The following is a 57,671-nucleotide window of genomic DNA, read 5'->3' as shown; positions in this document are numbered from 1 at the left end:
GCGCGCGCACTGAACTATCACACCAATACCATCCTGCAGCGTCTCGACCGCCTCAAAACCCTGCTCGGCGCAGAATGGCGGCAGGACGAACACCTGTTTCGTATCTCGCTCGCCACCCGGTTGGACGAGTTGCGGTCGGTATCCCGGCAATGACAGCCGGATGTACGACCAGCACACCGAGCGTGAGATTTCATGTGTTCTGGACACATGTCGCCGGTTACAGCGTGGTCGTAGCGTCGGTATCCGGCAGATTTCCCCGGGGACGTGGGTACCGCGTCCCCGCTATATGGAGGGCGCAGTGACCGTCAACAGCAGAATTCCCGGTTTCAAGGACTCGTCCGTCGAGCAGCGTCGCTCGGTGGTTTCCGAACGCACCGGGGTTGCTGTCGCGGACCTGGATGTCCTCGATCCCGCACGCGGCCTGGATACCGAACATGCCGATCACATGATCGAGAACGTGATCGGTGTGCTGGGTATCCCGGTCGGCATCGCCACCAACTTCCGGATCAACGGCCGCGACTACCTGGTTCCCATGGCGACAGAGGAGCCGTCGGTCGTCGCCGCGGCGAGCAATGCCGCGCGGATGGCCCGCGAGCGCGGCGGGTTCTTCACCTCGGGCACCGGTCCGGTGATGCAGGCGCAGATCCAGTTGCTGGACCTCCCCGATCCCGAGGCCGCACGGCTACGCATCCTGGAACACGCTTCGGCCGTCGTGGACGTCGCCAACGAGCAGGATCCGACGCTGGTCCGGTTCGGCGGCGGCGCCCGGGATCTGCACGTACGTCTGGTCCCGACCCGCACCGGCACCCATGTCGTCACGCATCTGGTGGTCGATGTTCGCGATGCGATGGGCGCCAACGCGGTCAACACCATGGCCGAAGCCATCGCACCCCGGCTCGCGGAGATCGCCGGGGGCCGGCCGCTGCTCCGCATTCTCACCAATATGGCCGACCGGCGGATCGTGCGGGCCCGCGCGGTATTCGACCGCGATCTGCTGGGCGGGCAGCAGGTCGTCGACGATATCGTGCACGCCTCGGCGCTGGCCGAAGCCGACCCGTACCGGGCCGCCACGCACAACAAAGGCATCATGAACGGCATCACCGCCGCGGTACTGGCCTCCGGCAACGACACCCGCGCCGTGGAGGCGGGCTGTCACTCCCACGCCGTCGGCCCCGACGGCCGGTACACGGCGCTGTCGCATTTCGAGAAAACCGCCGACGGGCACCTGTCCGGCACGCTGGAAGTACCGATGGCGGTCGGCCTGGTGGGCGGGGCCACCAAAGTCCATCCGGTGGCGCAGTCGGCGATCAAGATCCTCGGCGTGACCACGGCCACCGAGCTCGCCGAGGTCGTGGTCGCGGTCGGATTGGCCCAGAATCTGGGCGCCTGCCGGGCTCTGGCCGCCGAAGGTATCCAGCGCGGCCATATGAGCCTGCATGCCCGTACCGTCGCGGTCACGGCCGGTGCGTCCACCGCCGAACTCGACTCCGTCGTCGCACAGCTCATCCAGGACAAGAACATTCGCGTCGAGCACGCCGAAAAAGTGCTTGCGGGCCTGCGGAGCCGGAGCTGAGATGACACCGGATACCGAGGCCGTCCGGCGGCCCGCACCGCACGTCCACCGCAGACCGGACCTGCCGGCGACGGTCCGGGTCTACGAGGTGGGCCCGCGTGATGGTCTCCAAGCGGAAGCCACCGTCGTACCGACGCAGGCCAAAATCGAATTCTGCCGCCGGCTCGTCGCCGCGGGGGTTACGGAGCTCGAAATCACCAGCTTCGTCTCGCCGCGCTGGATCCCGCAACTGTCGGATGCCGAACAACTACTTGCCGGCCTCGAGCTGCCCCGCGATATCCGCCAGGTGGTGCTGGCCCCGAACTATCGCGGGCTCGAACGGGCACTGGCGGCCGGATCTGCCGAGATTGCCGTATTCGTCAGCGCAACAGAGACATTCGCGCAGAGGAACATGAACACCACAGTTGCCGGGGCGCTCGAATCCGCACGCCCCGTCGTCGCCGGCGCCGGAGCGCACGGGCTCACCACCCGCGCATATATCTCGATGTGTTTCGGCGATCCCTGGGAGGGCGCCGTCGGCACAGGAACCGTCGCCGATATCGCCGAACGCCTCTTCGATATGGGCGTGGCCTCGATCTCGCTGGGCGACACCATCGGCGTCGCCACTGCCGGACACGTCCACGATCTCCTCGAAGCCCTGCTCGCGCGGGGTATCCCCCCGCGGGCCCTGGCGATGCATTTCCACGACACCTACGGCCAAGCGCTCGCGAACGTCTACGCCGCGCTGACCGCCGGCGTCACCGAGTTCGACAGTGCGGCCGGTGGCCTGGGCCGCTGCCCGTATGCCGCCGGCGCCACCGGGAACCTCGCGACCGAGGACCTGGTGTGGATGCTGCACGGACTCGGTATCGCCACCGGTATCGACCTGGATGCCCTGGCCGCGACCTCCCGCTGGATGTCCACCGTCCTCGGCCGCCCCAGCCCCTCGCGAGTGGTCAGCGCACTCGCCGCCTCGACTTCCTGACCCGCCCGACCCCTCGACGCCGACGGAGTACCCATGCCCACCGAACCCGCGCCGCCAGTGCCGGCGGCACCGGCCGACCCGCCTGCCACCGCACCACCCGCCTCGGGCGGGGAACACCCGCAGTACCTGGAAGTGTGGGGTGACACTGTCGTCGGTCGCCATCTGGCCGTCTCCGTGGTCATCGGCATCGGGGTGAGCCTGGCCGCGCTGCTGCTGTCCGACTGGGCGTTCTCCTCGTTCGTGGCGAACGAATCACTGGCCGAGGCCTACGCCCTGCTGGTGGGTATCGCCGGATGTGTGGTGGCCGGGGTGATCTGCGGGCGGATGTTCCGGCCGAAACGGATCGTGGTCACCGACGCCTCCGAAGATGTGGCCGTCGGCGAGGTCATCGCCGCGTTGCGCGAAGAACGCCAGGGCCTGGGATCGCTGGACGATCTGCCCGACCACACCCGGCGCGAACTCGAGGATCTCGGGCTGCAGCCGCGGTTCGCCGCGGCCGAACGCGAGAACACCGGGGCCACCTCATGAGTGCGATCCTCACCAGCGATATCGCGCTGGCCGTAATACTCGCCGTGATCGGCGCGATCGTCTTCTCGCTGATCGGAATGGTGTCGGGGACCGACGAAACCGCGACCATCGCCCCGCTCACCCTGCTGGTCATCCTGCTGGGCGCGCCGCCCGCGGCAGTGTTCACGTTCTTCCTCTCCGGAGCCGTGGCCAAACATATGACACATGCGGCGCCGACCACGCTGCTCGGCATCCCCGGGGACACGATGGCTGTCCCGCTCATGCGCGAAGCCCGGATGCTGCGCGCGCTGGGCGTACCCCATATCGCACTCCGCAAGGCAATCTCCGCGGCGGTTATCGCCGCCGTGATCGCCGTCCCGGCCGCGGTCCTGTTCGCCACGCTGCTGGCCCCCGTGGCCGACCACGTCCAGTCCGCCGCGCCGTGGTTGTTCCTGCTGGCCGCGATCGGTATCGCCTATGCATCACCCGGGAAATGGGCGGGCGTGCTCGCGCTCGTACCGTTCGTCGTCCTGATCCTGGGTCTCAAACAGCTCACCGAGTCCTACGATGTCGCACTCAATATCAGCTATTTCCTCGGTATCGCCGTCGGACCGCTGATCGCCGACCTCTTCTTGTCACTCGGGCCGCAGGGACGAGCCGAAATGGCCCGTAAGGAACCGGCCACGGTATGGCTGGCGCCCGATGTCAAGACCTGGAAGGGCTACTTCCCCAATCCGTTCCGGATACTCGACCGTGGGCAGACGGGTTATGTCGCGGCCACCGCCACGGTGTCCAGTGCCACCTTTGTCTTCAGCCCGGTCGCGATGACGGTACTGATGGGCGAAATGGTCGCCACCCGGGTCAAACACGGATACCGCCGGCTCACCTCGGTGATCGCCGCGCGCAACGGCACCACCGAATCGACCTATATCGCCGAAGCGCTCATCCCGCTCATCGCGTTCGGGCTGCCGTTGAGCCCGGTCGCCGCCGGGCCCGCCGCACCGCTGTTCAACGCCCCACCGGTTTTCACCACCGATGACGGCAACGGCAATATCGACAATCTGTCGACCGCGCTCAGCAACACCGAGTTTCTTTTCTACGGGCTCGCCGCCGTCGCGGTGGCGATCCTCATCGCCTACCCGTTCGCGATGAACTTCGCCCACCGGGGCGCGAGTATCGTCGTGCGCTACGTGAGCCACGAGGCCATCATCGCCGCGTTCGCCGGACTGGTCGTGGTGATCAGTGTCTGGGAGGGCGGGGTACTCGGACTCGCCGTGACGCTCACGGTCGGCCTGGTCGGCGGTCTGCTGTGCCGGTTCTTCAAGATCCACGCCGGAGTGTTGTTCATGGGTTACTACGTGGCGGTGCTGACCGTCCCCGCGGTGCTCGCACTCTGATACAGCGGCCGTACCGAAGCGCGGCGTGTACCGGCCCTCCCCTGGGCGGTGCACGCCGTTCGCTGTGTCAGCAGCCGTTTTCGGTCGGTAGCGGAGTGTTCGGGTCGAAATACTCCTCGGGTTCACGCTGGTCCGGTTCGGTGAACCCGGTGGGCGGGTTGCTGTAATTCGGAGCGAGGTATCCCTTGTCGTGCAGTGCACAGTTCACCGAGTAGGCATGCCCCTGGACATCGCCGTAGTAGATGCCCTGCGAGCCCGCGTCGTACTGCGCGTCGTCCGCCCAGACGTATTCGGCTTCCCGCCGGACGACCGAGACGATATCCAGCGGACCGTTCAGTATCTCGGGGTAGTCGACATGAAAGGCATAGGCGACGAGGTAATTGGTGCGGATGGTCAATTCGCCTTCGGGGTTCAGCACCGGCGTCATCGACCCGGTGACCCGCGGCGCCGCCGGTAGCAGCCGGAAACCCGGGGCGATCTTGGCGGTGAGCCACCAGGTCTCGGGTTCGTTGCCGGGTCGCAGCAGCTCTCGCGCCTCATCGGCCTGGTGCGGCGCGAGGAGCGCCAGCACCGGTTCCGGGTCGTGGGTATGGAGAACGTGCCGGTTCAACCGCGCGGTGGCGATCAGGTGCCGGACCGCCGACAGGGCCTCGGCTACCTGATCGGCCGAATACCGGCCGACGGGGACCGCGGGCGGCACCACGATCCCCGCCTCCCCCTCCGCCCAGTTCGCGGCCGGTGTAGCGGCGAAGGGACGGGACAGATCGACCGGCGCATGCTCGATCAGTACGGGCGTCGCCGAGGGCTGTGCCGCTGTTTCGGCGGGTTCGGAACGGAACAGCGGCACAGCGACCGACGTGATCACCAGCACCGCGACCGGCAATCCCACCACGACCCCGATACCGATCGCTTCCGGCGAACCGAGCACACGTCGTATCCGAGCCCAGCGCCGTTCGCGGCGGATGAGCCGATCCGTCGAGTCGGGATCGAACGGATCAGGTGGCATTTCGTACATGAGAACCCCCGGCGCCCCAGCGAATCAACCACTGACATCATAAGTTTCACCACCGACACGGCAGGCGGTTCCGGCGATCGATCTGCGGGGCACACAGAATCTCCACAATTGACGCCTGTTCTCTCCACACGGGGTGGCTAGGCTCCCCGATCATGGAACACAAGGCACCGGCAGGGGGACCGGCGGCGCGGCGGATCCTGGTGGTAGACGACGAGCTCACCATCGCGGAATCCGTGGCGGCGCGGTTGCGGGCCGAAGGGTTCACCGTGGAACTGGCCCACGACGGGCCCGCCGCGGCCGCCGCCGCGAGCACATTCGAACCCGATCTCGTCGTTCTCGACATCATGCTGCCCGGCTTCGACGGACTGGAGGTGTGCCGGCGGATCCAGGCGCAACGTTCGGTGCCGGTCCTGATGCTCACCGCGCGTACCGAGGAGACCGACCAGCTCATCGGTCTCGGCGTGGGCGCCGACGACTACCTCACCAAACCGTTCTCCCTGCGGGTCCTCACCGCCCGGGTACATGCCCTGCTGCGGCGGGTCGACCGCGCCGGAGCGCAGCACGCCGCGATCACCGTGGTCGGCGATCTGCGGATCGACGCCGATCAGCGGCGGGTCTGGCGCGACGGGGTCGAAGCGCAGCTGACACCGCTGGAATTCGATCTGCTGGCCCGGCTGGCGCAGCGTCCCCGCGCGGTCCTGGCCCGCGAGCGGCTCCTCGAGGAGGTGTGGGACTGGGCCGACGCCGCGGGCACCCGCGCGGTAGACAGTCATATCAAGGCGTTGCGGCGCAAACTCGGCGCCGACCTGATCCGTACCGTCCACGGAATCGGCTACGCCCTGGAGACCAGATGAGCGGGCCCACCGCCACCGAATCCGTGGGCGCAGTCCTGGGCCGAGTGCGGCGGGTATCGAACCGGGTGGCGGCGGTACTGCCGCGGCCGCTGGACCGGATCCGCTCGATCAAACTCAAACTGGCCGTCCTGATGACCTTCGCCGGCGGACTCGCCTTCGGCTACTTCCGCCTGCAGATCGGCTGGCTGCCACCGATGACCACACTGGCGGCCATGGTGATCGCGCTGGTGTCCTCCCAGTTCCTGGCGCACGGCATCACCACGCCGCTGCGGGAGATGACCGCGGCCGCGCAACGGATGGCGCGCGGCGACTACACGAGCCGGGTGCGCGCCTCTTCCCGGGACGAAGTGGGCCAGCTGGCCGCGGCGTTCAATCGGATGGCCGATGATCTGGCCGCCGCCGACCAGCAGCGCCGCGAACTCATCGCGAATGTCTCGCATGAATTGCGTACCCCGATCACCGCGCTCAGCGCGGTCCTGGAGAACCTCGTGGACGGGGTATCGCAACCCGATCCGAAAACACTCGAAACAGCTCTCGCCCAAACCGAACGGCTCGGGCGGCTGGTCTCCGAACTGCTCGACCTGTCGAGTATCGAAGCCGGTGCCGTCCCACTCGCCCGCGGCGTATACGCCATCACACCGCTTTTCGCGGAAGTGGTCGCCGAGGCGGAGGTCATGACGGCGGCATCGGGCCGCGGAATCCGCTTCCGCAGCGAGATCGAACCGGCGACCGCGACCGTGTACGCCGACCGCGCCCGCCTGCACCAGGTTCTGCTGAACCTCCTGGACAACGCCGCCCGGCACGGTCCGGCCGGCGGTGAGGTCCGGCTGCACGCCCACACCGTGGGCAGTGACCTCGTCATCGATGTCGAAGACGACGGTCCCGGTATACCGCCCGCCCAGCGCGAGCACATCTTCGATCGATTCACCCGCGGTGGCCGCACCGACGGCGGCGGTACCGGTCTCGGACTCGCCATCGCACGGTGGGTGATCGACCTGCACCGCGGCTCCATCGCCGTCACCGACCCCGGCTCCCGGATCCGCGTGATCCTCCCGGCCACGGAACTGCCCGACCACTGACCCATCCATCTGCACAGCCCGGCCGCCGATCGGCCCCGGGTCGATACCGCGCACCCCCAGGAGAACGCCTATGTCCAAGAGAGCCACACCGAACGACGACAGCCCGGAACGGACGCCGCCGGTAACGCCCACGGACCCGGCCGGGTCCGAACACGCAGCGGCGACCGCGCACTCAGCGATACCGGGAACCGCGGAGACGGCCAGGAGCACCGGTTCGACGGGGACAACCGAGCCGGCAACACCAACCGAGCCCTCGGCGACAACCGGCCCGGCGAAACCGCCCGAACTCCTGGCAACGGGAGAACCGGTGAAGCCCGCCGACTCGACAGCATCGACCGCGGGCACGGAATCGGCCGTGGCGGCAGCAGCGGGTAACACGCTGAGGTCGGCAGGGTCGACCGGGTCCGCGGATTCGGCGGCGGGGGCGCCCGCCCCGGTTCCACCGGAGTACCCGAGACCGCCGGCCGTCGCATCACGCCGGCATTTGATCGCTTACCCGCCGGGTGTTCTGCCCGCGGCGGGTATCGCGGGTTCGGTCGCGGCGGCGGCCGTTCCGCTGGACCGGCCCGGAATCGGCTGGTTGCTCGCGGGTTCCGCGGCGGCGGCCGCGGTCGGTGTGGTCCATCGCCGGGCACGTCGTGCCGCGGGAGCGGAGCACGGACAGGATCGGAACCGGGAGCGCCTGTGGTGGGCGATCACGGCACTGGCGTTGCTGGCGGTCGGTACTTTCCGGGCCGCGGGATGGTTGTTCGTGCTGTGCGTGGTGGCCGCGGCAGTGGCCGGATCGCTGGCTGTGGTGGGCAGGCGTTCGGAACGCGGAATGTTCCGGGATGCCTTGGCTGTTCCGCTGGCGTCGGTCGGTGCGGTTGCCTGGGTGTACAATGCGCTGGGCGCGCGCCCCCATGGTGCCGGTGCCCGTAATCGCCGGCTCGGTGTGTCCGCCGCGGTCACAGTCGCGTTGCTGGCGGTGTTCATACCGCTGCTGTCCAGCGCCGACGCCACGTTCGCCGCACTGGTCGACGGTCTGATGCCGCGGTTGGACGGCGACACCCTGAGCCGCTGGATCGCGGTGTTCGTATTGGCGGGTATCGGAACGCTGGGCGCCCTGTACCTGCTCGCCGGGCCCCCGCTCCCGGCCGACGGGCAACCGCATTCCGCGAAACGTACGCTGGCACGGCTGGAATGGGGTCTACCTGTCGGCGCCCTGACAGCGGTGTTCGCGGTGTTCCTCGGGGCGCAACTGGTGGCCCTGTTCGGTGGCGACGACTATGTGCAGCGCACCGCGGGCCTCACCTACGCCGAGTATGCCCGGAGTGGTTTCTGGCAGCTCTCCGCGGTCACGGTGCTCACACTCGCCGTCATCCTGCCCGTCCTGCACCGGGCCGCCCGCGACACCGCCGTCGACCGGCTGTGGTTGCGCGGCCTCTTGTGCGCGATCAGCGGGCTCACGCTCGTGATGATCGCCTCCGCGCTCGGACGCATGTGGACCTACCAGCAGGCGTACGGATTCACTGTGCTGCGGTTGCTGGTCGGCACCTGCGAACTCTGGCTGGGGATCGTCTACGTGCTGGTGATCATTGCCGTCCTGCGTCTGGAAACGGCGTGGCTGCCGCGCACTGCGATCGCGACGGGGACGGCCGCACTACTGGCACTGGCCGCACTGAATCCCGAGGGCCTGGTCGCCGGCGAGAACATCGACCGCTGGGAGCGCGGCGAAGATCTCGACGTCGACTACCTGGCCGGCCTGTCGGTCGATATCGTCCCCGCTCTCGACCGCCTGCCCGCCCCGATGCGCAACGATCTGCTCAACCGGCTCGACGACCGACTCGACGACGACACCTGGAACAGCTGGAACCTGGCCCGCACCCGAGCCCGCTGAGCCCTGGAGTCGAGTGTGCAGCGAAGTCGAGGCCCTCGAACTGCACCGGTACCAGCGCCGCGCCCGCGGCACCGGCGGTCCGACGACTGATCCCGGGCAGACGCTGTCACGGGGCCCGGCCGGCGGCTCCGGCCACCAGATCCGGCATCGGTATCGGGCGCGAATTCTCGCGCAGTGAGCGGGCACCGGCGACACCGGCCAGTGACGCGGCAACCGCGGGCAGTACGGGAACGAGGGGCGGTCGGCCGTCTTCGACACACGCACGCAACCCTTCGAGGATCCGCACCGTACCTTCCGCCTTCGACTCCACTGGTGTCCCGTCGGGAAGGATCAGCGGTGCGGGTTCGCGCTCCTCGTCCCGCACGTTTCCGCCGGGATCGGTCCACGATTCCTTGCGCACACGCACCGACCACGCACGTTCGCCGGGCGCCCGCACCGATTCGGCGAGCCCCTTGCTCCCGCGCGCCGAGAACCAGCTCCAATGACTGTCCGGCTCGCCCTGCAGGAAACCGTGCCGGGTGATCGCGAGCCCGCCGTCGTCGAGTCGCACCACCATCACCACGGCGGCGCGCGGATCGGCACTGTCGATCGCGAAGGCCGCCACCTCGGTGGGCAGCGCGCCGGTGAGCGCGAGCACGGGCGAGAGCGTGTGGGTGCAATAGGCTGTCGGCTCGATCCGGCCACGCCAATGCGCCGGGTCGCCGATCAGCGAGGCGACCGCATCCGGCGCCATCCCGTGCAGGTAGTCCGCCTCGATCAGGTTCACCCGCCCGATTGCCCCTGCGGCCACGATGGTGCGCACCAGCTGGATATGCGGATGGAAAACATAGTTCTCGGCGAACGAATACGTGGCCGCAGAACGTCGCTCCGCCGCGAGCAGTGCCCGCGCCTGCTGTTCGTCCGTACATGCCGCGGATTCGGAGAGCACGTGGACGCCCGCGTCGAGAAACGCGATGGCCAGGGGCGCGTGCTCGTCGAAATCGTTGGCGAGCACCACCGCGTCGAGCCGCTCCTCCAGCAGAGCAGGCCATTCGTCCACCAGCCTCGCGTCCGGCAGCAGCGCCCGTGCTTCGGCCCGCCGGACGGGGTCACGGTCACAGGCGGCCACCACTTCCATACCGAGCCGGCGACACCAGGTAGCCAGAAACAGACCCATCCCCAAACCCACCACACCCACGCGCATGGCCACATGCTCGTTTGCCCGGATTCTCCCGGTCAACTGAATTAACCGACCCATGACGCTCCCCTACACCGACCGGTTCAGCCGTACCGAGCCGACCGGCCCCGGTCGTACCGCACCGAGCCGAACTCACGCGAGCCGGGCTGAACCGCATCGAGCGAACCAGGCCGGGCCGGACCGGACCGGGCGGAGAGCGGCGCTACCTGCGGGGCCTGGAACCCAGCACCTCTGCCATGCCGGCATCGACCGCGTTCTTCGACGTTCTCGGCGTCATGGTGCGGCCGGTGTCACAGCGGTTGCCGAGGCCACCTTTCACCGGCGATTCCGGGTGCCGAATCCGGTAGCGCTATCTCCGGTAGCCGGTATCCGGGCCGTTCACTGCCCGGCATCGACATCGGAGATCCGGGACCGAACATCCGCCGGGCCGAGATGGGCCCGCACCGGCGGGCACACAACGACGGAGAACTCCTCGCGGAGATCACTTCCGGTAATCATTCGGTCGAGCATTTCGAATCGGTCGATCGCGCCGTGCCCGGACTCACGGTCGACACCACCGACGGCTACTGTCCGGATCTCGACACGGTTGCCCGGTGCGTGGTCCCTCCGAACTGACGGCCGCTGCGCAGGCCGCCCGGTCGGTAATCGGAACCGACGATCAGCGTGAGTGCATGCGGCGGGCCTCGATGCGAGCGAGTTGCTCGGCGGTGAAGTCGGCCGTCCACACCCGTTGCAGCATATGCCAATCGGCTGGATGCGCCGCGATACCGGCGGCGAACCTGTCGGCCAGCCGCTGCGTCGCCGGGGCGACACCACCGGTGGTGTCGATGGGAGCGCCGATCTCGAATCCCCAGCCATCGGGGGTGAACCAGCAGTGCACCGGCAGCAGGGGCGCGCCGGTCTCGATGGCCAGCTTGGCCGGGCCTGCGGGCATGGTGGCGGGCTCGCCGAAGAAATCGACCGGCACGCCCGCACCGGACAGGTCGCGTTCCCCCAGCAGGCCCACTATGCGGCCGGCCCGGAGCCGCGCGGCCAACTGCTCGAACGGTGGCGTCTCCACACCGGTGAGCGGAATGATCTCGAACCCCAGACTCTCGCGGAATCGAACGAAACGCTGGAACAGCGATTCCGGTGCCAGCCGCTCGGCCACCACGGTCGGCGTGCCCAGCCGCCGTACCACCCACACCCCGGCCAGGTCCCAGTTCCCGCTGTGCGGCAGCGCGAGCACCACGCCACCGCCACGAGCGAATGCGTCACGTATGTACTCGACGCCGGTTGCCGAGGATTCGATCGTCTCGGCCAGCTGCACCGGGTCCATCGAGGGCAGCCGGAACGCCTCGCACCAATACCTGGCGTAGGAACGCAGGCTCTCCCGAACGAGGTCGTCCGGTACTTTCTCCGGGGTGGTGCCGAGTACGCGGGCCAGGTTGCGGCGCAACTGTTCCGGGCCGCCACCGCGCGCCGCTCGATCGGCCCCGATCCGGAACAGCCCCGCGGCCCACCGCTGCGGCAGCACCCGCACCAGCCGCCAGGCCGCCGCGTACCCGAGGTCCGCGGCGCGAGCTCCCGCGTTCACCCGGGCACCCCGCCGTGACCGGGGGCGGACGGTAGTGCGTCGATCTGTCATTGCCGATACCTCGACTCGAGCCTCCGGTGGACCGATTCCCGAAATGAACCGAGAGGACACGCGTAGCCGCGTGCGCTGCGTGAACGCCTCGATCCTACGCAGCGCCCGGCGGGCAATCCGGAACCGGCGCGCTACTCGGCGGTGCCGGTGGAACGGCGAGGCGGATATCCTCACACTCCGCCCCACGGCGAAAGATCGCACCCGAGGCGAGGTCGTGTCCCGGTCGGCGACCACAGGAAGCGCACCCGCCGGTCGGGTGACGCAACTGCTCGGCCGCTCTCCGGCCCCGGTCGCGGGTGGTGTCGCCGCGCCGGATGTCGGTGGTCCTCGGTAGCGTCGGTGCCTGTGGAAACAGGGGAACGTATCCAAGAGCTCGCCGACCGCATCGTGGCCTTACGCGATGCCTACTACCAGGGCTCACCGCTGGTCGCGGACGCCGAATACGACACGATCGAGGACGAGCTGCGCGGCCTGATCGAAACACACCCCGAGCTCGCACCCGACCCGAACCCGCTGGAACAGGTCGGCGCACCCGCGGTGCTGCACGCCCCGGTCCGGCATTCGCGTCCGATGCTTTCGCTCGAGAAGGCGACCACACCGGATCAGGTCGCGGCATTCTTCGATCGCTTCCCCGGCCGGGCGGTCGTGGTGATGCCGAAACTCGACGGCTTGTCGCTGGCCCTGATCTACGAGGACGGCCCGCTCCTACGTGCCGTGACCAGGGGCGACGGCACCACCGGCGACGACGTCACCGTGCTGGTGCGCGCGCTCGTCGACGGCGTCCCGGCACGGATCGACGTCCCGGGGCGGGTGGAGGTGCGCGGCGAGGCGGTGATGCTGCGCTCGACGTTCCTCGCCTACAACACCGGCCACCCGGACAAACCGCTGATCAACCCTCGTAATGCCGCGGCGGGAACGCTGCGGGCCAAGGATCCGGCCACCGTCGCCGAGCGCCGCCTGCAATTCTTCGGTTTCGACCTCGACGCTCCCGCCGGCGGCGCCGCCGACGATCTGGAACAGGGCCTGCGGGCGCTGGGGATCGCGGGCGCGCAGATGCGGGTCTGCGTGGGCACGGAACAGGCCCAGGCGGCGATCACCGCGATCGAACAGGGCCGCAACGACCTGGACTACGATATCGACGGCGCAGTGCTGCGACTGGCCGACCGCGGCGCCTACGCCGCCGCCGGGACCCGATCCGCCAGCCCGCGCGGTGCGCTGGCGTTCAAGTTCGCCGCCGAGGAGAAGACCACACTGCTCGACGAGGTGGTCTGGGATGTCGGCAAAACAGGCAAGATCGTCCCGGTGGCCTGGCTGGAACCGGTCTTCGTCGGTGGCACCACCGTCACGAAAGCGACGCTGGCCAACCAGGAGGTGATCCGCGCCCGCGATATCAAGGTCGGCGACACCGTGCTGGTGCGCCGGGCGGGCGATGTGATCCCGTTCGTGGCAGGGGTACTCGACGCCGCGAAACGCACGGGCGAAGAGCGCGAGATCGTGCCACCGACCGCCTGCCCGTCCTGCGGGCAGGCGGTGATCGAACAGGGCAACAGCCGGGAACTGTTCTGCACCAACGTCTCGTGTCCCGCGCAGACCGTGCGCAGGCTGATCCACTGGGCGTCGCGTGCGGCAGCCGATATCGATGCGTTCGGGCAGGTGTGGATCGAGCGTCTCGCCGAGGCCGGCATCCTGGAGCGTCCGTCGGACTTCTACGCGCTCACCAAGGAACGGTTGCTCGAATTCGACCGTATCGGCGAGGTCTCGGCCGCGCGCATGATCGATTCGGTCGACGCGAGCCGGGCGGTCGGGTTGCGCCGCGCGCTGATCGGACTGGCGATCCCGATGGCCTCGGACGGCACCGCGGCTCGCCTGGCCCGGGCGGGCTTCCGCTCGTTGGAGGAGGTCGCAGACGCGGGCGAGGAGCGTCTCGTGGCGGTGGACGATATCGGCCCGAAGGTTGCCGCGTCGCTGGTCGAGCATCTCACCCGCCTGCGGCCGGAACTCGAACGCCTGCGGCAGGCCGGCGTCTTCCTCGATGTACGCGACGAGGATCTTCCGCCGGTAGTCGAGGCCGGCGCTCCCTTGGCCGGCAAAACGGTGGTGATCACCGGCGCCCTCAGCGATCCGCGCTCCGGGGAGAAGGTGGCCCGGCCGACGTTCCAGCGCCTGTGCGAGAAGGCCGGCGCGACAGCCGCCTCGTCGGTATCGGCCAATACCGACCTGCTCATCACCGGTGCCGGAGTCGGCGACAGCAAATTGGCGAAGGCGGAGAAACTCGGTGTCGATATCGTCGGCCAGGGCGAGATCTGGGACCTGCTGATCGATGCAAAGCTGATCTAGGAGTCCCACCGTGCCGGGGCGTAGCGGTCCCCGACACGGTGCCGAAAGTCTGCGCCCGCGTAGATATGTGGTCTACGCGGGCACCTGGATAGGGTTCCGTCCGCGCCCGGCGTGCTCAGCCGGGTTGGCTGCCTCCGAGTTCCGCCACGGCGATTCGGGTGGCAGCCGCAAGCAGGGCACCATCGGGTTCGGCGTCCTGCTCGGATTTGGTGCTGAGCACGGCGATGACGAGCGGAGCCCGGCCCGGCGGCCAGGCGACGGCCACATCGAGCGCGGAGCCGTAGGCGGGGGTTCCGGTTTTGTGCCCGACCGTCCAGTCGGTGGGCAGGCCGGCGCGGATGCGGTCGGCACCCGAGGTGGTGGCGACCAGCCAGGACCGCAGTTGCTCACGTTCGGGTTCGGGCAACCGGTCCCCGACGACGAGGGCCTGGTAGTCGGCCGCCAGCGCGGCCGGCGTGGTGGTATCGCGTTCATCGCCCGGAATCGCGGTGTTCAGTTCGGTTTCCCAGCGGTCCAGCCGGGAGGCGCTGTCACCGAGAGACCGCAGGAAGGCGGTGAAACCGGCGGGGCCGTCGAGAAGTTTCAGGATCTGGTTACCGGCGGTGTTGTCGGACACCGTGATCGCCGCATGGCATAGATCGGCAACCGTCATGCCCGTATCGACATGCTGTTCGGTCACCGGCGAATATTCGACGAGTTCGTGGCGCGGATAACGGATCACCTGGTCCAAGAACCCGGACGACAACCGATGCCGGTCCAGGAGACCACCGCAGGCGAGCCCCTTGAACGTGGACGCCATCGGAAACCGCTCGTCCATCCGGTGACCGACACTGCGACCGGTGCCGGTGTCGAGCGCGAAGACCCCCAGCCGCGCACCGTGGGTCGTTTCCAGGTCCGCGAAGGCTGCGGTGGCGGCGACCGGTGCGGCGACGCTCGTCGATCCGGGCGCGGCCGAACCGTTGGCGGACCCGGCCTCGGAATCGCAGGCAGTGGTGAACGAGAGTGCGGACACCGCCAGCGCGGCGGCCAGGAACCGTAGCCGTTTTCGCGGGGTGAGCTTGTCGGGAACTGAGAGAGTCACCGCTGCAGGACACCACCGAACCTCGGGGCACGGCAAATATGCCGGCCCGGCATTTACCAGTCGGGGTGAATATCGCCGCAGGTCAACCTCGATCGCGACCTGCGTCTATTCGCTCAACGGCCGATATCCTCCCCGGCGCCGGACGCGGAGGCGATGAGGGTTGCGAAACCCTCGAGGTGCCGCGCGAGGTCGTACTCGAACATCGTTTCCAGACCGGTGGACATATCAGGCGTTCGCGACACCGAGCGGCACCCCGGTGCGCACAGTACGTTCCAGTGCTTCGACGGCCGAGCCGGGAAGGAGCCGCTGTACGTCTCGCTGTTGCGGCAGCGACTCCCCTCAGGATTCAGCGGGCGGCGATGAGTTCCAGGGTTGCGTCCAGAACGGCACGGTCGGCGGAGCCCGGGACCAGGATGAACTCGTCCAGCCCGGCCGCTTCCGCCGCGTCCAGTGTCCGGTGCAGCGCGCCGGCGTCGTAGGTCTTCATGGCTGCCGCGGCCGCGGTGGCATTGCCGGAGCCGAGAAAGTCGAGGTATTCCGCGGTGAAGCTGTGCAGGATCGTCTCGGCGTCCGGTATTCCCAGGGTGTAGAAGCAGCCGCTGACCAGCCGGGGCGTTGCGCGGTCCGCGTCGGTCCAGGCGCGGCGTGCAGCCTCGGCGGACCATGCGATCTCCCCCGGCACTCCGCCCACACTGAACGACACCACCCCGTCGGCCCATTGTGCGGCGCGGGCCAGCGATTTGGGCCCGAGTGCCCCGGCGAGTACGGGCGGGCCCCCGGGCTGGACGCACGGCGGGCCGACGGGGTCGGCACCGTCGAACGGCGGCTGTCCCGCCCACAGCGACCGTAGTTCGGCGACCGCCCGGTCGAGCCGTTCGTGGCGGCGTTCGGAATCGGCCCCGAGGCTGCGGTAGTCGCTCCCCCGCCCGCCGACGCCGACACCGAGTGTGAATCGGCCTTCGGACAGCACATCGATCGTCGCCGCCTGTTTGGCCACCAGTGGTACCGGATGAGCAGGCAGCACAGAAAGATTCGCGAATATACGCACTCGTTCGGTCACCGCGGCCGCCGCCGCCATCGTCGTCCACATTTCGGGGTTGTGGTAGGTCATCCGTTCCCCGCACGAGATACTGGAGACCGGCCCCGCATCGGCAAGACGCGACCATTCGACGGTGGCCGCCCGGTCATAGCCTCGGCACATGGTGGGCAGTGCGATCCCGATATCCATCGCCCCAGCATCGGGCACGGCCCCGGCCTTCGCAAGAACACGTTCCGGTCCGGCACGACGACAAGGACCATATCGGCCACGAAGTGTTCGCATTTCCGTGCTAAATGTTGAAGAGCAGTCATTCAGACCTGCCGCGAGAATGAGGCACGACCTGCTGGTACGTGCGCCGGAGGGAGGACGGACCATGATCTGTCCGCATTGCAGTGGGAGTCTGCTGCGCCGGGAACGCACCGATCACCGGTGCTCCAAATGTGAGCGGAAGTTCGCGCTCGACCCCAAAGCGGAGCCGCTGGGCCTGCACGATCTGCGGTTACGGTCGCTGACCGAACGCCTCTCGGCCGGTCGCGGCCTGTCTGCCACCGTGACGCAACTCTGGTACACGGCAGCGCGGCGGCGATTGCCCGACCTGGACCGTTACATCGGCGGTGCGGCCGGCACCTGGGTGCTCCTCACTGTCCTGGCTACCTACATCCTGTGCCTGCTCAGTGGTATCCAGGGGTGGAGCGGTCCTTTCGTGTTCTGGAAAGTGCTCCTGTCCGGTGTCGTCGTCCTGGCAGCGGGTCTGGTGGTGATCTATGCCTGCCGGCCCTTGTTCCGGCAGCGTACCCGGATCGCGATGCCGGTGACCGCGTACGGGTTCCGGACGGATGTGATCGGTCGCTGGGTCGGCGTCTACGGCGAATTCCCGCCGGGCATCCTCGACGAGCAGCAGGTTCCGATTCCGGTGATCGAACAGCCCCGGGTTGCCCTGGTCTGCGACGATCCGAGCGTGCGGGCATGCCTGGCGGCCAATGGGATCCCGCAGGCCTACGATATGGCCCTTGCCGACCGGATCGAGAATGCCCCGGCCGGCATCCCCGTGCTGTTGCTACACGATGCGAGCTTGCAGGGATTCGCCACCGCCAGGGCGGCCCGGTTGGCCCTCGGTGAGCGCGTGCGGGTCCTGGGTCTCGCCCCGCGCGCCGTGCTGGACAACGAATCCGCCATCCGGTTGCGCGAACGACCACCGGCCGGCAATCGGATCTCTTATCTGCACTCCGTAGGGCTCACCCAGCAAGAAATCGATTGGCTCGCGGACGGTTGGTGGTCACCGATCGCGGCGATCCCACCGGCGCGGCTCATCGCGGTTGTCACCCGCGCCGCCGAGAAACTCGAGGACGAAACCGATGCCGAACGGCGCACGGCGCGGGAGACCGGATTCCTGACATGGCCGGCGGCGTGATGGCCGGTCCGTTGGACCGCCTCGTACGTATTGCCGCGAGACGGGCCGCGGCGCCGAACGGACTGCTGTTCACCGAACGGCAGCTGTACTACGAGTTGTGCCGCACGATATTGCCGGTACACCGGTTACCGCGCCGGCCCGCCTTCACAGTGCCACCGGTAGTGCCGTATCGCGCTTTCCGGGCGGCACTGGACCGAATCGGTGAGATACCCGGACTACTGGGCCCGCCCCCTGCCGCTCCGGCGACCGTAGGTGCGCACACACCGGAACCGGATCTGTTCGATTACGGGCTGCCACGGCTGCTGGTCTGCCGTTCCACGGCGGTCGCGGCCATGTTGCGTGCCAACGGCATGCCGATGGAATCGGCGTGCCCGGTGGTGAGCGCCGCGGAACTACCTCTCGATCCGGGGGTTACGGCAATGCTCGCCCGTGCGCACGGCACCGTCTACGTCCTGCACGACGCGACCCCGGCGGATCTCACCTTTCCGGAGCGGTTGCCCGCCCTGACCGATATCCCCGACGGCATCGATATCGTGCCGATCGGCCTGCGCCCGGCGCAGACCGCACCGCTACACCTGACGCAAACGCGCAGCACAACCCTCGGCCGGGACCGCGCCGTCGAGGTGGAGTCGGTGAATCCCGCGGTACTGCTGCGCAGTGTGCACCGGCTGGTCCGCGATGTGCACCGGCCCGGTAACGCGTTGATCGAAATCCGCCGGGCCCGGCGGACCGGCTTTCTCACCTGGCCCGCCTCATGAAAGACCCGAGTATGCGCAACGAGATCACCTACACCGACGAGCTACTGGCCGACCGGACGGTGCACCGCAGGTATTCCGACGGCCGCCAGGAATGGCGTTCCCGCGAACCGGACGGGCGGGTGTCGTGGCGCGACGACAGCGGCGCCACCGGCACCGACGAGCCACTGGGGCGTCATCTCATCAAACGCACCTACGGCGACGGCCGCGTGGTCTACGGGCGCGAGGCAGGTTACGGCCGCACCCTGTGGGGTGACGGCACACTGACCGCCAATCGCTCGTCGTTCGGCGGCCGGCTCGGCGGTATCCTCGCCGCCGCGGCGGGCGCGGTGCTGGTGGGCAGCCTCATCGCGCCGCCGGAGTCACTGTCCCCCGAGCAGGAAGAGGAGCTGCGCCTGGCCGCCGAAGAAGACCCGGCCGGAACCACGGAGGGCTCCGGCGAATACGGCGAATGGGGCGGCGACGCCGATTCCGACGGCGATTTCGGCTGAGGAGCAGCAGTGAGCCGATGGTGCGCCTTCCTGACAGAGCACGATCCGGCCGCACAGGTATGCGCGGTCGGCGGCGACCCGGTTTCGGTATCGGGGCGCAGCGCCTTCGGGCTGCTGCACGACGAACCGGGCCGGGCCGCGGGGCCCTTCGCCTGGGGAGATCTGACAGCAATAGGCGAGGTCACGCTGTTCAATGCCGCGGAACTGCGGCAACGTCTGGGCGCGGATGCTCCACCGGCCGATTGTGCCGACGGGCTACTGCTGCTGGCCTGTTATGCACGTTTCGGCACCGCAGGCCTGGCCGCGGCCGACGGGATGTTCGCCCTCGCGATCTCCGGCGGCGCCGAACTGGTGCTGGTCCGCGACCACGTCGGCGCCCGCACCCTGTTCCATGCCCGCGCCCGCGGCCACTGGGCGGCGGCGACCTCGCTACGGGCCCTGCGACGCTGGCCCGATCTCGACACCGGGCTGCATCTGCCCGCGGTGCGCTCGTTCCTCACCTTCGCCTACCTGCCGGGGTCGGAAACTCTGCTGCGCGGAATCCACGAGGTGCTGCCGGGCCGATGCCTGCGGCTGCGGCTCGACGGTTCGGTCGATGAGCAGATCTTCTGGGAACCCGCGGAGCACACCGAGGACAGACCCGCCCATGAACACGCACAGCGGTTGCGTGACCTCCTCGAAAGCGCGACCGCGCGGCGTCTTCCCGCCGGCGAACCGGTCGCGGTCCTGTTGTCCGGCGGTATCGACAGCAGTCTGGTCACCGCGCTGGCCACGAAACTGCACGAACATCCGGTGCGCTCGTATTCGATCGGTTTCGACGGCACCACCCCGAACGAGCTCGCCTATTCGGGCCTGGTCGCCACGCACTGCCACACCGATCACCGGGTTCTTACTGTGCCCGGAACCGCCGTCGCCGATCGGCTCGCACATACCGTTTCCCTGCTGGACTGCCCGGTCGGTGATCCGCTGACCGTGCCGAACCTGCTGCTCGCCGAGGCCGCCGCGGCCGACGGTGCCACCACCGTCCTCAACGGTGAAGGCGGCGATCCGGTATTCGGCGGCCCGAAGAACCTGCCGATGCTGATCTTCGAACTGTTCCGTGACGATCCCAGCCCGCAAGCCCGCGCCCGCGCCTATCTCGACAGCTACCGCAAATGCCACGGCGACCTGCCCGTCCTGCTCACCCCCGGCGTCCTCGCCGAATTATCGGACGCACCACCGCTGACCGACCTACTGTCCCCGTATCTGCGGCCGGGCCGGATGACCGGCCTGCTCAACCAACTCCTGCACACCAACCTGCGCACCAAAGGCGCGCACCACATCCTCACCAAGGTCGAGCGGCTCACTGCTGCCAGCGGAGTGGAGGGTCGCGCCCCGCTGTTCGACCGTACGGTCATCGACTATTCGTTCCGGATACCGGCGAACCTGAAACTCGCCGGGACCACGGAGAAATGGATTCTGAAGGAAGCCGTCCGCGATCTCCTGCCCGCGACCATTGTCGACCGGCCCAAGAGCGGGATGCGGGTTCCGGTGCAACAGTGGCTCACCGGCCCGCTGGCCGAGCTGGGCAACGATCTGCTCTTCGGTCCCAGCGCACGGGCCCGTGATCTGTTCCGCGCCGATACGCTGCGCGCCTGGTTACGCGGCGACGGCTCTCTGCTGCCGCGGCAAGGCGGCAAGCTGTGGCTGGTTCTCACCCTCGAACTGTGGTTGCGATCCTTCGAGGTGGGCCCCTGAACTTTTCCGCGTCGCTTCAGTCATTGCCCGAAACCAGGAGTCCCCCACCGATGTCCGCACCGCAGAATCCCGCCCCTCTCAAACAGCAGGCCGACGACGACAACGAGATCCACGATGTCGCCACGTTCCGGGACGCGGGCCGCAATTCCGTCACCCCGGTCGCGCAATTCCCGGAGCCGGTCGCGCTGGCGGTGGTGAACGCCTTCGCCGATATCGTCACCCGTGCCAAAGCGAGCACGGCGGCGACGACCCCGGACTCCGACGGCATCGTGCGCTCCCAGACTTTCGAGGAGGGCGATGTGTACATGATCGAGAAACCGTTCGACGGTTTCTTCGCCGACCGCTACATCATGGACTTCTACGATGTCGCCGAACGCGATATCTGCTCCCGGATGCACCTGCACACCGGACTACGTTTCGTGCGGATGATGACCGGCCCCGACACCCGCATCCGGGTCGGCAGCCTCTCCCCCTTCGACATCACCGACGTTCCGGGCGTGACACCGTTCCGCCCGGCCACCTTCGAAGACGATCTGCCCGAGACTCCCGCCGGCGTGCACCGCACCCGATACAACCTGATCGTGCCGCCGTGCTCGTTCGTGGATATGCAGATTCCGCGCGGGGTCAGCCACCAGTTCAACGCGATCGGCCCGCACGCGGTGATCGATTCGGTGCACCCGGAGGAATCCATCGAGGTCTTCCGCGAGCAGATGTCGGGCTACAAGATGATGGCGCAGACCGTCTTCCTCGCCGACGAACTCCCCGCCGCCGCGACCTGCATCGATACCGTCACCATCGATCACTGAACCCCTGCCCGGTCCTGAAACTGGGTAACGACCGATCCGGTCGCCGCAGCCGCTCGGCGACGAAACCGGCAAGGAAAACCGTTCGACGGCTCGTCCGCCGGGGCGTCGGCGGACGAGCCGGGACAGCGCAGTCGGCCGCCACTACGCGACGCGATCAGGGTTACGGCCGGCCCGGCGCTCTGCGTAGTCCGCGGGGCAGTCGGTCGACCGGCCCGACTCCGGTCGGCGCCGTCCGTCGCCGGCCCTCCGATGACGAAGTCCCGCCCGTGCGCCTTCCCGTACTGATACAACTGACTGCGGCTGTAGTCAGTGGCGGGCAGTATCGCCCGGAGATCGAGAGGGTGGCCGGAGTGGACAAGGACTCCTACCAGAAGCTGTTCGACCTGAGCGGCCGGACCGCGATCATCACGGGCGGAACCCGCGGTATCGGGCTGGCGTTGGCCGAGGGCTTCGCTTGCGCGGGCGCGAATATCGTCGTGGCCAGCCGTAAACCGGAGGCCTGCGACAAGGCCGCATCCCGGCTGCGGGAACTCGGCGCGGAAGCCATCGGCGTCCCGACCCATCTCGGCGAGGTGAGCGCGTTGCACGACCTGGTGGAGACCACAGCGCAGACCTTCGGTGGACTCGATATCGTCGTCAACAACGCCGCCAATGCGCTCGCGCAACCCTTGGGCAGTATGCAGCCGGAAGCGGTCGACAAATCGTTCGGCGTCAACGTGCAGGGCCCACTGTTCCTGATCCAGGCTGCGCTGCCGTACCTGCGAGCCAGCGAACACGCCGCCGTACTCAACTTCGGTTCCGTCGCGGCGATGCAGTTCGCGCCCGCACTGTCGATGTACGCGGCGGGCAAAGCCGCGCTGCTGTCGTTCACCCGCTCCATGGCCGCCGAATTCGCGGCAGACGGTATCCGCGTCAACGCCCTGGCGCCCGGCGCGGTCGATACCGACATGGTTCGGAAGAACCCGCCCGAGTTCATCGAGGCGATGGCCCGCGGCTCCCTCCTGGGCCGTCTCGCCGAACCCGACGAAATGGTCGGGACGGCACTGCTGCTGTGCTCCGACGCAGGCAGTTTCATCACCGGCCAGACCTTCCTGGTCGACGGCGGCACCGTCGCCCGCTGAGTCCGCTTCCGGAAAGGTCCGAACCGTGTCCCAGCTCGCCATCGAATACCTGCCCTCCGGCGTAGTCGTCCTGACGATCGACCGCCCGCACCGGCGGAACGCGCTCGACAACCAGACGGTCGCGGAATTGCACACCGTGCTGGACGAAGTGAACGGAAAGCCGAACGTCCGCGCCGTCGTCATCACCGGCGCGGGCGCCGGTTTCTCCGCCGGCGCCGACCTCAAAGCGCAGCCCGAAGACTTCACCGCCACAGACGCCACTCCCACGGCCGCCCTGCTGGGTTCGGTCCACTCCCCGATGGCCCGGATCTATGCCTCCCAGGAACTGATGGCCTCGGCTTCGAGAAAATCCACCGGCTCCGCCAGCCCGTGATCGCCGCCGTGAACGGAGCCGCGGTCGGCGGTGGTTTCGCCCTGGCACTGGCCTGCGATATCCGATTCGCAAGCGCCGAGGCGAGTTTCGGCGCCGTTTTCATCCGGCACGGCATCTCGGCCTGCGATATGGGCACCAGCTACCACCTCCCACGCCTGGTCGGCGGCTCCCGTTCAGCCGAACTCCTGCTCACCGGCCGTATCTTCGACGCCCACGAGGCCGAGCGTATGGGCCTCGTACTCGAGGTGACCGGCACCGGCGACCTCCTCGACCGCGCCATCGCCAAGGCAGAGGAAATCGCCTGCCACTCCCCGCTCGCGGTCTGGATGACGAAGGAAACCATGTGGCAGACCGTGGACTCCCCCAGCCTCCGGCACGCCCTCGATATCGAGAACCGCACCCAGGTGATGTGCAGCGCCACCGGCGAACTCGACGCCTCCTTCACCGCCTTTCGCGAAGGCGCCGACACCAGGTGGGGTCCGCTGTAAGTTCCCGTTCCCGGAGTTGGCCGGCGACCCGTCGATAGTGCCTCGACGGGCCGCCATTCGCTACATCACACCCGCCACTCCGTGATTTCGCAGGTCCACCGGCTTCCCGTCGCGGCCCCGGAGGGGTTCGACCAGACGATCTCGGGATGCGTGAGGAGCCCGATCGGGTGACCAACCGGTCAGCACAGCACATCGTCGCCGAGGACAGTCGGGGACAACTCCAGGGTGACGTTCGAGACGTCCAAACGCACGCCTGGGTTCAGCTCGTTCCGCGCACCACGAGTTCCACCGGCAACCGCGCCGACTCGACCTCGTGCCCGCCGATGAGCTCGAGCAGTTTGCTCACGGCGGTGGCACCGATCTGCTGTGCGGGTGAGCGGATCGTTGTCAACGGGACGGGCAGCTGGGCGGCGACCGGGATGTCGTTGTAGCCGACGAGGGCGAGATCATCCGGAACCGTCAGCCCGAGATCCCGGGCCACCCCGAGCACGCCGATGGCGATGGTGTCGGTGACGGCGAAAACTGCCCGTGGGCGATCGGGGCGGTCGAGGAGTTCGTGACCCGCGGCAACGCCGCCGGCGACTTCGAAGGTCGATTCGGCGATCCGGTGCGGAGGCAGGGTGATCCCGGCTTCGGCCAGGGCGTCGGAGAATCCGAGCATCCGGTCGCGTGCCGTGGTCGCGTGTTCGGGGCCGTTGATGACGGCGAGGTCGGAGTAGCCATGGTCGAGGAGGTGGCGGGCGGCCAGGTAGCCGCCGAGGCGGTCGTCGCCGACCACGAACGGGAGTCCCGCGTCGGCGTGCCGGGTGAGCGTGAGGATCGGCAGCGGGCCGATCGGCAGCGATTCCAGGAATGGGCCGCCGGGGATGTGGAGGCTGCTGAGCAGCAGTCCGTCGACCTGCCGGCCGAGCAGTAGCTCCACCGCGCGTCGTTGCGCGTCGAGGTCGTCGGGCGGGCTCGACAGCAGTACCGAGTAGCCGGCGCGGGTGGCGGCTACTTCGATGCCCTGGTAAGTCGTGGCGACAACGCCGTCGGTCAAGCGCGGCATCACCACGCCGAGGGTGGTGGTTTTGCGGGTCCGCAGGCTGGCTGCCCACAGGTTCGGTTGATAGCCGATTTCGGCGGCCACTTCGCGGACCCGGCGGGCCGACGGCGTCCAGCCGTCCACGGGTTCGTCCTGCCGCAGCACCCGGGAGACCGTGGAGATATGTACCCCGGCGCGCTCGGCGATCTCCTTGAGGGTCGGAGCGCGGGTGGGTCGGTGCATCTCGACGTGGGGTCCTTCCAGGTTTGACTGTCTTGCGGGGGCAAGTCTAGCGTAGGCATGCAAACGTTCTCGCAATCGTTCCTGCAAACGTTTTTACCGTTTACCCGAAGCGCACACCCCGCCGGAGGCCGCATGTCCCAGTCGCTGACCCAGCTGTTCGATCTCGACTCACTTCTTACGCCGGAGGAGATCGAAATCCGGTCTACCGTACGCAAATTCGCAGCCGAGCGAATCCGGCCACATATCGCCGAATGGTTCGAGGAAGGCCGCCTCCCGGCGCGTGAACTGGCCGTCGAACTCGGTTCGCTGGGCGTGCTCGGCATGCATCTGGACGGATACGACTGCGCCGGGACGAGCGCCACCGCCTACGGTCTGGCCTGCCTCGAACTCGAGGCCGTCGACTCCGGTATCCGCAGCCTGGTGTCGGTGCAGGGATCGCTGGCGATGTTCTCGATCCACCACTGGGGCAGCGAGGAACAGAAACAGCAGTGGCTGCCGTCGATGGCCGCCGGCCGGGCGATCGGCTGCTTCGGCCTCACCGAACCCGATCACGGCTCCGACCCGGCCGGGATGCGCACCCGCGCGGTGCGCGACGGCGGCGACTGGGTGCTCAACGGCACGAAAATGTGGATCACCAACGGCTCGATCGCCGATGTCGCGGTGGTCTGGGCCCAGACCGAAGAGGGTATCCGCGGTTTCGTCGTTCCCACCGGCACCCCGGGTTTCTCCGCCCCTGAGATCCGGGCGAAAATGTCGCTGCGCGCCTCGGTGACCTCCGAACTCGTACTGGAGGATGTCCGGCTGCCTGCCGCGGCGATGCTGCCCCTCGCGCAGGGTCTGCGCGGCCCCCTCACCAGCCTCGGCGAAGCCCGGTTCGGCATCGTCTTCGGCGCGATCGGCGCCGCCCGCGACTGCCTGGAAACCGCGATCGACTACGCGCAGACCCGGCAGGTCTTCGGCAAACCACTGGCGGGCTACCAGCTCACCCAGGCCAAGCTCGCGGATATGGCGCTGGAAGTCGGTAAGGGACATCTGCTCGCCTACCACCTGGGCCGGATCAAGGACCGCGGCGACATCACACCCGAACAGGTCAGCACCGGCAAACTCAACAATGTGCGCGAGGCCATCGCCATCGCCCGCGAATGCCGGACCATCCTCGCCGCCAACGGCATCACCCTCGAATACCCGGTGATCCGGCATGCCAACAACCTGGAATCCGTGCTCACCTACGAAGGCACCTCCGAGGTCCACCAGCTGACCATCGGCAAGGCACTCACCGGTTCGGCAGCCTTCCGGTGACCGGCGCACTGGACGGCCTGGTCATCGCCGATTTCGGCCGCGTCCTGGCTGGCCCGTACGCGACGATGCTGCTCGCGGATTTCGGTGCGGAAGTGATCAAGGTCGAACGGCCCGGAACCGGCGACGATACCCGCCGCTGGGGCCCGCCCTGGGCTGGGACGGAATCCACCTATTTCCTGAGCGTGAACCGCAACAAGAAGTCGGTCGCGCTCGATCTGTCGGGTCCTGAAGGACTCGCCGCGGCACGGGAACTGGTGGCTCGCGCCGATGTCGTCGTCGAGAACTTCCTGCCCGGCACGATGGAACGGCTCGGGCTCGGATACGACCGGGTCACCGAGTTCAATCCGGATATCGTCTACTGTTCGGTGACCGGTTTCGGCCGCGACAACACAGTGCCCGGATACGACCTGCTCATCCAGGCGGTCGGCGGTTTGATGAGCATCACCGGGCCCGATCCCGCCACCCCCACCAAAGTCGGTGTGGCCGTGGTCGATGTCATCACCGGCCTGCATGCGGCCCTCGGCATCCTGGCCGCGCTCCGGCATCGAGACCGGACGGGCGAGGGGCAGCGAGTGGAGGTCAACCTGTTGTCGTCGCTGCTCTCCGCCCTGACCAACCAGACCTCCGGCTACATCGGAGCCGGGGTGGTCCCCCAGGCGATGGGCAACCGGCATCCGAGCATCGCTCCCTACGAGGTGTTCGCGACGGCCGACCGGCCACTGGTGCTGGCGGTCGGCAACGACCGCCAGTTCGCTGCGCTGGTAAAGGTCCTCGGGGTCGCCGAAATGGCCGCCGACGAACGCTTCGCCACCAACACCGCCCGCGTCGCTCACCGCGACGAACTCCGCGCCGCGCTGGAGAATCTGCTGGCCGCCGACGGGGCCGACGCCTGGTACACCGCACTGTCCGCGGCGCGGGTGCCCTGCGGACCGCTCAACGATATCGCCGGCGCGATCACCTACGCGGAGAATCTCGGCCTGACTCCGGTGATCGGTATCGACGACCAGGACTCCGGCACGGTTGCGCAGATCGCCAACCCGATCGGGCTCAGTGCCACCCCGGCGACCTATCGCACGGCACCACCACGGCTCGGGGCGGATACGGCGGGCTGAGGGAACGAGCGGACCGGCCGCCACCGACGACTTCCCGTTGCCGATGCCCGCTCAGTGCCGTTGTGCGAAGGTTGACCTCGTGAGTGAGGAACGGTTCGAGGTCCGACGCGAGATCGCGGCGCGACCCGACGAGATCTTCGCCTTGTTGTGCTCGCCCGCCGGGCATGTGGCGATCGACAGTTCGGGCATGCTGCAATCCGCCGAAGGTAAACCCGTCACCGCGGTGGGGGACGAGTTCCTGGTGCATATGGATCGTGAATCGCTCAACGATTTCCCGATGGGCAAATACGACGTCACGGTGATCATCACGGAGTTCGAGCAGGACGCGCAGATCGAATGGACGATCTCCGGCCAGATCCAGCCACCGATCGAACATCTCTACGGCTACCGGCTGGAGCCCAGCGAGACCGGCACCCTGGTGACGTCCTATTACGACTGGAGCCGGATCGCCGCCCCCTACCGGGAGGCGGGGATTTTCCCGGTCATTCCCGAATCGGGACTCCGGGCCACCCTCGGCATCCTCGCCCGGACGGTCGAGAACCGGTAACCCGCCCGTTCGTCCGGCGACCCGGTCCCGGCAGGACCGGCCGGTGTGCAGGATCGTCGTGGCACCCGCAATCACCGAATCGGTCCGTTTCCGGGCCCGGCCGGGTCGCCGGCCCGGCGCCATGCGGAACGAAGCAAGAGGACACCGCACCCATGACAAGCTCGAACTCGGGTATCCCCGGCCCCGCCGCCGCCCCGGTCGTCTCGGTCAAACCGATCGTGCTGCCCGCGCCGGATCGCGGGGAGGATCTGCACGTCCGCGTCTCCGCACCGGTGACCGGGCATAATCTGCCGATCATCCTGCTCTCCCACGGTTACAGTTCATCGCTGGACGGTTACGGCCCGCTCGCCGACCATTGGGCCGCCCACGGTTTCGTGGTTCTCCAGCCCACTCATCTCGACTCGAAAACGCTCCCCTTCGTCGCCGACGACCCTCGCCGGCCACACCACTGGCGGTTCCGCGTCGACGATATGGTGCACCTCCTCGACAACCTGGAGGTGCTGGAAGCCGCGGTCCCCGGTCTCGCCGGGCGTCCCGATCGAACCCGTATCGCGGCGGCCGGCCACTCCTTCGGCGGCCAGACGGCAGGTATTCTGCTGGGTCTGCGCGTCCGCGACCCGAGCACCGGGCACGTCGAGGACCGTGCGGATTCCCGAATCACCGCCGGCATCCTGCTGGCCACGGCGGGCGCAGGCGGCGAAAGCCTGACCCCTTTTGCTCTCGAGCACGCGGCGTGGCTGTCGGATCAGGACTTCTCGCAGATGACTACGCCCACCCTCGTGGTCGCCGGCGATGCCGACGACTACCCGCTGACCGTTCGCGGACCCGACTGGACAACCGACCCGTACACCCTGAGCCCCGGCGACAAAAGCTTGCTCACGCTCTTCGGAGCGGAACATTTCCTCGGGGGCATCTCCGGTTACCGGGTCGCGGAAACCACCGACGAGAATCCGGAACGCGTCGCCCTGGTCCAGGCGGTCACCACCGCGTACTTGCGCCACGAATTCGGGATCGACAATGCCGGTTGGGAAGCGGCCCGGGAGTCCCTCGCCGCCGACCATCCGCTGGGGCGTTTGGAGTCGACCCAGCGGATATCAACCGCACCGTAAATCGCGTTCCCGAGCGGACCGCCCACCGGGCGGATTCGGACCTGCCCGGCCCGCCGGGCGTGGCCGAGCACCCGGGAAATCGAGTTTTGAGCCTACCGGCTGGTAACAAACACTCTTACACTCGGATGTGACCGCCATCACCTCCGAGGAGGGCAGCATGAGCACTGTCGCGAAAGTCGATGCCACCGAGGAACAGGCCCGGCAGCTCGTCGAAGAATCCCGCGAGGCCACCTGGTCCAAACCGTCCTTTGCCAAGGAGCTTTTCCTCGGCCGCTACCGGGTGGATCTGATCCACCCGTTTCCACGCCCCAGCGCCGAGGACACCGCCGAGACCGACGCGTATCTGACCCGGCTCCGCGCCTACTGCGAAACCGTCGACGGCAGCGTGATCGAGGAACAGGGCCGTATCCCGGAGCAGTACGTGCGGGGCCTCGCCGACCTCGGTTGCTTCGGCCTGAAGATTCCTCGCGAATACGGTGGACAAGGCCTTTCCCAGGTCGGTTACAACAGGGCGCTGATGCTCGCCGGTTCGGTCCATCCCAGCCTGGGCGCGCTACTGTCCGCGCACCAGTCGATCGGCGTCCCCGAACCGCTGAAACTGGCGGGCACGCCGGAGCAGAAAGAACGCTTCCTACCGCGGTGCGCGAAGGGGGCGATCAGTGCCTTCCTGCTCACCGAACCCGATGTCGGCTCCGACCCGGCCCGGATGGCCAGCACCGCGACCCCCACCGCCGACGGTTCCGCCTACGAGTTGAACGGCGTCAAACTGTGGACCACCAACGGCGTGGTCGCGGAACTGCTGGTGGTGATGGCGCGGGTACCGAAGAGCGACGGGCACCGCGGCGGTATCTCCGCCTTCGTCGTCGAAGCCGACAGCGCAGGTATCACCGTGGAGCGGCGCAATTCGTTCATGGGGCTGCGCGGTCTCGAGAACGGCGTCACCCGCATGTACAACGTCCGGGTTCCCCGCGAAAATTTGATCGGCCGAGAAGGCGACGGCTTGAAGATCGCGTTGACCACGCTCAATGCCGGTCGGCTCGCCATTCCGGCGCTGTGCACCGCGGCAGCCAAATGGTCACTGAAGATCGCCCGCGAATGGAGTACCGCTCGGGTGCAGTGGGGGCGCCCGGTCGGCGAGCATGCCGCGGTGTCGGCCAAAGTGTCCTATATCGCCGCGACCACCTACGCCCTGGAGGCCGTACTCGACCTCTCGGCCACCATGTGCGACGAGAACCGCAACGATATCCGCATCGAGGCAGCGCTCGCCAAGCTCTGGTCCTCGGAGATGAGCTGCCGGATCGCCGACGAACTCCTGCAGATCCGTGGCGGCCGCGGTTACGAGACGGCGGCATCGCTACGAGCGCGGGGCGAACGCGCGGTCGGCGCCGAGCAACTGGTGCGCGATCTGCGGATCAACCGGATCTTCGAAGGCTCCAGCGAGATCATGCGGTTGCTCATCGCCCGCGAAATGGCCGACGCGCATATGGCCGCCGCCGGAGCGCTCGTCGACCGGCACGCGGAGTTCAAGGAGAAAGCCAGATCCGCGGTGGGCGCCGGCGGTTTCTACGCCAAATGGTTCCCGCAGCTCGCCGTCGGCCCCGGCACGACACCGGCCGCGTTCACCGACTTCGGACCGCTTGCGCCACATATGCGTTTCGTCGAACGCATGGCCCGCAAGCAAGCCCGCGCGCTGGTGTACGGCATGGCGCGCTGGCAGGCGAAGCTCGAATACCGGCAGGTGTTCCTGGGGCGACTCGTCGATATCGGTGCGGAACTGTTCGCCATGTCGGCGGTCTGCGTCCGGGCACAGGCCGACCGCGGTACGCCGGACGGGGAAGCTGCCGGGGAGTTGGCCGATCTCTTCTGCCGGCAGGCGCGAATCCGGGTGCGGGAGCTGTTCGATGCACTCTGGGACAACACCGACGACGAAGATGTCCGCGTCGCGCGCAAGGTGTTCGACGGGCGCTACCGGTGGCTGGAGGAGGGCGTCCTCGATCAGAGCGAAGGCACCGGTCCGTGGATCGCCGAATGGCAACCCGGCCCGTCCACCGAGGAGAACCTGCTCCGGCCGTGGTTGCGGGTGGATAAATACCAGTGATCGTGGCCGCGACGACCGACCCGATGCCGCGGGACGGAGCCTTTCGCCGTCAGGGGGTTCGACCACGCCCGGTCCAGAGGCGTTGCAGGAGCATCAGCGGAAACATGACCACGCAGACGATCGGGATCCCTCCGACGAGTAGAAGGAAAATGCCCATGAACAACCCGACGAACAGTGCTGAACCCCACCCGGCTCCGGCGTAGGCATGGTCTCGGTCGTTACCGTCGATCCAGTTCTCCGGATCCGCACGGACCAACCGCGCCGGTAGCTCCCGCCCCGCCTCACAATCACCGTCCACGTGAACACGGATATCGAGGAGCCGCTCGGATCCGTGCGCCGGTGCGAAATCTCCGAAACAGTGGGTGGTTCGGTGACCGCCTCCCCGGCCGCCCCCCTCATACACCCGTTCGGACCGGGTGACCGTCAAAGTGCCCTGTTCTCCAGCCCAATCGAGACCTGCCATCACCACTTCGGCGTTGCGGACCGGTATATCGATGATGAGATGCCCGAAGAACCAGGCGAGCGGCAGACATACCACCCACATCACGACGAGCGTGCCCGGGTCACCATCGCCCCGGACCGGTTTTCGTTTATTCACCCGCCCATTGTCGGCTGCTTCATCCAAGCGGCGGGCAGGAACCGATACTCGCCACTCGCCCCGACTCACCAGTCGGCCGAGGATTCGACTGCATCGAGGCCGACAGGGGATCAACCGATGAACAACCGACTCCGGCAGCCCCCGGAGATTCCGGCCGCGTTCATGCTGTTCTCGATCCGGTGAGGCCCCCGCCGACGGCATCCCGGTAGCCGGGCGAGTGCCACGGCGTTGATACCGGCGTACTGCCCGACTTCTGATGCCAGAATGGCTGCATGTCGAAGCTCGGAGTTATGGGACGTGTTGCCGGATGGTCGTGTGTCGCGATCGGAGCGGTCCAGCTGGTGGCCGGGACGCGTGCGGAACCCGGGATGAACACAGACGCGACGGTCGATTCTCACGTACGTTTCATGGGTTCCGCCTTCGTTGCCTACGGATTGGGCTGGGTCGAGGCCGCGGCTTCCCCAACCCCGAATCTGCCGCGGATGCGGGTGCTGTCGGGCCTGATGGCCCTGGGCGGAGCAAGCCGGCTCGTCACCCGAGCCACCGTGGGCCGGCCACACCGCTTCCACGATCTACTTCTCGGTGTGGAGCTCGCGGCACCGGTCGTGGTGGAGGTCCTCGGCAGGCTGGACCGTCCGGCCCGCTGAATCGGGAGAGTCTCCGCGTAATCGGGCTCGTCAGCTCCGCGGCAGCGCCTGCACGATTCGGGTGATCCGTGCCCCGGCAGCACATACCCGCTCGATCTTTTCGGCGAGTACGTCCCCTTCGAACTCCTCGGCCCGGCCGCCCACACTGATCGACGCGACCACCGACCCGTCCCGCCCCAGGATCGGCGCCGCCACCGCGGCAACACCGGACAGATAATCCGAGTTGCTCAGCGAGTAGCCGGCCCTCTCGATCTCGTCGAGGTGTTCGACGAGACGGTCCACATCGGTGATGGTCCGGTCGGTGATCGCGGCCAGATCGGTCGTCAACCACCTGTCCCGCAGCGCTTTCGAATGTGCGAGCATGACCGTCGGCCCGGCCGCGGCATGGTAGGGCATCACGGATCCGATGTTGATCCCGGCGACGACCAGCGAGTTACGCCCTTCCAGCAGATCGATACAGACCGCTCCCTGTTCGGCGGGCACCATCAGGTAGGCCGTATTACCGAACGCGGCCGCCAGTTCGGACATGAAAGGCTTTGCCGCCGAGCGGATATCGAGTTTCGACAGCGCCGCGGACCCGATCTCGAACACCGGCATCGCCACCCGGTAGGCGCCTTCTTCGGTGCGATCCACCCATCCCGCCTGGATCAGCGTGGCCATCAGCCGGAACACCGTGGTCTTGTTCATCCCGCTGGCCGCGGTGAGGTCGTTCAGCATCCACACGGGCCGATCGGCACTGAAATGCCCCAGCAACGTGCACGCCTTGAGAACGGCGCCCACGACATCGCGACTCCCGGTCGTTGCCGGCTCGGCAGGCAGGCTCGCCTTCGGCGAGGTGGGCACGGCCACGGCTACTCACTCACTTCCACGGTTCGCGCGATCGATGCCGCCACCTTACGAACAGATCGGCCGATCGGGGTTGACTTTGTGACCCCCACCACCTTACCGTTCTGATATCGAAAAACGAAACGCATTCCGCATAGCGAAACGGAGGGTGGACTGGTGGCCAGCCCGACCTTGAAAGACCTCACGTCGAACGGACTCGTCTACGCCCCCGGCGTATGGGACGGCCTCACCGCGCGCCTCGCCGAACAGGCCGGGTTCAGCGCCCTGTGCGCCTCGGGTTTCGCCGTCTCCGCGGCCCTCGGCCTCCCCGACGCCGAGCTCTACACCCAGACCGAGAACCTCCAGGCAGTCCGCACCATCCGTGAATCCTCGAAACTGCCCCTGGTCGCCGATATAGACACCGGCTATGGCAATGCCGTCAACGCCGCCCGCACCGCCGCCAAGTTCGTAGACGCCGGTGTCGGCGGGATGTTCATGGAAGACCAGGTCTCCCCCAAGTCCTGCCCCATCTGCGTAGGCGACCCGGTCGACCTGATCACCGTCCCCGAGGCCACCGGCAAGATCCGCGCCGTCCGCGACTCCATCCCCGACGACGTCCTGCTCATCGCCCGCACCGACGCCCGCGGCGACGACGCCCTCCGCCGCGCCCAGGCCTACGTCGAGGCCGGCGCGGACATGATCATGCCGGTCACCAAAACCTTCGAAACCGTCGAGCAGTGGCAGCGCTGCCACGAAGAGGTCGGCGTACCGTTGATGGCTACCCTCACGGCCTCGACCTGGACCGAACGTGATTTCACCCCCGAAATCCTCGACCGGATCGGCGTCCGGCTGGCCCTGCTACCCACCCAGGTCCTGATGGCGGTGGCCGGGGCGGCCCAGGCCACCTTGAAACGGCTGGCCGCGGGCGAAGCACCGGCCGAGGTGAGCGCCGATGCGCTCCAGCACCACGAATTCGTGGAACTGATCGGCTTCCCCGAGGTCGAGGCCATGCAGAACAAGTACCTACCCGCGAAGGAGCAGTAACGCCGTGGGGTACACGATGACGGAAAAGATCCTGGGCCGCGCCTCGGATCAGAAAACGGTCCGCGCAGGTGAGAACCATCCCGTGCAGCCGGCACGCATGATCGCCTACGACTTCCCCGGCTACACCGACGTGATGTTCCGGCAGATGCGCGAAGACTTCGGGATCACCGAACTGAAGGATCCGAGCCGCTACATCGTCTTCATCGATCACATGCTGACGAAGCACAACGAGAAGGAATCCGAGGTCCACCAGGTCACCCGTGACTGGTGCGAGTTCTACGGCATCGAACTGCACGAGGGCCGCGGTATCGGCCATCAGCTCACCGCCGAGCTGGGCCTGGCGATCCCCGGCGAATTCCTCGTCCACTTCGACGGCCATATCAGCGGTATCGGCGCCTTCGGCGCCCTCGGCTGGGGTATCCGCCGCGACCTCATCGAGGCCTGGGTCACCGGCCAGGTCTTCGTCGATATCCCCGCCACCACCCGCTTCGAACTGGTCGGCGAGTTCCCACCCGGCGTCGACAGCCGCGATCTCGTGCACACCATCATCGATATGGTCGGCGCCGACGGCTGCGCCCATCAGGTGATGGAGTTCGGCGGCCCCGGCGCCCGCTCGATGGCCATCGACCACCGTCAGGGCCTGTGCGGAATGGCGATGTTCACCGGCGCCGTCTCGGCGGTCTTCGAACCCGACGAGATGTCGCTGGCCTACGCAAACAAGGTCGCCCGCCGCAGCTTCGACCCGGTGTATCCCGACGCCGACGCCACCTACGCGGCCCGCTACGAGATCGACCTCGCGAGCCTCACCCCACGGGTCGTGCTGCCCGGTTCGGCCCGCGCCGTCAACACCAAGACCGCCCAGGAACTCGCCGGCACCCCGATCACGAAGGCCTTCATCGGCTCCTGCGCCAGCGGCCGCATCGAAGACCTGCGCGCCGCCGCCCTGGTCCTCGACGGTCGCAAGGTGGCCCCCGGCGTCGAACTCAATGTCGTCCCCACCTCACAGAAGGTGTACGAGCAGGCCGAGCAAGAAGGCATCCTCGATGTCCTCCGCGCCGCAGGTGCACATATCAACATATCGAGCTGTGATTTCTGCTTCGGCTACCAGAAACCCCTGCAACCCGGCGAGAACTGCATCTCCACCGGCGTCCTGAACATCTCCGGCCGGATGGGCAGCCCCGACGCCAACATCTACATGGGCTCCCCCTACACCGTCGCCGCCAGCGCCCTCACCGGCACGATCCAGGAGTCGGTCCAGTGAGCGCCTATCCCCCACCGCCCGACCTCATCGAAGGCAAGGTCGCCTGGATCTTCGGCGACGATTTCGATATCGACCTCGTCGTCGGCGTCTCCAATATCAAGTCCTACGACCCCGACCACCTGCGCTCGGTGTGTATGCAGGCCTACGACCCCACCTTCACCGACCGCGTCCGCCCCGGCGATATCATCGTCGGCGGTCGCAACTTCGGCTACGGTCATCCGCACTATCCGCCCATGGTCGCACTGCGCAACGCGGGGATCGCGGCGATCGTCGCGGAATCCTTCTCCCCCGGCTTCTGGCGGGGCGAGACCTTCAACGGCATGCCGTTGATCACGATCCCCGGCGTCTCGACCTCGGTAAAGGTCGACGACCCCGTGGCCCTCGACTGGCGCAGCGCCACCCTGCGCCTGCCCGAGGGAACCGACCTGGTCGGAACCCCACCGAGCCCGCGGACCATCAAGGTCATCGAAGCCGGTGGTTCGTATGAACTCCTGCTCGCCGAGCACGCACGCGAAAGACAGATTCAATGACGAACACCGAACCTCGCGTCGGGTCCAGTGACCTCCACCCCTCCGGACCACTGCCGGCGACAGAAGCGAAGAAGTCGAACTCGGTAGCCCGCCGCGCCGCCATCGCCGGCGGCGTCGGCACCCTCATCGAGTACTACGACTTCGCGGTCTACGGCTTCCTCGCCGTCACCATCGCCCCCCTGTTCTTCCCCTCCGACAATTCCGCGGTGTCGATCCTGTCGACCCTGGCCGTCTTCGGTGTCGCCTACGTGGCCCGCCCCCTCGGCGGTATCTTCTTCGGCCGCCTCGGCGACCGCCGCGGCCGCCGCCACTCGCTGGTGATCACCGTGGTCAGCATGGGTATCGCGTGCGGCATCCTCGGCCTGCTGCCCACCCATTCGGCCGTCGGCGTCCTCGCCCCCATCCTGCTGGTGCTGGTCCGCCTCGCCCAGGGCTTCTCGGCCGGCGGTGAGGTCGGCGGCGCCGCGACCTACATCGCCGAATCCGCCCCACCGAAGCGCCGCGGTTTCTTCGGCTCCTTCACCCCCGTCGGCTCCACCCTCGGCTTCGCCGTGGCCGCCGCCGTCGTCGGCGTGGTCGCTCTGATCACCACCGACGAGCAGATGGAATCGTGGGGCTGGCGTATCCCGTTCCTGCTGGCCCTCCCCCTCGCCTACGTGTGCCTGCGGGTCCGGATGAAGCTCGAGGACACCCCCGAGTTCGAGGAGATGGCCGAGAAGAAGCAGGTCACCAAGAGCCCGCTCATGGACGTCGTCCGGAAGAACCCATGGTCGGTCGCCCGCGTCGTCGGTGTCGCCATCGCCATGAACGGTTCCGGCTATATCGGCCTCACCTACTTCAGCGTCTACCTGATCAACGACCTCGGCTTCTCCAAAAACGCCGTCTACTGGTGCTCCGCCATCGCCATCGCCCTGGCGTGTGCCACCTTCCCGCTCAGCGGTATGGCCACCGACAGGTGGGGCCGCAAACCGGTCCTCATCGGCGGCTACCTCGCCTACGTGATCATCGCGCTGCCCGCGTTCATGATCATGGGCGCGACCTCGAGCATCGTGGTCATCGGCATCGTCTACTTCCTCTACATGGTGCTGAACGGCGTGGTCCAGGTCCCCGCATTCCCGCTGTTCACCGAGCTCTTCCCGCGCACTGTCCGCTACACCGGCGTCTCGCTCGGCTTCAATATCGGCACCATCGCCGCCGGCGGCACCGCCCCCTACGTCGCCGCCCAGCTGGTCGAATCGACCGGTAACGCGATGTCACCCGCCTACTGGGTGATGGGCGTCTGCGCCATCGGCCTGCTCACCGTCGCCACCATCCGTGAAACCGGACGGAAGGAACTGCCGGCATGACCACCGGTAACACCGGAACAACCCCGTCCGCCGCATTTGATGAGGGTGCGGCGGGCGGGGTTGCCCCGCATTTCGACACCCTCGTGGCCGCCTGGAACGACCGGGTCACCCACGAGCCCGACGCTCCCGCCGTCATCTACTTCGACACCACCCTCACCGTGCGGCAAACCGACGACCTCGCCACCGCACTCGCCGCCGCCTTCGCCGAACGCGGTGTAGGCCACGGCGACCGGGTGGGCATCCACCTCCAGAACATCCCGCAGTACGCGCTCGTCCTGCTGGCCTTGTGGAAACTCGGCGCCACCGCCCTACTGCTCAACCCCATGTACCGCGGCCGCGAACTCCGGGTGTTGATCAACGATGCCGAACCGGTCGGCGTCATCACCACCGACCGCGATGTGCCGCAGGTCCGCGAGGACGTCGCCGACAGCACGGTCCGCTGGGTACTCGGCACCGCCGAATCAGAACTCCAGTGCCGCAACGACCGCCGCATCGTCAACGGCGAAACCGCCCCCGCCACACCCGCCGAACCCGACCTACTCGGCTTGGCCCACCGATACCTCGGCAAAAAGCCCCCGCAAACCCAGGTACACGGCGAAGACCTGGCCTTCCTCGCCTACACCTCCGGCACCACCGGCCCACCCAAGGGCGCGATGAACTCGCACACCAACGTCCTCGCGGTAACCACCAGCTTCGCCGAACTCGCCGGCATCACCACCGGCGACGTCGTCTACGCCCTCGCCCCGCTCTTCCACATCACCGGCGCCGTAGTCATCGGCTCCCTCGCCCTCACCGAACGCACCGCCCTGGTCTTCACCGGCCGCTTCCACACCGACGTCGCCGTCGACGCGATCCGCGAACACGGGGTCACCTACACGATCGGCTCCATCACCGCTTTCAACGCGATGATGAACTCGAAATACGCGTCGGCGGAACACTTCAGGTCGGTCAAGACGCTGTACAGCGGGGGTGCGCCGGTTCCGCCGAGTACGGTCGAGCGGTTCCGGGAGAGGTTCGGGCATTACATCCACAACGCGTATGGGATGACGGAGACGTCGTCGGCGGTGACAGCGGTACCGCCGGGGATGAGCGCGCCGGTCGACCCGGACAGCGGGACACTGTCCATCGGACTACCGCTGCCGGGGGTGAACGTTGAGGTGGTCGATCCCGAAGGACATCGTCTCCCGCCTGGCAGCCAAGGCGAACTCGTCGTCACCGGACCGCAGGTCATCCGCGGATACTGGCGCAAACCAGAAGAATCCGAGGCCGCCCTACCCGAAGGACGGCTCCGAACCGGCGACAGTGCGATCGTGGACGAACAAGGCTGGGTGTACCTGGTCGACCGGATCAAAGACCAGATCAACGTCTCCGGATACAAAGTGTGGCCGCGCGAGGTCGAAGACGTCCTCTACGAACATCCCGCGGTGCTCGAAGCAGCAGTGGTAGGCATTCCCGACGTATATCGCGGAGAGTCGGTAGCCGCCTACGTTTCGCTGAAGGGCGGGCACTCCGCCGAGGCTCACGACCTGATCTCGTTCGCCCGCGATCGACTCGCGCCGTACAAACGGCCGAGGATTGTGGAAATCGTCGCGGAACTGCCGAAAACACAGACCGGCAAGATTCGACGCCGAGCATTACGCGATCAACACAGCGAGGCCCGGACCGCACAGTGAGGGCCGCCCGGGACACAACTACCCCGGCCGATAGTCGTATCCGGTAAAGGGGTTGAGTATCTGCCTGTGCCACAGGTTGTTCCGCTGCGCTTCAGTCAGTCCGGTCAGGTCAGCAACCTCGGTGAAGTCCCGCTCGATGATGTCGATCTGCTTGTCGATGATTCCGCGTGCTTCACCTTTGGTGAGGCCGTAGACCGCGCTTGCCTTCAGACATGCGGCGAATGAACTGTCTCGCTGACCGTCGCGGTCGAACGCCATAGCCTGTGCGGAGACCTCACCCGAACGTGGCTGCGGGCACAAGTCGTAGGCCGGAGTCAGGTCGAGATCTCGTCCGTTCCAGAACGCGGCGTGGTTTCGAGCGTGATCGTCGTTGTTACCGATGGCCACATTGAACACGATGCGCTCGAACAGTTTTCGGCCGACATGCGGGTCCGCCCCGGAGCGGCGCAACACATCCAGCAATTCTGGGTACGTGGCGTAGCGAGCCACCATTTCGTCGAGCCCCAGCATGGTCAGGCCCGAGACCACTATGCGTCGCTCACCTCCGGCGCCACGATCGAATCTTTCGACCACGAGAACGTCTTTGCCCAGCGACGAGGTGACGAACGAGCGCGGAGCGTCGATGCCTACCCGGCGGGCCAGCTCGAAGGCCATGGCTTCGGCGTTGACAACTGGGTAGTGGTCCGACGTCGACGAGAACTTGGCGATGCAGGGAATACCCTCGACGTCGATCAGCGCTTTGGGACGTGCGCCACCGATGGAGGTACCGCGCACCAGCGCCGCACCGAGATCGTCGCTGATAGGGCGCCCCTCTTGCAACGCGTCGGCGGCGGCGTGCAGTTCGTCGATCGTCGCCGTGGTGCCGCGCGGCAGATAGGTGTCGGGGCTCGCCTGAAAATCGAGCCCACCGATTCGGTCGGAACCGGATTCCAGAAAACAGGTGATCTGGTCCAGGTCGCCCGGGTCGGCGGCCATGCCGCGGGAGCCGTGCAGCCTTTCCAGGATCACTCGCTGCCCCCACGAGTCGGGCCCGCTGTCGCGAAGCACGGAGGCGATGGGCATACTCCCGCTGGGTTCCTGCCAGCCGCTGACCAAGGGAAGTTCGGGCGTGTACAGGCTGATGGCGTCCGAGCGCTCCAGGTAGCTGCGCCCGTATCCGAAGCGGTACCGATTCCCGTAGCGCTGCACGCGGCCGGCGACCACCGGCCCGTTCCGGCCGGGGAGCCACACCCAGACGTAGGCGTCGTTGCGACGGGTGTCCACTGGATCAGAAGTCGAGACCACTGTCATCTCCCGTCGAACGCGGCCGGTACTCGCGAGATGGGATCAACGCAATCCGTTCCTCGCCACGGCGACGCAGCCGGGCCAGCTCGTCGTCACTGGCACCGAAGAGAGGAACTCCGACGACAGAGGCCGCGCTGAACACCGTCCCGACAGCGACGCCGGGGCTCCCTTTCTCGAGGGCTGTGACGGTCCGGGGCCCGACGCCGATACGTGCTGCGAGGTCGGCGGCCGTCCAGTTGTTCGCGTGCCGGGCCAGCCTGATCTGCGTGCCGATAACCCGCAGCGCATCCGTCGCGGCGCGAGTAGGCGCTACCTCCCGCTTCGCCAGATCTACCTCCCAAAAAACGTAGTTAGCTACATTCTACTGCCCTTTTATCGTAAATGGAATCGGACTCCACACTGGGGCCGCTTCGGCAGGTGCCACCGCCCAGCTCAGCCCGGACCGATGGGAGTACTCGCCGACCTACCCAAAACACAAACCGGCAAGATCCGCCGACGAGCACTGCGCGAGCACCTGCAAGACATCCGGACAACACAATGAGGTTCAGCTGACGAAAAGCTGTCAGTCGCCCCGATACAGCCGCTCGAGGTCGATCAATTCCACATCGTCGCGGGAATCCGCCACGGCGCGCAGTTCGGGGGTGAAGCCGTATCCGGTGAAGAGCAGCAGTTTGATCTGCCGTGACGCGCGGGGATCGCGCTGTACCAGCAGATCCCGGATCCGGTCGAGCCGGTTGACCTGTTTCTCCCCCACGACCGCATGGTTCTTCGCCTCACCGATCGCGAGGATCCGTTCCGCACCACCGGCGTCCCGCCCGAACACTACGACGTCCAACCGATGGCCGGTCTTACCCGCGGGGTCGGGCAGAACTCCGGAAAGCACATGCGTGCGCCGGCCTCCCAGGGTGTCCGGGGCCGCATACCACCGGCACCACGTGCGCGACAACTGCTCGAAATGCGGACCGAGTACTTGACTTGCGAAGGTGGGCCCGGAGCGCTCCCACACCTCTGTCGCGTGCCCCGGGCGTTCGAGGTCGCTCCATTCCGAGCGCATGATCGCGTAATAGAAGGTCAGCAGTGGCTCGGTGATCCGGTAAGTGGACCGGCGGGCGTGGAAGGCATCCTGTTCGCGCGCGATCATGCCGACGTCTTCCAGGACGGTAAGCGGGTGCCCGAGATCGGTGGACTTGCGGCCGAGGAAACTCGCAATCCCGCCCCGGGTGTTGTTGCCCTCGGCGATCGCCGCGAGAACACCGTGATAGAGCGCGCTTTCCCGGAGTTCGGGCTCTTCCGCCAGCAGGAACCGCGATTCCCGGAACAGCGGCCTCGACGAGTTCAGCACATTGCGAACCACCCACGGGCCGAAATCCTCACGGTCGGCGGGAGTGTCACCGAGCGTGTATTCGCGCCGGTAAGCCGGCGTACCCCCCACTACGGCATTCACCAGGAACGCCAGCGACAGATCGTCGATTTCCCAGAATTCTCGCGCCAGCCGGTAGTCGAGGGTCGGCACGACAAGCTCCAGGCTGGCGCGTCCCCGCAACGGGGCGCTTCCCACGAGCAGTTTGCTCATGAACGACTGGGCCGAACCGCACAGCAACAGGCGGATGGCGCCGGCGTGGCGCCGACCGGCCGGATCGAATGCGCGCTGGATCAACGACGGCAGCTCGGGTGACGCCTTCGCCAGGTAAGGAAACTCGTCGAGGACCACCGTCAGGGGCCGGTCACCAGCGCCCAGGGTCATGATTGTCTCGATTGCCTCCGGCCACCCCGCGAACCGGCGCGGCACCGGCTCGCCGAGATACCGCGCCAGAGCGCTACCGAGCTGGTGCAGCGACTCGGGCTCGGTCGCCTCGGTGGCCGCGAAGTAGAACCCGCCGGTTGCCTCGCATACCGCGTCGAGGAGGAAGGTCTTTCCTTGCCGGCGACGACCCGAAACGATCCCCAGCGCCGGCTGCGGCCCACGGTGGGTGGCGAATCGGGTCAGCTCCGACCACTCGTGCTCGCGATCGAACATGGTCTCGGGCTTCAGCATGAGATCTATTATAACTCGATCTATTATAGGCGGAGTTACAATAGAGCGTGACCGGTCCCCGATAATGCGACCAGCCGGTTTCAGAGTCGGGTTGCCGTCCTCGGTGTTGAGTTGATGTCATAGCCCGCCGGGTGGTGGGTATGGTGGCAGGCCGCAGCGTACTCGACGGGTGTGCGGTAGCCCAGGGCCGAATGCCGGTGCCGGTGGTTGTGATCATGTTTGAAATCGCCGATCACCACCCGAGCCTCGAGCAGGCTCGTCCAGTGATTCCGGTTGAGGCACTCGACACGCAAACGCGGGTTGAACGACTCGACGAACCCGTTGTTCCACGGTGTGCCCGGCGGGATATACGAAATCCCGACCCGGTCTCGGCAAAAAGATTGCAGCGCTTGCGAAACCATTTCCGGTCCGTTGTCCAACCGCAGTACCCTCGGCGCCCCCGGGCGGCGAATACCCGTTCGAGCTCGGCCACCAGCTTCTCACCAGTAATCGAGCGTTCGACCAGGTGCAGCAGGGATTCGCGAGTGTGTTCGTCGACCATCGACGCGATCTTCACAGCCCGCCCGTCGACGGTGGAGTCGAACTGGAAGTCCAGTGCCCACACAACGTTCGGCGCATCCGCCTCCACGGGCGGGATCGAGGAGATACCGGCGCGTTTACGCGGGGGATGTGCTTGCACCTGCAAGCCCTCGGACCGCCATAGCCGGTGCACCCGCTTCACGTTGACCCGGTGGCCCTCGTCGAACCGCAGCACAGACCAGGCACGGCGGAACCCGTGACACGGATTCTTCGTCGCATACGCACGCAGCCACGCCCGCACTCCGGCATCGGGATCAGCGAGCGTCTGCGCGGCCGGCAGCCGCCGATACGTCGACCGAGTAAGCCCAACGACCCTGCACGCGAACCGCTCCGACATACCCAGCACTTCCCGGCGCATGTCCACGGCCCGCCGCTTGGCCGCCGGGCCTAGAATTTTCCCTTCGAGATCTCGCGCAACGCGTCTTTATCCAGCTCCGCATCAGCCAGCAGCCGTTTCAACCGGGCGTTCTGCTCCCGCAGCTCCTTGAGTTCCTTGGCGGCGTCGGTGTCCATTCCGCCGCACTGGCGGCGCCAGTTATACAGCGTCGCCGCTGAAACTCCCAGGTCAGCGGCGATCTGCTCACCGGTCAAGCCTTCCGCGGCCAGTTCATCGGCGCGCCGCAGCTTGCGCACGATATCCTCCGCGGAATGCCGCTTCCGTCCAGCCATGGTCCTATCGTCCCTTCCGGCCCTGATCGGGGCCAATGAGACTCTAATTCCAGCTGGTCGCATTTACGGGGAGCAGGCCAGAATGACCTGCCCATTTTGCGGTTCCAGCCGGATTGGCTAACTGACAGCGGGAATGCGTTTCTTCTCGGAAGGTAACTCAAACCCGATCGGAGTGCGAAAGCCCAGGGATAAGCGGCGGCGTTACGGTTGTAGAAGATCTCGATGTCGTCGAAGTTAGCGTTCGCGAGTTCGACACGGTCCTTCCATTTCCTGCGGACGCGACCACCGCGGTGCGTCGATCGCAGGCACCTGTAACCGTGCGATTAGCGGTGCCGCCTCATTGCGAATTTGCATTACTGATGTCGGGTGGCTGCTCCAGGTTTTGCTCCCGCTTCTTTTGCTCAGAACGCAAGCGATGCACTTCTGCTGCAAACTCTTCGAGGGCCTCGCGATGGTCCTGTATGTGCTTGTATCTGCCAACCCCGATTTCGACAGCCTCGATCTCGTATTCGATTGCATCAGCAGTTTGCTGAAGGTAGAAGCTACGCTCCTTGTACTTGAAGTATCCCATGAATCCACTGGCGACACCCACGCCGAATGTTATTGCCAGCACAACCCACCTCAGTGATGGAATATCGCCCGATGCTCCCGACGCAGCCGCGGCTCCAAGGGAGCCTATGATCAGAACAGCCTGAAGGGCACTATTCACCCGACGATACTTGTTACTCTCCTCTCGATAATAGTTAACGTCCATGCGCGCATCTTCTTTGTACGCCGACCGTCTAGTTTCTACGGGCACATCAGCAATCGTGTATAGACTCTTTCGCGTGTCACGAAGCTGATCTAATTCGAGTTCGATTTCGTCCAGCCTCCGGCGACCGGAATTCGTTAGCAGCCGGGTACGAAATGGCACCTTCTTGTCCACCGGGCCGCCCGGATGCGTCTTGAGATAGTAGGAAGCTACGCAGAAGGCTATGGAGATCGGCAGCGCAGGTATGTAAATCGCCCTGATCAATGTTGGGCTTATATCTGGAATCCACCACATTCCATAGAGAACGATCCCCAGTAGCGGACCAAAGACAATCGAATAGTTTGATCTCAATCTCCGCGCTTTTGCCAGCTTCAAGTCGCGTTCACTGATTCGAATCTGATGGTCTATCAGGATAACCTGCTGAGCAAAGTCATCTCTGGAAATCTTTATCGGCATTTTTGCACCGCCTAATTGGTGTTTCCAAAATCCTAGAGCAGCCGTCCCGGAGTTACAATCAGCACATCACCGGCGATTTCGAACAGCCACCCACCAGAGCCAGCAGAAATTCCGCTACAGAAGTCGACCAACCTGGCCGCTTCCCTGCTATCCATTGCCCGGAGATCGATAGACATCACCCGACCATCGCCGAATTTGCTCACGATCTCCCGAGTCGCCGAACTGAAACTGTTGGGAGCAAATCGAACGATTGACTTCAAATGAATCATCGGATCACCGCCCCCGAGACTGTACGTATTCAGCTCAAGAGCTTCGGAGATCGCGTCTTGGTAATCTTGACAAATCTGCACCCGCGATGCATTGCCCCCTCTTAGTCTTCTGACCGTAAATTTTCGCCGGAACTTGGTCGAAATTATTCCCCAGAATGCGATAGAAAGTAATACGAAGAGGCTAGCCAACAGGGCTGAGGAGGAAATCAGAACCGTTGACTGCAGTATCGTGTTTGATGCCGCCATGACCAGCCGCCCCTCCATGGAATAATCCATGCATGGCCGAGCTTTTTCTTAGCCGACATCCCGCCGATCCTGTAGTCAGCCACCCGGGGATGGTTGGCCCACTCACATCAACGAGGCGACCTCACCGCCGCATGCATGCAATAGGTCATGCTACAGCTCGAATCACGCTGGCACTAGCAGTTTTTCGAAAGTTCAATATTAGCTCTCGTCAAGCGCGTGCAGCACCTTCGGGCCACACCACGTCCACGGCTACCCCATACTCTTTCGCCAGCTTCACCACGCTGCCCGTGCCGCCAGCCTCGCCGCCCTCCCCATCCCAGACCGCCATTAGCCGGTCGGCTGCCCCAAGTAGAGCCTCGTTCGCCGCCTCATACGCTTCCCGTCCGGCCTCCTCGAAATCCATCACCCGAACCTCGGACGCACCCGCCACAAGCTCATCGAACAACGCTGCGTGATCCGGCTTTACCTTGGCTTCACGGTAATTCCGAGAGGGCAGCACCACCTCGAGCCGGCCACCGGCCTCGAGCACCGCTTGCGCGAACACCGAATCGGCTCCCCGAGCGATACAGCTCACGCCCACCAAATCGGGAACCTCGGCAAGGCGCCGAGCGATCTCTTCACGCACCAGCACCGCGGTTTCCTCAGTAATGTTCATGTGCCCCGTAACAGCGACCCGTATTCGTTCACTCCTGTGCATTGACCAGCGGGCGCATCCGGTCGCGCAGCTCGGCCAGCGCCATTTCCCTGCGCCCGCTCTGTTCGTTTGTAGAGCTTGCCGACCTTGACCCGAACCCGATCCGAACGGGTCTGCTCGACGACGTCCAACGCATCATGGCCTACCCGACACGCCTCCTCCACTTCGCCCTGGATCACGCGCGCCTCCGCGAGCCCGAGGCGGTCCAGCGCGGTGCTGCGGATTCGGTCCGAACGCCGCGATTGCACGGCCAGCGCGATCTGTTCGGCTGCTTCACCTGCGAACACAGGTTTCCGGCGCGACATATCCAGCAGGCGACCGCCGATCGTCCCCGCCAGCTCAGCCGCATCGAAGTAGTTCACCCAGAACGGGTCGGTGGCGGGCTGTGAGGCCGCGAACTCCTCCTTCGCCTTCTCACAGGCGCGCCGGAACCCTGAGGGGCGTTCGAGCTTGCTCAATGCCCACGCTTCTCGCGTGTACAGCATCGCCTCCACCGTCGGCGTGAGTGCCCCTGTCCCACGGTCGCGGGCTATGCGGACCAGCTCCAGAGCGTCGGCCGCTCCCGCGTCGCCGTCGAGGCCGAGCAGTTGCCGCGCCATTCCGGCAAGAGCGAAGGCGCAGAACGCGGGATCGTCCGCGTGGCTCGCTGCTCGTGCGGCGAGCGCGTAATACTGCTGGGCTGTGGCCTGCTGGCCGGAATCCCAGCTCATCGTTGCCGCGGTCTCGGCGAGCTGCGCCAGCACACCCCACAGCCGCTTCTCCACTCGGGCAGGCGGGGCTGCCGCTCCTTCAGCAGCTCGTTCACTTCCGAAAGCTGGCCGACGACCGCCTTGCACCGCAGCCCCCGCCGAACCGGTCATCCCAATCGCGGAATGATCGAGCCACGTTCTCGAGCTGCTCAACCTCTTGCATGCCCAGCCCCATCGGCTTGTCCACCTGCTGTAGAGCGTCGTCGAAGAACAGCCATCGCTCCACGGTCTCGAGCAGGCCGGCCCCAACCGTGACTCCCAGAAGCGCCTGGGTGGCATGGCGCCGATCCATCGTCAGGTCCTTGCATGGCAACCTTCCGCCAGGGGCTCGAGGGGTTGTTCGCGCGGGTGGCAGGACGGTTCCATCGGGCGGAGCCGCGGTTGCGGGCGCGAGCGTATGTGCGGGGTTTATTGGCGCCGCTGGCGGGGAAAAACGGCTGGACCTTGGCCGAAGCGGCCGGGGATCTGACGCCGAACGGGATGCAGCGGCTGCTGAACAAGGCCGCGTGGGATGTCGACGGAGTCCGCGATGACGCGCGCGCTTATGCCGTCGAGCACTTGGGTGATGCGGATGGTGTGCTGGTGGTCGATGAGACCGGGTTCCTGAAGAAGGGGGTGAAATCTGTTGGGGTGCAACGGCAATACTCGGGCACTGCCGGTCGGGTGGAGAATTGTCAGCTCGGGGTGTTCTGTGCATACACGACCGTGAAGGGCTGCACGCTGATCGACCGGGAGTTGTATCTGCCGAAGTCCTGGACCGCCGATAGGGACCGCTGCCGGGAGGCCGGGGTGCCCGACGAGGTCGAATTCGCCACGAAACAGGTTCTGGCCCAAAAGATGCTGGCCCGCGCGCTGGATGCTGGAGTCCCTGCACGCTGGGTGACCGCCGATGAGGCCTATGGCGGTGATTCGAAGTTCCGGCGCTGGCTCGAAGGACGGCGGATCGGGTATGTGGTGGCCGTGCCCACCAGTGCGCCGATCGTGGCGGTGTCGGGCAGCTGGCGCGCCGATCAGGTCGTCACGGACGCGCCCCCCGAGGCATGGAAGCGATTGAGCTGCGGTGAGGGTGCGAAGGGCCCGCGACTGTTCGACTGGGCCGTGGCAACACTGCCGACCGTCAGTGACGCCGGCGCCGGGTGGCGGCGCTGGCTTTTGGCCCGCCGGTCGCTGACCCGCAACACCAAGGGTGAACTCGAAATCGCGTACTACCTGTGCGGCGCCCCGAACGGCACCAGCGACGAGGAATTGATCCGGGTCGCTGGTGCCCGATGGGCGGTCGAGGACTGTTTCCAAACCGCGAAAACCGAGGTCGGGCTCGATCAATATCAGGTCCGCCGCTACGACGGCTGGTATCGGCACACCACCCTGGCGATGCTCGCCCATACCTACCTCGCGGTGACGGCCGCTGTCTCCCCAAAAGTATTGGCAGCGGCCTCATTCCACTCACGCTCGGTGAAATCAAGCATCTCCTGGCACACCTGATCAACCCGCTCCCGAACCTGACCTCGGCACGCCGCTGGTCGACCTGGCGACGAAGACACCAATACCGGGCTAAACAAGCCCACTACCAGCGAAGACAGGCGGAACATCACAAAGTGATGCTGGAGTACTAGTACTCCAGCATCACTTGGTTATGCAGTTGACAGAGTCGGACAGAATGTGCGGTTCACTCCGCCCAGTCGCCCCATAACCGATACGAAAAAATCGTGAACATGCACCTCGGGGCGGCGCCGCGAAAGGGGGTGCTATGAGTAGACATGGTCTCATGCCTACTCTCCCCATAACGGGGCTCCTGGCATGAAGTTTATGCGGTCACACCCCCTTTGGTCGCGTACGCCGAAGCAGTCTGTCCGACCGGGCGGGACCAACCCTATCCGACGCTGAACCTCACCTTCCCATCAATGGGATTTCACCTTCTCGGACCGTTTCTCATGACTCGCCAAACAGATTCCGACGGATCGTCGACCTCCACTTCGCGGTGACACCCAGCCGACCCCCACCCACTACACGCCTTGGAATCACTCATCCAGCCGTCGACCGGCGCCGGCGGCCCAGCGCCGGTCGACCGCTGCGCGACTGGGGCGCCTACGGCCCGATCGTCGAAGGCATGGGCTGGTCATGGTGTTCCCGGGACGCCGCTGCACCTCCTCCTGTCATTTCCGGCCGAGAATCTCCAGGAAGTGCACGTTGCTCATGATGCCGAGGACATTTCCGAACGGGTCCACCACCGAGGCGGTGACGAACCCGGGTCCACGAGTAGTGATCGGGTCGTATTCGGTGGCACCGAGCTCGAGCAGCCGGTCGTAGGTGGCCTGCAGATCGTCGACGTGCCAGTACACGATCGCCCCGCCCGGACCCGGCGCGGCGCGCTCGGGCCGGTACGCGTGGTCGATCAGGCCGAATTCGTGCTCGTAGTCGCCCACCCGGAACTCGTAATAGCCCGGCACTGCGAAGTACGGCGGTGTCCCCAGGAACTCCGCGTACCAATCCTTCGCCACCTCCAGATCCTGGGCGTAGAAGGTCACGGTCGTCATTCCTCGCAGCATCGCTGTCTCCTCGGTCGTGTTTGTTCGAGCTGATGAACCCATCCTCACCGCAAAAGTGCTCAACTTCTGATCACTTTCTCGGGAAGAATCTGGATATGCGAGCAGACCGTTTGGTGGCGACACTATTGCTGATGCAGACCCGCGGCCGGGTCACCGCCGCTGAGATCGCGGCCGAACTCGAGGTCTCGGTGGCGACGGCCCGGCGCGATCTGGAGGCGCTATCCGCCGCCGGTGTGCCGGTGTACCCGCAGGCCGGCCGCGGCGGCGGGTGGTCGCTGATCGGCGGTGCCCGCACCGACCTCAGCGGCCTGACCGCCGGTGAGGCACGCGCCTTGTTTCTCCTCACCGGCCCGTCGGCGGGAGCTGTGCCGGAGGCACGGTCGGCGCTGCGCAAACTGCTGCGCGCCCTCCCGGCGACCTTCCGCGGTGAAGCGGAGGCGGCCGCCGACGCGGTCGTGATCGATCCAGCGGGCTGGGGCCGCACCGGACGCGAACTCCCCGGAATGGTCCAGCAATTACAGCAGGCGGTGGTGCGCCGCCGCCGGATCATGCTTCGCTATCAGGGCCGTACCGGAGCAGCGACCGAGCGCGTGATCGATCCTTGGGGCCTGGTCGACAAGGACGCCATCTGGTACCTGGTGGCCGGTACCGAACACGGCCGCCGGACCTACCGGGTGGACCGGATCCTGCACGCGGAACCGACCGAACAGCAAGCACACCGGCCCGCCGACCTCGACCTTCCGGCCCTCTGGACCGAAATCGTGGAAGAGATGGAGCAGCGCCGAGCGACCACAGCTGCCACGGCCCTGATCAGCGAACGACTGCTGCCGATTCTGCGTGACCGGCAGGGCAGGCATTGCGAGGTCTTGGGCCCCGCCCCCGACGGCCGGATCCGAGTCCGGCTCACTGCGCACACCCCGCGGGCCATCGCCGAACAGCTGGCGGGCTGGGGCTCCGACATCGAGGTGATCAAACCGGCCGCGGTACGCGACGAACTCGCTGCACTGGGCACGGCACTGGTCGAACGCTACGGCCGATGATAAGTGCTCATTCGTTGCGCACTTTACGCCGGAGAATCGGAACACATCACCGTTGAACAACGAGGAGACACCCGAAATGCCGACTTCCGACCACACCGAGGCAATCACCTTCACCACCGCCATCGAATACGAGCGGTGGCTGGCCGCGCATCACGACTTCGCCGCAGAGGTCTGGTTGAAAATCGCCAAGAAAAACGCCCCAACCCCGACGATCACCATCACCGAAGCCCTCGACGTCGCCCTGTGCTACGGCTGGATCGACAGCCACCGCCGCCGACTCGACACCGACCACTACCTCCAGCGCTACTCACCACGTCGCTCGAAAAGCTCGTGGTCGCAGATCAACCGGGACAAGGCCGAGGCCCTGATCGCGGCCGGACGGATGCGGGAGCCGGGGTACAGGGCCATCGGAGCAGCCCGGGCGGACGGTCGCCTGCCCGGCTGCGTTGCGGGCGAACAGACCTCGGGCGGTAGTTAAGCCGTCGACGCCGTAAGCGACGTAGCCCTGATGACATTCATGTCAGCAGCCGAACACGGCGCCGACGACAGGGGCCGAACCCAGGAGATCGATGGTCTATCGACAGGCCAGAAATCGGGGCTGGTCCGTAGCCCGGTGAGGGCGGCAGGCACGCGATCAGGATCGAACGACCAACCCGGCATCCCACCCCAAGAGATGGAAAGCCGCAGGTAGTCGGCCAGCGAAATGCCCGGCCGCCCGGCTACTTCCCAGATGATGGGATCGGCGACACGCTCGGTCAACGTGATGTGATGAGTGGATTCGCCGATGTTCGCCTTATGGAGCTCGACGGGTGCGAAGTCGACGTCGAATCCGTCCAAGATTAGCGTGGGGTCCTCTTCTCGTTGCTCGCGGTACTCGTCCCAGGCGTATCGCAGGTACGCAACTTCCGGGAGGACCAGCGGATCGGAGGTATCGTCGGCGCCGGCTCCCGGGGCGCCGCAGCCGCTATCGGAAGTGTGCCGATTTCGTCGGCGAGCAGGTCGAGCGCCGCGTGATCGTCAGAGGTGGGTGGCTCAGCCGCCACTGGAAACCTTGTTCTGACCAGCAGTCTATCTCGGCACGGGGCGACGTCACCGGGCCCGACCTCCCGGCTGAACCGCCGGTGCGGGTGGATCCCGCACCGGCGGCCGGGCTGTCTACTTGCGAACCGGCGTTTTACGCGCGGGTTCGCTCGCGTTGGACAGCAGCACCAGTGGGAGAACGGTGCAGGCGATCGCGAGCGGTGGCAGGACTCCCGAACCCCACCTGGTCAGGGCGAGACCACCGAGCAGACCGCCGAGGGAGACACCCAGATACGTGCCGGAGGTGTTTAGCGCCAGTGCCTGTGGGGCGAGGCGGCCGGACAGGGTGGCGAGCTGGCTTGGATCGCGGGTGAGTTCCAGAATGCGGCCGCACCCCACACGGCGAGTACTGGCAGTACGGCCGCCAAGGGGACCGGGCGCACGACCCACAGCAGCCACAGGCCGGCCATGGACCCGGCGATGGCGCTCACCCCGATCAGCAGGGTACGGTCCGGGCCGCGCCGGTCGGTCATCACGCCGCCACCCCACATACCGAGGGCGCCCGCGATGCCGGCCAGTCCGAAGGACAGGGCGCGGGCATCGACGGCCGCCGCGGCGACATCGGTGAGGAACGGCGCGAGGTAGGTGAGCATCATCATCGAGCCGGTCATCAGCGACATGTTGGCCAGTAGACCGAAGGTCCCCGGTCGCCGTCCCAGGCTGCGTACCTGGGCCCGCCAGTCGAGCACGGGACCACCGAATGTCCCGCGCGGCACCGTGATCAGCAGACCGGCGAGGGCGAGCAGGCCGCATACCGCCATGGTGGCGAATACCGCACGCCAGCCGAACACACCACCGATCCAGGTGCCGATCGGCACACCGAGCGCGATCGACCCGGTGACGCCCAGCGCTACGATCGCGACATAGCGGCCGACCTTCGCGGCGGGCGCCAGCTGTACCGCGGTGGCGAACAACGCCGGGGTCGCGACCGCGGCGGCTGCCGCTGCAACGACGCGCAGGATCAACAGCACGGTGAACGACGACGTACCCGCCGCGGCCGCATTGGCAGCGACGAACGCGCACAGGCTCGCCACCAGCAGCAGACGTCGAGGCGTGCGGGCCAGGACAACGGCGGCGACCGGCGCCACCAGGGCGACGGTCACGGCGAACACGCTGATGAGCTGAGCGGCGACGGCCTGGCTCACGCCCAGATCACGGGCGATCTCGGGCAAGACACCGGCAATCACATAGTCGTCGGTATAGAACACGAACGAGGCGGCGAACAGCGCCGCCAACCCCTTGGGCATAGGGATACTCCCACTGAGTGCGAAGCGGACGGCACATCCGAGGAAAGGGGATGGCCGCGCGGACGACAGCGGGTCCGACCGGTGGACTTCAGCGCAGCACGAATCACCGCGCCGCCAGGGCGTAGTGTCGCTGACTCGGGTGCAGCCACCGGGGACCGGTGGCTAGAGTCTGTCCGCCTCTGTCGCAGTGTTCACGAATCACACCCTACCGCGAAGACATTCGAGGTGAGCCGGGCATTCAGCCGGCGGGGCGGCGCCGCCGCGACCAGGGGCCGATGGCGTCGAGATCGCCGCTGCCCGGGCCGATGACCTGCCTGGCCCGACCTCTTTCGCCACGGGCTGGAGTCCGACCTGAACGCCGTCACCGCCGGCCTGACCGTCCGAGGGAATTCCGGCCCCGGCGAGGGTCGTGTCGACCACATCAAGATGATCAAGAGACAGATGTTCCGCAGGGCCGGCGTTCCACTGCTACGCAAACGCGTGCTTCTCACGGCCGCACAACGATGACGCCATGGGCCCGTGATGCAGCCTCCGTCACGGGACGTGAGCCAAACCCGATCTGTGAATTGGATGACATCGCCTGCATAGGCATCGGCGCGTACGCTGCCCGCGCGTTCGGCGTGAGACAGGACCGCCTGCGCAGCTTCGTGGATCGCGGTATGACAGTCGAACCCCAGATCGACCGGCTCGGTCAGTGCCGCGCCACTCGGGCCGTGGTCGGTCCGTGCCTTGGTCAGTGAAGGCTCGCAACCATTCGCGGACAGCGTCGTCCGGGTCAGTGGCCCTCCGCCCGCGCGCGCCGGACCGGTATCGAGATTCACCGATAAAACCCGTGTGGTAATTTCGCCCGCCATGCGAATGTTGAGTAACGGTAGGAAATATCGGCGGGGCATCTACAGCGGTGTGCTGATCAGCGCGGTAGTCGCCGGTACTCTGACCGGGCTGGCAGCCCCGGCGTCAGCTGACCGCGGACTGCCCCTCACCCCTGAGCTCAGTTCGCCATCGGTAGCAAACGACGGTTGCACCTTCTCCTCGGTTGGTGGTTCGTGCAGCGACCCTGGGCCGGTCGGAAGACTGTGGATTGCCTTTTTGGACGCGACCGGAAGTTCGGGTTTTTACTTCTGACAGTCGAGACCGATCGTCGTCGGGATGCAAATCGCTGGGCCGGTGCACTGGCTGCGGTCAGCGCGACATCCCCGGTCGGCTCCGCACACCGGTAGCATCGACTTGAATCTTCGTAACCTCTGAAAGGTGCCACCGCGGACGGAATGGAACACCTGTCTTCCAGACCGGTAGGCCACAGCGGTTGCCGGGCACCACGGCACTGCCCACCACCCGGCAACCGCAGCTTTCCCCGCTGGACCTCCACGCAGGACACACCATAGGCGCCCTGGTAGTGGCTGGTTTAGCCATCGCGATCGAACTACCGCTGCTGGTGATTGCGGCGACGAACTGGTGGCCCTGATCGCCGCATCGTGAATGGGCTATTGGCAGTAAGACTCGGCGCGACCGTGCAGCCCGCCGTCGGAGGCAGTCACCACATGCCGCGGGGCCGGCCGGCATCTTCAGCAGATGTATACCGATGTCCGCCAGGCGGCTCCAGCGTCCCGCCCAACGCGGAAACATACGCGGCGAGAGCTTCGACAGAGGCCCGGCGTCGTATGCACCGCAACCGTGGTCGATGTGTATCGGGCGCTGCAGGACCGCGGGTTGGTGGCCGGCCGCACGCCCGAATCGGCGGACCTTCGTTCACCGAATGGCTCGACGCCACCTACCCGGTCAAGGGCTGACCCCGCGGCCCAGTCCGATCAGCAGCCTTGCGGAGCCCGCCAGGCGTCCTGCGCGTAGGTGGTCGAGCCGACCATGGCGCCGATCACGCCGCCGACAATCCCGAGCGGGATGGCCCCGACAAAGAAGATGGGCAGACCCGCGACCGCGCCGCTCCCGGTCCCGAGCAGGGCGCCCAGGCCGGCCCGGAGTTCGATGGTGTCGCCGGGCGCCATGCACGCCGCGATGGGCGCCGCCGCCCCGGGCCCCGGAGCATCGGGGATTTGCCCCGGCGCGACCGGCGCGGGCGCCGGGGCGGGCTCGGCCGCCGCGACGCCCCCAGACCCGGCAATGAGCAGCCCGGCAACGATGCTGCCGAGCACGGTGCGGTTCAATATCTTCAACGTATGCACGTAGATCCCTGATCAGTCGAAAACGCAGTGTGCGACCTGAGTAGTCAGATCTCCGACCATAATGTCGTATCGGCCGGTGTAATGCTCCCTTTCGGGTAGCTCGGTCGGAGCCGGCCAGAAACCGTCTACGCCGATGATCGGCCTGCCCCTCCTGTCCTTCTGCGCAGGTAGACACCGGTTTCCGTCCTCGCCCAACGGGACACTCGTTGCGCCACGGGGCAGTTCTCTCGATGGCGCGCTGCACACGTTCGATACCGCGCTGGTTACCCATGGCAACAAGACTGCTGTGGGTTTCACCGAGGATCCGGCTCCCCTCTTCCAGCTCTCCGATCTGGTTGAATGCGCCGGCAAGGTTTCGTAGATGTGAGTCGCGCTGCGTTCAACCATCCAGCCGGTGCCGAACATGGTCGTGGTGGGCTACACCCACATGGATGCTGTTCTCGTCGAGACCGTTGGCGATGTGAAACCGTCGCTCAGCGAAAACGAACTCCACGGCGACCGCGCCCGCGGCCAGATCGCGGCCCGCTGGCCGCCACTCGAGCAGAGCAACCTCGCGCAACTCCTGCCCGGCGAACTGCCCGAGCCGCTCGTCTCCGAAGGACCACTTGGGGGTCAGCTCGGAAGATTCCCAGCCGGTGATCGCCGCCGCGGTGTCGATGGTGTCCCAGCCGATCGATAATTCATCGAGTTTCCAGTGGCAGACCTCCACCTGGGTGCCGTCGAAGTCCAGCACAACCGGGCAGTCTGCGAACCAGTCCCCGTTCTCGGTGAAACGTACGAGCGCGACCCCGGTGAGACGCCGCCCGGCGAGCGCTGCCAAGCGTGAGCCGTGTTCCCTGCGGATCGCATCGATCCCGGTCAGAAAGGCCGGATCGAAATCGGAGATGCCCATTCTCACGAGAGCCGATTTTCCCGTCACACGCCTTTCAGAACACGTTCGAGTGCCGCCCGGCCTACAGGTCCCCAGTGCGGCTTGCCACCCGGAAGACCCCGATCTCCGTTCTGCCCCATGAGCATCAGGAACAGGCTCTTCATAGCCGCCAGCCCGCGGGCCCGCCGGATCGCCGCCTCGTCCGCGTGCGCGTACAAGTCGAAGAACCGGGCGGCCGTGTCGGCGGGCAGCAGTACCCATGCGGCGGCGAGGTCCCACGCCGGGTCACCGGCGAACAGGTCACCGAAATCGACTATGCCCGATAGCGTTCCGTCCGAAACGACGACATTCGCGGGATGGAGGTCGCCGTGCACCCATACCGGTGGTCCCTCCCACGCACCGGCCGCGACGGCATCATCCCAGACCGCACGGACATCGGCTGCGAGGTCGGCAGGGGCGACAGCCTGGAAGAACGCCTCGAAGCCGTCCGTGCAGTCGCTCAGGTGGGTGCCGCGGTCGGTAGCGATCGGCGCCTCGGCGGGGGCGGGAACGTGGAGTGCCCGCAGGAATTCTGCCAGCGTATCGGCTGCATGGGTGCCGCGGCTTATCGTGGCGTGGTCGAGCGGTTCGCCGGGAACCCACGTCATCACGGTCCAGTGCTTGGGGAAACGCTCGGACGGTTCACCGAATCGCACCGGGGTCGGCACCGGCAGCGGCAGACGCGGGGCCAGTACGGGTAGCCACCGCCGCTCCTTCAGCTGCAAGTCCGGGGTAGGATCCATCCGTTGCATGCGTACGGCCAAATCGTCCCCGAGACGCCACATCTGGTTACCCCAGCCACCCGCCACCTCGCGGATGATCAGGACCGCGAGGTCGGGATGTTGCTCCCGCAGCAGGTCGCGGACCAGGTCTTCGGTGATCTCCAGCTCGGTGCCGGTCATGCGAAGTCACTGTACCGAGGCGGTATGGTGGCTCGCCCACAGGAGTAGGTGGCGATCGTGATCGGTCAATTCTCAGGGGTTTTCAGATGGGTGGTGTCGGCGGGACCGACCACGATGTGGTCGTGGCGGTACGCATATCCGATGGCATCGTGGCCGGTCATACCAGCACAAGGGACCGACGATACGAATGGAGGCAGTGCGCGGGGACATCACCGAACAGCAGGTCGACGCGGTGGTCAACGCCGCGAATTCTTCGTTGCTCGGTGGCGGTGGTGTATGGTCGGCCCCGAGGACCGCTCGGCATTGCTCGCCTCCTGCTACCGCGAATCCCTTCGCGTGGCAGCCGAACTGGGCGCCGCGACGGTGGCCTTCTCCGCGATCTCCACCGGTATCTTCGGCTGGCCGACGGACGACGGTGCCCGGATTGCCGTCGAGACGGTGCGTGCCGCCGAAACGGCCGTCGAATATGTGCGGTTCGTGCTGTTCGACGAGCGAACACTCACGGCCTTTACCGCAGTACTGGATTAGTCGAAACTGCTCCACACTCCCAGTACTGGCTTTGCCGCCTCGTTCATGGCCGCCATGCACACACCTCCACTCAGGGTAGGGTCACGGGACGAAACTGCCGTAGAACGTCGACCGCGGCCGGCAGCCGGCGTTCAGATTGCGAAAGGATCGGCCACACCGGCCGATGCGGGTGCATTTCGATCGCCACGCGAAACAACGAGCGTGATGGAGACGATTACTGGTACCGCCGCCGGCGTCCCTTACACGGCGCTGCCACCCGACGGCGGGGTCGACGCTCCCGCACCACTGATTGTGTCCTGGCACATGCTGGATGCCCCGCGTACCGATGCGGCGTTCGCCGCGGCCCTGCCGATGGCCGGGGTGCCGGCCTGGCGGGTCCACCTGGGCATGCCGATGTGTGGCGCCCGGATGGTCGACGGCCGCGTCGACGCCGTGCTGG

Annotated in this window: 52 protein-coding genes and 4 pseudogenes (2 of these 56 running past the window's edge); 32 read left to right on the top strand and 24 right to left on the bottom strand. The window is 66.6% G+C overall.

Annotated elements, in window-relative coordinates:
* From NFL01S_RS27485 to NFL01S_RS27465, 5 genes are all read left to right on the top strand, one after another.
* Window positions 1-153 carry the final stretch of a GAF domain-containing protein gene (locus NFL01S_RS27485; RefSeq protein ID WP_062979196.1) on the top strand. It extends 1,764 nt beyond the left edge of the window, so 153 of the gene's 1,917 nt are visible here — the last part of the coding sequence; its start codon lies off the left edge, out of view; the stop codon is at window positions 151-153.
* A gap of 145 nt (window positions 154-298) precedes the next feature.
* Window positions 299-1,573, top strand: coding sequence for a hydroxymethylglutaryl-CoA reductase, degradative (locus tag NFL01S_RS27480; protein WP_157117011.1), 1,275 nt, complete (start codon window positions 299-301; stop codon window positions 1,571-1,573).
* 1 nt (window position 1,574) lies between these two features.
* Window positions 1,575-2,537: a hydroxymethylglutaryl-CoA lyase gene (locus NFL01S_RS27475; protein ID WP_062979194.1), complete on the top strand. Its 963-nt coding sequence runs from the start codon at window positions 1,575-1,577 to the stop codon at window positions 2,535-2,537.
* A 33-nt stretch (window positions 2,538-2,570) separates the two neighbouring features.
* Window positions 2,571-3,065: a hypothetical protein gene (locus NFL01S_RS27470; protein WP_062979193.1), complete on the top strand. Its 495-nt coding sequence runs from the start codon at window positions 2,571-2,573 to the stop codon at window positions 3,063-3,065.
* Entirely contained in the window at window positions 3,062-4,441 is a 1,380-nt protein-coding gene (locus tag NFL01S_RS27465) for a tripartite tricarboxylate transporter permease (RefSeq protein ID WP_062979192.1), read from the top strand. The genes NFL01S_RS27470 and NFL01S_RS27465 overlap by 4 nt, the downstream gene beginning before the upstream one ends.
* A 67-nt stretch (window positions 4,442-4,508) precedes the next feature.
* Here the strand turns inward: NFL01S_RS27465 and NFL01S_RS27460 are convergent, their stop codons facing one another.
* Entirely contained in the window at window positions 4,509-5,447 is a 939-nt protein-coding gene (locus NFL01S_RS27460) for a hypothetical protein (protein WP_157117009.1), read from the bottom strand.
* Window positions 5,448-5,608: 161 nt separating this feature from the next.
* On the opposite strand from NFL01S_RS27460, the gene NFL01S_RS27455 reads away from it, so the two are divergent.
* From NFL01S_RS27455 to NFL01S_RS27445, 3 genes are all read left to right on the top strand, one after another.
* Window positions 5,609-6,310 carry a response regulator gene (locus NFL01S_RS27455; RefSeq protein WP_063916060.1) on the top strand — a complete coding sequence of 234 codons (702 nt, stop codon included), beginning with the start codon at window positions 5,609-5,611 and terminating at the stop codon, window positions 6,308-6,310.
* Window positions 6,307-7,389, top strand: coding sequence for a HAMP domain-containing sensor histidine kinase (locus NFL01S_RS27450; RefSeq protein ID WP_062979190.1), 1,083 nt, complete (start codon window positions 6,307-6,309; stop codon window positions 7,387-7,389). The genes NFL01S_RS27455 and NFL01S_RS27450 overlap by 4 nt, the downstream gene beginning before the upstream one ends.
* Window positions 7,390-7,873: 484 nt before the next feature.
* Window positions 7,874-9,268, top strand: coding sequence for a DUF4153 domain-containing protein (locus tag NFL01S_RS27445; protein WP_245670913.1), 1,395 nt, complete (start codon window positions 7,874-7,876; stop codon window positions 9,266-9,268).
* 106 nt (window positions 9,269-9,374) lie between these two features.
* Here the strand turns inward: NFL01S_RS27445 and NFL01S_RS27440 are convergent, their stop codons facing one another.
* Both NFL01S_RS27440 and NFL01S_RS27430 read right to left on the bottom strand, forming a co-directional pair.
* Window positions 9,375-10,487, bottom strand: coding sequence for a Gfo/Idh/MocA family protein (locus tag NFL01S_RS27440; RefSeq protein ID WP_245670912.1), 1,113 nt, complete (start codon window positions 10,485-10,487; stop codon window positions 9,375-9,377).
* A gap of 616 nt (window positions 10,488-11,103) precedes the next feature.
* The gene (locus NFL01S_RS27430) at window positions 11,104-12,021 is read right to left on the bottom strand and encodes a phosphatidylinositol mannoside acyltransferase (protein WP_062979188.1); all 918 of its coding nucleotides are present in this window, start codon (window positions 12,019-12,021) and stop codon (window positions 11,104-11,106) included.
* A gap of 396 nt (window positions 12,022-12,417) precedes the next feature.
* On the opposite strand from NFL01S_RS27430, the gene ligA reads away from it, so the two are divergent.
* Window positions 12,418-14,409, top strand: a complete 1,992-nt coding sequence (gene ligA, locus NFL01S_RS27420) for an NAD-dependent DNA ligase LigA (RefSeq protein ID WP_062979186.1) — start codon at window positions 12,418-12,420, stop codon at window positions 14,407-14,409.
* Window positions 14,410-14,524: 115 nt separating this feature from the next.
* Here the strand turns inward: ligA and bla are convergent, their stop codons facing one another.
* From bla to NFL01S_RS27410, 3 genes are all read right to left on the bottom strand, one after another.
* Window positions 14,525-15,490, bottom strand: a complete 966-nt coding sequence (gene bla, locus NFL01S_RS27415) for a class A beta-lactamase (protein ID WP_062979185.1) — start codon at window positions 15,488-15,490, stop codon at window positions 14,525-14,527.
* A gap of 113 nt (window positions 15,491-15,603) precedes the next feature.
* A complete protein-coding gene (locus tag NFL01S_RS37385; protein WP_280508016.1) occupies window positions 15,604-15,732 on the bottom strand; it encodes a hypothetical protein in 129 nt (42 codons plus the stop codon).
* Between the two features lie 104 nt (window positions 15,733-15,836).
* Window positions 15,837-16,718: an LLM class flavin-dependent oxidoreductase gene (locus tag NFL01S_RS27410; protein ID WP_062979184.1), complete on the bottom strand. Its 882-nt coding sequence runs from the start codon at window positions 16,716-16,718 to the stop codon at window positions 15,837-15,839.
* A 184-nt stretch (window positions 16,719-16,902) separates the two neighbouring features.
* Here NFL01S_RS27410 and NFL01S_RS27405 point away from each other — a divergent pair, with 184 nt between their 5' ends.
* The 7 genes and pseudogenes from NFL01S_RS27405 (at window position 16,903) to NFL01S_RS27375 (ending at window position 23,711) form a co-directional block, all read left to right on the top strand.
* Complete coding sequence (locus tag NFL01S_RS27405; RefSeq protein WP_062979183.1) at window positions 16,903-17,940, top strand: hypothetical protein; 1,038 nt, start codon at window positions 16,903-16,905, stop codon at window positions 17,938-17,940.
* A complete protein-coding gene (locus tag NFL01S_RS27400) occupies window positions 17,925-18,698 on the top strand; it encodes a hypothetical protein (RefSeq protein WP_245670911.1) in 774 nt (257 codons plus the stop codon). The genes NFL01S_RS27405 and NFL01S_RS27400 overlap by 16 nt, the downstream gene beginning before the upstream one ends.
* The gene (locus tag NFL01S_RS27395) at window positions 18,695-19,186 is read left to right on the top strand and encodes a hypothetical protein (protein ID WP_245670910.1); all 492 of its coding nucleotides are present in this window, start codon (window positions 18,695-18,697) and stop codon (window positions 19,184-19,186) included. Before NFL01S_RS27400 ends, NFL01S_RS27395 begins: the two co-directional genes overlap by 4 nt.
* A gap of 9 nt (window positions 19,187-19,195) precedes the next feature.
* Window positions 19,196-20,923 carry an asparagine synthetase B family protein gene (locus tag NFL01S_RS27390; RefSeq protein ID WP_062979182.1) on the top strand — a complete coding sequence of 576 codons (1,728 nt, stop codon included), beginning with the start codon at window positions 19,196-19,198 and terminating at the stop codon, window positions 20,921-20,923.
* 50 nt (window positions 20,924-20,973) lie between these two features.
* The gene (locus tag NFL01S_RS27385; protein WP_062979181.1) at window positions 20,974-21,729 is read left to right on the top strand and encodes a hypothetical protein; all 756 of its coding nucleotides are present in this window, start codon (window positions 20,974-20,976) and stop codon (window positions 21,727-21,729) included.
* Between the two features lie 350 nt (window positions 21,730-22,079).
* The gene (locus NFL01S_RS27380) at window positions 22,080-22,850 is read left to right on the top strand and encodes an SDR family NAD(P)-dependent oxidoreductase (protein WP_062979318.1); all 771 of its coding nucleotides are present in this window, start codon (window positions 22,080-22,082) and stop codon (window positions 22,848-22,850) included.
* 40 nt (window positions 22,851-22,890) lie between these two features.
* Window positions 22,891-23,711 (top strand): annotated as a pseudogene (locus NFL01S_RS27375) (enoyl-CoA hydratase/isomerase family protein).
* 259 nt (window positions 23,712-23,970) lie between these two features.
* On the opposite strand, the gene NFL01S_RS27370 reads toward NFL01S_RS27375, so the two are convergent.
* Window positions 23,971-24,978 (bottom strand): LacI family DNA-binding transcriptional regulator, encoded by a 1,008-nt coding sequence (locus NFL01S_RS27370; protein WP_062979180.1) that lies wholly within the window; start codon window positions 24,976-24,978, stop codon window positions 23,971-23,973.
* Window positions 24,979-25,110: 132 nt separating this feature from the next.
* Here NFL01S_RS27370 and NFL01S_RS27365 point away from each other — a divergent pair, with 132 nt between their 5' ends.
* The 5 genes from NFL01S_RS27365 to NFL01S_RS27345 all read left to right on the top strand — a co-directional run bounded on the left by NFL01S_RS27365 (window position 25,111) and on the right by NFL01S_RS27345 (window position 31,143).
* Window positions 25,111-26,277: an acyl-CoA dehydrogenase family protein gene (locus NFL01S_RS27365; protein ID WP_062979179.1), complete on the top strand. Its 1,167-nt coding sequence runs from the start codon at window positions 25,111-25,113 to the stop codon at window positions 26,275-26,277.
* Window positions 26,274-27,389, top strand: a complete 1,116-nt coding sequence (locus NFL01S_RS27360; protein WP_062979178.1) for a CaiB/BaiF CoA transferase family protein — start codon at window positions 26,274-26,276, stop codon at window positions 27,387-27,389. Before NFL01S_RS27365 ends, NFL01S_RS27360 begins: the two co-directional genes overlap by 4 nt.
* A 79-nt stretch (window positions 27,390-27,468) precedes the next feature.
* On the top strand, window positions 27,469-27,936 hold the full coding sequence (locus tag NFL01S_RS27355) for an SRPBCC family protein (protein ID WP_157117007.1): 468 nt from the start codon (window positions 27,469-27,471) through the stop codon (window positions 27,934-27,936).
* Between the two features lie 152 nt (window positions 27,937-28,088).
* Window positions 28,089-29,045, top strand: a complete 957-nt coding sequence (locus tag NFL01S_RS27350) for an alpha/beta hydrolase family protein (protein ID WP_062979176.1) — start codon at window positions 28,089-28,091, stop codon at window positions 29,043-29,045.
* Between the two features lie 157 nt (window positions 29,046-29,202).
* On the top strand, window positions 29,203-31,143 hold the full coding sequence (locus NFL01S_RS27345) for an acyl-CoA dehydrogenase family protein (protein WP_062979317.1): 1,941 nt from the start codon (window positions 29,203-29,205) through the stop codon (window positions 31,141-31,143).
* 49 nt (window positions 31,144-31,192) lie between these two features.
* Here the strand turns inward: NFL01S_RS27345 and NFL01S_RS27340 are convergent, their stop codons facing one another.
* Window positions 31,193-31,741, bottom strand: a complete 549-nt coding sequence (locus NFL01S_RS27340) for a hypothetical protein (protein ID WP_157117005.1) — start codon at window positions 31,739-31,741, stop codon at window positions 31,193-31,195.
* Window positions 31,742-32,013: 272 nt separating this feature from the next.
* On the opposite strand from NFL01S_RS27340, the gene NFL01S_RS27335 reads away from it, so the two are divergent.
* Window positions 32,014-32,388, top strand: a complete 375-nt coding sequence (locus NFL01S_RS27335; RefSeq protein WP_084493303.1) for a DUF4345 domain-containing protein — start codon at window positions 32,014-32,016, stop codon at window positions 32,386-32,388.
* Window positions 32,389-32,418: 30 nt separating this feature from the next.
* On the opposite strand, the gene NFL01S_RS27330 is transcribed toward NFL01S_RS27335, so the two are convergent.
* Complete coding sequence (locus tag NFL01S_RS27330; RefSeq protein WP_245670909.1) at window positions 32,419-33,231, bottom strand: IclR family transcriptional regulator; 813 nt, start codon at window positions 33,229-33,231, stop codon at window positions 32,419-32,421.
* Between the two features lie 159 nt (window positions 33,232-33,390).
* On the opposite strand from NFL01S_RS27330, the gene NFL01S_RS27325 reads away from it, so the two are divergent.
* Genes NFL01S_RS27325 through NFL01S_RS27305 form a run of 5 tightly spaced genes read left to right on the top strand, consistent with a single transcriptional unit; the run spans window position 33,391 to window position 39,067 of the window.
* A complete protein-coding gene (locus NFL01S_RS27325; protein WP_371851868.1) occupies window positions 33,391-34,257 on the top strand; it encodes an isocitrate lyase/PEP mutase family protein in 867 nt (288 codons plus the stop codon).
* Window positions 34,258-34,273: 16 nt separating this feature from the next.
* The gene (locus tag NFL01S_RS27320; RefSeq protein ID WP_062979172.1) at window positions 34,274-35,518 is read left to right on the top strand and encodes a 3-isopropylmalate dehydratase large subunit; all 1,245 of its coding nucleotides are present in this window, start codon (window positions 34,274-34,276) and stop codon (window positions 35,516-35,518) included.
* Entirely contained in the window at window positions 35,515-36,048 is a 534-nt protein-coding gene (locus tag NFL01S_RS27315) for a 3-isopropylmalate dehydratase small subunit (RefSeq protein ID WP_062979171.1), read from the top strand. The genes NFL01S_RS27320 and NFL01S_RS27315 overlap by 4 nt, the downstream gene beginning before the upstream one ends.
* A complete protein-coding gene (locus NFL01S_RS27310) occupies window positions 36,045-37,394 on the top strand; it encodes an MFS transporter (RefSeq protein WP_062979170.1) in 1,350 nt (449 codons plus the stop codon). Before NFL01S_RS27315 ends, NFL01S_RS27310 begins: the two co-directional genes overlap by 4 nt.
* Window positions 37,391-39,067 carry a class I adenylate-forming enzyme family protein gene (locus NFL01S_RS27305; RefSeq protein WP_084493302.1) on the top strand — a complete coding sequence of 559 codons (1,677 nt, stop codon included), beginning with the start codon at window positions 37,391-37,393 and terminating at the stop codon, window positions 39,065-39,067. Before NFL01S_RS27310 ends, NFL01S_RS27305 begins: the two co-directional genes overlap by 4 nt.
* A gap of 18 nt (window positions 39,068-39,085) precedes the next feature.
* Here the strand turns inward: NFL01S_RS27305 and NFL01S_RS27300 are convergent, their stop codons facing one another.
* The 9 genes and pseudogenes from NFL01S_RS27300 to NFL01S_RS36590 form a co-directional block, all read right to left on the bottom strand.
* Window positions 39,086-40,351: a type II toxin-antitoxin system HipA family toxin gene (locus NFL01S_RS27300; RefSeq protein ID WP_245670908.1), complete on the bottom strand. Its 1,266-nt coding sequence runs from the start codon at window positions 40,349-40,351 to the stop codon at window positions 39,086-39,088.
* Window positions 40,335-40,613, bottom strand: a complete 279-nt coding sequence (locus tag NFL01S_RS34830; RefSeq protein ID WP_280507532.1) for a helix-turn-helix domain-containing protein — start codon at window positions 40,611-40,613, stop codon at window positions 40,335-40,337. The genes NFL01S_RS27300 and NFL01S_RS34830 overlap by 17 nt, the downstream gene beginning before the upstream one ends.
* Window positions 40,614-40,913: 300 nt before the next feature.
* Window positions 40,914-42,386 (bottom strand): AAA family ATPase, encoded by a 1,473-nt coding sequence (locus NFL01S_RS27295; protein WP_062979168.1) that lies wholly within the window; start codon window positions 42,384-42,386, stop codon window positions 40,914-40,916.
* Between the two features lie 80 nt (window positions 42,387-42,466).
* A pseudogene (locus NFL01S_RS27290) lies at window positions 42,467-43,634 on the bottom strand (IS3 family transposase).
* Between the two features lie 337 nt (window positions 43,635-43,971).
* Complete coding sequence (locus tag NFL01S_RS36595) at window positions 43,972-44,841, bottom strand: SLATT domain-containing protein (RefSeq protein ID WP_210744884.1); 870 nt, start codon at window positions 44,839-44,841, stop codon at window positions 43,972-43,974.
* Window positions 44,842-44,873: 32 nt separating this feature from the next.
* Window positions 44,874-45,386 (bottom strand): cell division protein SepF, encoded by a 513-nt coding sequence (locus tag NFL01S_RS34825; protein WP_084493300.1) that lies wholly within the window; start codon window positions 45,384-45,386, stop codon window positions 44,874-44,876.
* 178 nt (window positions 45,387-45,564) lie between these two features.
* The gene (locus NFL01S_RS27270) at window positions 45,565-46,011 is read right to left on the bottom strand and encodes a hypothetical protein (protein WP_062979165.1); all 447 of its coding nucleotides are present in this window, start codon (window positions 46,009-46,011) and stop codon (window positions 45,565-45,567) included.
* Entirely contained in the window at window positions 46,008-46,910 is a 903-nt protein-coding gene (locus NFL01S_RS27265) for an NsdA family TPR-like regulatory protein (RefSeq protein ID WP_483247219.1), read from the bottom strand. Before NFL01S_RS27265 ends, NFL01S_RS27270 begins: the two co-directional genes overlap by 4 nt.
* Window positions 46,852-47,091: a hypothetical protein gene (locus tag NFL01S_RS36590; protein ID WP_210744886.1), complete on the bottom strand. Its 240-nt coding sequence runs from the start codon at window positions 47,089-47,091 to the stop codon at window positions 46,852-46,854. The genes NFL01S_RS27265 and NFL01S_RS36590 overlap by 59 nt, the downstream gene beginning before the upstream one ends.
* A 14-nt stretch (window positions 47,092-47,105) precedes the next feature.
* On the opposite strand from NFL01S_RS36590, the pseudogene NFL01S_RS27260 reads away from it, so the two are divergent.
* Window positions 47,106-48,412, top strand: a pseudogene (locus NFL01S_RS27260) (IS701 family transposase).
* Between the two features lie 540 nt (window positions 48,413-48,952).
* Here NFL01S_RS27260 and NFL01S_RS27255 read toward each other — a convergent pair.
* A complete protein-coding gene (locus NFL01S_RS27255; RefSeq protein ID WP_062979163.1) occupies window positions 48,953-49,345 on the bottom strand; it encodes a VOC family protein in 393 nt (130 codons plus the stop codon).
* Between the two features lie 95 nt (window positions 49,346-49,440).
* Here NFL01S_RS27255 and NFL01S_RS27250 point away from each other — a divergent pair, with 95 nt between their 5' ends.
* Together NFL01S_RS27250 and NFL01S_RS27245 are read left to right on the top strand one after the other, a co-directional pair.
* Window positions 49,441-50,385 carry a helix-turn-helix transcriptional regulator gene (locus NFL01S_RS27250; protein WP_062979162.1) on the top strand — a complete coding sequence of 315 codons (945 nt, stop codon included), beginning with the start codon at window positions 49,441-49,443 and terminating at the stop codon, window positions 50,383-50,385.
* Window positions 50,386-50,461: 76 nt separating this feature from the next.
* Window positions 50,462-50,863: a YdeI/OmpD-associated family protein gene (locus NFL01S_RS27245; protein ID WP_062979313.1), complete on the top strand. Its 402-nt coding sequence runs from the start codon at window positions 50,462-50,464 to the stop codon at window positions 50,861-50,863.
* Here the strand turns inward: NFL01S_RS27245 and NFL01S_RS35780 are convergent.
* The 5 genes from NFL01S_RS35780 to NFL01S_RS27220 all read right to left on the bottom strand — a co-directional run bounded on the left by NFL01S_RS35780 (window position 50,860) and on the right by NFL01S_RS27220 (window position 56,704).
* Window positions 50,860-51,222, bottom strand: a complete 363-nt coding sequence (locus NFL01S_RS35780) for a hypothetical protein (RefSeq protein WP_157117003.1) — start codon at window positions 51,220-51,222, stop codon at window positions 50,860-50,862. The two genes, NFL01S_RS27245 and NFL01S_RS35780, sit on opposite strands and share 4 nt — an antisense overlap.
* A 491-nt stretch (window positions 51,223-51,713) precedes the next feature.
* Window positions 51,714-52,712, bottom strand: a complete 999-nt coding sequence (locus NFL01S_RS27240; RefSeq protein ID WP_245670907.1) for an MFS transporter — start codon at window positions 52,710-52,712, stop codon at window positions 51,714-51,716.
* 1,808 nt (window positions 52,713-54,520) lie between these two features.
* Complete coding sequence (locus NFL01S_RS27235) at window positions 54,521-54,892, bottom strand: hypothetical protein (RefSeq protein WP_062979161.1); 372 nt, start codon at window positions 54,890-54,892, stop codon at window positions 54,521-54,523.
* A 379-nt stretch (window positions 54,893-55,271) separates the two neighbouring features.
* Complete coding sequence (locus NFL01S_RS27225) at window positions 55,272-55,790, bottom strand: hypothetical protein (protein WP_062979312.1); 519 nt, start codon at window positions 55,788-55,790, stop codon at window positions 55,272-55,274.
* Window positions 55,791-55,807: 17 nt separating this feature from the next.
* Window positions 55,808-56,704 (bottom strand): aminoglycoside phosphotransferase family protein, encoded by an 897-nt coding sequence (locus NFL01S_RS27220; protein WP_062979159.1) that lies wholly within the window; start codon window positions 56,702-56,704, stop codon window positions 55,808-55,810.
* A gap of 187 nt (window positions 56,705-56,891) precedes the next feature.
* Between NFL01S_RS27220 and NFL01S_RS27215 the strand changes: the two are divergent.
* Window positions 56,892-57,232, top strand: a pseudogene (locus NFL01S_RS27215) (macro domain-containing protein).
* Between the two features lie 204 nt (window positions 57,233-57,436).
* Window positions 57,437-57,671, top strand: partial view of an alpha/beta hydrolase family protein gene (locus NFL01S_RS27210; protein ID WP_062979158.1) — the beginning only. Its footprint extends 590 nt past the window's final position; 235 of the gene's 825 nt are visible here — the first part of the coding sequence; its start codon is at window positions 57,437-57,439; its stop codon lies beyond the right edge, outside the window.

The sequence above is a fragment of the Nocardia flavorosea NBRC 108225 genome (assembly GCF_001613385.1).
GTDB lineage: Bacteria > Actinomycetota > Actinomycetes > Mycobacteriales > Mycobacteriaceae > Nocardia > Nocardia flavorosea.
The sequence above is the reverse complement of the archived record's forward strand: the minus strand, read 5'-3'. Positions and strand labels throughout refer to the sequence as shown.

What these genes read in the sequence shown, in the direction of transcription:
- NFL01S_RS27475 (WP_062979194.1), top strand. Translation starts at nt 1,575, where the DNA reads ATGACACCGGATACCGAGGCCGTCCGGCGGCCCGCACCGCACGTCCAC.
- NFL01S_RS27470 (WP_062979193.1), top strand. Translation starts at nt 2,571, where the DNA reads ATGCCCACCGAACCCGCGCCGCCAGTGCCGGCGGCACCGGCCGACCCG.
- NFL01S_RS27465 (WP_062979192.1), top strand. Translation starts at nt 3,062, where the DNA reads ATGAGTGCGATCCTCACCAGCGATATCGCGCTGGCCGTAATACTCGCC.
- NFL01S_RS27460 (WP_157117009.1), bottom strand. Translation starts at nt 5,447, where the DNA reads ATGCCACCTGATCCGTTCGATCCCGACTCGACGGATCGGCTCATCCGC.
- NFL01S_RS27455 (WP_063916060.1), top strand. Translation starts at nt 5,609, where the DNA reads ATGGAACACAAGGCACCGGCAGGGGGACCGGCGGCGCGGCGGATCCTG.
- NFL01S_RS27450 (WP_062979190.1), top strand. Translation starts at nt 6,307, where the DNA reads ATGAGCGGGCCCACCGCCACCGAATCCGTGGGCGCAGTCCTGGGCCGA.
- NFL01S_RS27410 (WP_062979184.1), bottom strand. Translation starts at nt 16,718, where the DNA reads ATGGATATCGGGATCGCACTGCCCACCATGTGCCGAGGCTATGACCGG.
- NFL01S_RS27405 (WP_062979183.1), top strand. Translation starts at nt 16,903, where the DNA reads ATGATCTGTCCGCATTGCAGTGGGAGTCTGCTGCGCCGGGAACGCACC.
- NFL01S_RS27400 (WP_245670911.1), top strand. Translation starts at nt 17,925, where the DNA reads ATGGCCGGCGGCGTGATGGCCGGTCCGTTGGACCGCCTCGTACGTATT.
- NFL01S_RS27395 (WP_245670910.1), top strand. Translation starts at nt 18,695, where the DNA reads ATGAAAGACCCGAGTATGCGCAACGAGATCACCTACACCGACGAGCTA.
- NFL01S_RS27385 (WP_062979181.1), top strand. Translation starts at nt 20,974, where the DNA reads ATGTCCGCACCGCAGAATCCCGCCCCTCTCAAACAGCAGGCCGACGAC.
- NFL01S_RS27370 (WP_062979180.1), bottom strand. Translation starts at nt 24,978, where the DNA reads ATGCACCGACCCACCCGCGCTCCGACCCTCAAGGAGATCGCCGAGCGC.
- NFL01S_RS27365 (WP_062979179.1), top strand. Translation starts at nt 25,111, where the DNA reads ATGTCCCAGTCGCTGACCCAGCTGTTCGATCTCGACTCACTTCTTACG.
- NFL01S_RS27350 (WP_062979176.1), top strand. Translation starts at nt 28,089, where the DNA reads ATGACAAGCTCGAACTCGGGTATCCCCGGCCCCGCCGCCGCCCCGGTC.
- NFL01S_RS27345 (WP_062979317.1), top strand. Translation starts at nt 29,203, where the DNA reads ATGAGCACTGTCGCGAAAGTCGATGCCACCGAGGAACAGGCCCGGCAG.
- NFL01S_RS27335 (WP_084493303.1), top strand. Translation starts at nt 32,014, where the DNA reads ATGTCGAAGCTCGGAGTTATGGGACGTGTTGCCGGATGGTCGTGTGTC.
- NFL01S_RS27320 (WP_062979172.1), top strand. Translation starts at nt 34,274, where the DNA reads ATGACGGAAAAGATCCTGGGCCGCGCCTCGGATCAGAAAACGGTCCGC.
- NFL01S_RS27310 (WP_062979170.1), top strand. Translation starts at nt 36,045, where the DNA reads ATGACGAACACCGAACCTCGCGTCGGGTCCAGTGACCTCCACCCCTCC.
- NFL01S_RS27305 (WP_084493302.1), top strand. Translation starts at nt 37,391, where the DNA reads ATGACCACCGGTAACACCGGAACAACCCCGTCCGCCGCATTTGATGAG.
- NFL01S_RS27295 (WP_062979168.1), bottom strand. Translation starts at nt 42,386, where the DNA reads ATGCTGAAGCCCGAGACCATGTTCGATCGCGAGCACGAGTGGTCGGAG.
- NFL01S_RS36595 (WP_210744884.1), bottom strand. Translation starts at nt 44,841, where the DNA reads ATGCCGATAAAGATTTCCAGAGATGACTTTGCTCAGCAGGTTATCCTG.
- NFL01S_RS34825 (WP_084493300.1), bottom strand. Translation starts at nt 45,386, where the DNA reads ATGGATTATTCCATGGAGGGGCGGCTGGTCATGGCGGCATCAAACACG.
- NFL01S_RS27270 (WP_062979165.1), bottom strand. Translation starts at nt 46,011, where the DNA reads ATGAACATTACTGAGGAAACCGCGGTGCTGGTGCGTGAAGAGATCGCT.
- NFL01S_RS27265 (WP_483247219.1), bottom strand. Translation starts at nt 46,910, where the DNA reads ATGACCGGTTCGGCGGGGGCTGCGGTGCAAGGCGGTCGTCGGCCAGCT.
- NFL01S_RS36590 (WP_210744886.1), bottom strand. Translation starts at nt 47,091, where the DNA reads ATGGATCGGCGCCATGCCACCCAGGCGCTTCTGGGAGTCACGGTTGGG.
- NFL01S_RS27255 (WP_062979163.1), bottom strand. Translation starts at nt 49,345, where the DNA reads ATGCTGCGAGGAATGACGACCGTGACCTTCTACGCCCAGGATCTGGAG.
- NFL01S_RS27250 (WP_062979162.1), top strand. Translation starts at nt 49,441, where the DNA reads ATGCGAGCAGACCGTTTGGTGGCGACACTATTGCTGATGCAGACCCGC.
- NFL01S_RS27245 (WP_062979313.1), top strand. Translation starts at nt 50,462, where the DNA reads ATGCCGACTTCCGACCACACCGAGGCAATCACCTTCACCACCGCCATC.
- NFL01S_RS27240 (WP_245670907.1), bottom strand. Translation starts at nt 52,712, where the DNA reads ATGCCCAAGGGGTTGGCGGCGCTGTTCGCCGCCTCGTTCGTGTTCTAT.
- NFL01S_RS27220 (WP_062979159.1), bottom strand. Translation starts at nt 56,704, where the DNA reads ATGACCGGCACCGAGCTGGAGATCACCGAAGACCTGGTCCGCGACCTG.